At 67.2% G+C, this 54,758-nt stretch carries 58 protein-coding genes (2 of these 58 only partly in view); 39 read left to right on the top strand and 19 right to left on the bottom strand.

Annotated features, from left to right (window positions below; translation table 11 throughout):
* The 3 genes from ABL840_RS38860 to ABL840_RS38850 form a co-directional block, all read left to right on the top strand.
* Window positions 1–3,330 carry the 3' portion of an alpha-2-macroglobulin family protein gene (locus ABL840_RS38860; protein WP_093300297.1) on the top strand. It extends 2,694 nt beyond the left edge of the window, so the window shows 3,330 of its 6,024 coding nt (coding positions 2,695–6,024); the start codon falls outside the window, past its left edge; its stop codon occupies window positions 3,328–3,330.
* A 143-nt stretch (window positions 3,331–3,473) separates the two neighbouring features.
* Complete coding sequence (pbpC, locus tag ABL840_RS38855) at window positions 3,474–5,777, top strand: penicillin-binding protein 1C (protein ID WP_093300296.1); 2,304 nt, start codon at window positions 3,474–3,476, stop codon at window positions 5,775–5,777.
* Between the two features lie 87 nt (window positions 5,778–5,864).
* Window positions 5,865–7,217 carry an esterase-like activity of phytase family protein gene (locus ABL840_RS38850; protein WP_093300295.1) on the top strand — a complete coding sequence of 451 codons (1,353 nt, stop codon included), beginning with the start codon at window positions 5,865–5,867 and terminating at the stop codon, window positions 7,215–7,217.
* A 19-nt stretch (window positions 7,218–7,236) separates the two neighbouring features.
* Here ABL840_RS38850 and ABL840_RS38845 read toward each other — a convergent pair whose 3' ends face one another.
* The 4 genes from ABL840_RS38845 to ABL840_RS38830 all read right to left on the bottom strand — a co-directional run bounded on the left by ABL840_RS38845 (window position 7,237) and on the right by ABL840_RS38830 (window position 8,824).
* Window positions 7,237–7,707 (bottom strand): hypothetical protein, encoded by a 471-nt coding sequence (locus tag ABL840_RS38845; protein WP_418116155.1) that lies wholly within the window; start codon window positions 7,705–7,707, stop codon window positions 7,237–7,239.
* Between the two features lie 78 nt (window positions 7,708–7,785).
* A complete protein-coding gene (locus ABL840_RS38840; RefSeq protein WP_093300294.1) occupies window positions 7,786–8,193 on the bottom strand; it encodes a hypothetical protein in 408 nt (135 codons plus the stop codon).
* Complete coding sequence (locus tag ABL840_RS38835) at window positions 8,190–8,435, bottom strand: hypothetical protein (RefSeq protein ID WP_143042913.1); 246 nt, start codon at window positions 8,433–8,435, stop codon at window positions 8,190–8,192. Before ABL840_RS38835 ends, ABL840_RS38840 begins: the two co-directional genes overlap by 4 nt.
* Entirely contained in the window at window positions 8,432–8,824 is a 393-nt protein-coding gene (locus tag ABL840_RS38830) for a hypothetical protein (protein WP_093300291.1), read from the bottom strand. Before ABL840_RS38830 ends, ABL840_RS38835 begins: the two co-directional genes overlap by 4 nt.
* Before the next feature lie 360 nt (window positions 8,825–9,184).
* Here ABL840_RS38830 and ABL840_RS38825 point away from each other — a divergent pair, with 360 nt between their 5' ends.
* The 21 genes from ABL840_RS38825 to ABL840_RS38725 all read left to right on the top strand — a co-directional run bounded on the left by ABL840_RS38825 (window position 9,185) and on the right by ABL840_RS38725 (window position 27,986).
* Window positions 9,185–9,907, top strand: coding sequence for a S24 family peptidase (locus ABL840_RS38825; RefSeq protein ID WP_176947416.1), 723 nt, complete (start codon window positions 9,185–9,187; stop codon window positions 9,905–9,907).
* A 188-nt stretch (window positions 9,908–10,095) separates the two neighbouring features.
* A complete protein-coding gene (locus ABL840_RS38820) occupies window positions 10,096–10,587 on the top strand; it encodes a lysozyme (RefSeq protein ID WP_418116154.1) in 492 nt (163 codons plus the stop codon).
* Window positions 10,584–11,234 (top strand): hypothetical protein, encoded by a 651-nt coding sequence (locus ABL840_RS38815; protein WP_418116153.1) that lies wholly within the window; start codon window positions 10,584–10,586, stop codon window positions 11,232–11,234. Before ABL840_RS38820 ends, ABL840_RS38815 begins: the two co-directional genes overlap by 4 nt.
* Window positions 11,231–11,500, top strand: a complete 270-nt coding sequence (locus tag ABL840_RS38810; RefSeq protein ID WP_418116152.1) for a hypothetical protein — start codon at window positions 11,231–11,233, stop codon at window positions 11,498–11,500. The genes ABL840_RS38815 and ABL840_RS38810 overlap by 4 nt, the downstream gene beginning before the upstream one ends.
* Window positions 11,501–11,651: 151 nt before the next feature.
* Window positions 11,652–12,134 (top strand): hypothetical protein, encoded by a 483-nt coding sequence (locus ABL840_RS38805; protein WP_093300288.1) that lies wholly within the window; start codon window positions 11,652–11,654, stop codon window positions 12,132–12,134.
* 67 nt (window positions 12,135–12,201) lie between these two features.
* Window positions 12,202–13,131, top strand: coding sequence for a hypothetical protein (locus ABL840_RS38800; protein WP_093300287.1), 930 nt, complete (start codon window positions 12,202–12,204; stop codon window positions 13,129–13,131).
* A 40-nt stretch (window positions 13,132–13,171) separates the two neighbouring features.
* Window positions 13,172–13,522 (top strand): hypothetical protein, encoded by a 351-nt coding sequence (locus tag ABL840_RS38795; protein WP_093300286.1) that lies wholly within the window; start codon window positions 13,172–13,174, stop codon window positions 13,520–13,522.
* Between the two features lie 17 nt (window positions 13,523–13,539).
* Entirely contained in the window at window positions 13,540–13,890 is a 351-nt protein-coding gene (locus tag ABL840_RS38790; RefSeq protein ID WP_418116151.1) for a DUF1799 domain-containing protein, read from the top strand.
* Between the two features lie 90 nt (window positions 13,891–13,980).
* Window positions 13,981–16,623 (top strand): phage tail tape measure protein, encoded by a 2,643-nt coding sequence (locus ABL840_RS38785; RefSeq protein WP_176947415.1) that lies wholly within the window; start codon window positions 13,981–13,983, stop codon window positions 16,621–16,623.
* Entirely contained in the window at window positions 16,620–17,243 is a 624-nt protein-coding gene (locus ABL840_RS38780) for a hypothetical protein (protein ID WP_093300283.1), read from the top strand. Before ABL840_RS38785 ends, ABL840_RS38780 begins: the two co-directional genes overlap by 4 nt.
* Window positions 17,243–17,860: a hypothetical protein gene (locus ABL840_RS38775; RefSeq protein ID WP_093300281.1), complete on the top strand. Its 618-nt coding sequence runs from the start codon at window positions 17,243–17,245 to the stop codon at window positions 17,858–17,860. Before ABL840_RS38780 ends, ABL840_RS38775 begins: the two co-directional genes overlap by 1 nt.
* Before the next feature lie 2 nt (window positions 17,861–17,862).
* Complete coding sequence (locus ABL840_RS38770; protein WP_093300280.1) at window positions 17,863–18,279, top strand: DUF6950 family protein; 417 nt, start codon at window positions 17,863–17,865, stop codon at window positions 18,277–18,279.
* Between the two features lie 134 nt (window positions 18,280–18,413).
* The gene (locus ABL840_RS38765) at window positions 18,414–22,466 is read left to right on the top strand and encodes a phage tail tip fiber protein (RefSeq protein WP_093300278.1); all 4,053 of its coding nucleotides are present in this window, start codon (window positions 18,414–18,416) and stop codon (window positions 22,464–22,466) included.
* A gap of 2 nt (window positions 22,467–22,468) precedes the next feature.
* Window positions 22,469–23,083 (top strand): DUF4376 domain-containing protein, encoded by a 615-nt coding sequence (locus ABL840_RS38760; protein ID WP_093300277.1) that lies wholly within the window; start codon window positions 22,469–22,471, stop codon window positions 23,081–23,083.
* A 42-nt stretch (window positions 23,084–23,125) separates the two neighbouring features.
* Entirely contained in the window at window positions 23,126–23,560 is a 435-nt protein-coding gene (locus tag ABL840_RS38755) for a phage tail fiber protein (protein ID WP_093300276.1), read from the top strand.
* Window positions 23,561–23,562: 2 nt separating this feature from the next.
* Window positions 23,563–24,363: a phage tail protein gene (locus ABL840_RS38750; RefSeq protein WP_093300275.1), complete on the top strand. Its 801-nt coding sequence runs from the start codon at window positions 23,563–23,565 to the stop codon at window positions 24,361–24,363.
* A gap of 6 nt (window positions 24,364–24,369) precedes the next feature.
* The gene (locus tag ABL840_RS38745; RefSeq protein ID WP_093300274.1) at window positions 24,370–24,954 is read left to right on the top strand and encodes a DUF4376 domain-containing protein; all 585 of its coding nucleotides are present in this window, start codon (window positions 24,370–24,372) and stop codon (window positions 24,952–24,954) included.
* A gap of 55 nt (window positions 24,955–25,009) precedes the next feature.
* Window positions 25,010–25,498 carry a hypothetical protein gene (locus ABL840_RS38740; protein ID WP_143042911.1) on the top strand — a complete coding sequence of 163 codons (489 nt, stop codon included), beginning with the start codon at window positions 25,010–25,012 and terminating at the stop codon, window positions 25,496–25,498.
* A gap of 159 nt (window positions 25,499–25,657) precedes the next feature.
* A complete protein-coding gene (locus tag ABL840_RS38735) occupies window positions 25,658–25,963 on the top strand; it encodes a DUF3649 domain-containing protein (protein WP_143042910.1) in 306 nt (101 codons plus the stop codon).
* A complete protein-coding gene (locus ABL840_RS38730; protein ID WP_093300271.1) occupies window positions 25,960–27,627 on the top strand; it encodes a PepSY-associated TM helix domain-containing protein in 1,668 nt (555 codons plus the stop codon). Before ABL840_RS38735 ends, ABL840_RS38730 begins: the two co-directional genes overlap by 4 nt.
* Window positions 27,624–27,986, top strand: coding sequence for a DUF3325 domain-containing protein (locus ABL840_RS38725; RefSeq protein WP_093300268.1), 363 nt, complete (start codon window positions 27,624–27,626; stop codon window positions 27,984–27,986). Before ABL840_RS38730 ends, ABL840_RS38725 begins: the two co-directional genes overlap by 4 nt.
* Here ABL840_RS38725 and ABL840_RS38720 read toward each other — a convergent pair.
* Both ABL840_RS38720 and ABL840_RS38715 read right to left on the bottom strand, forming a co-directional pair.
* Entirely contained in the window at window positions 27,976–28,572 is a 597-nt protein-coding gene (locus ABL840_RS38720) for a short chain dehydrogenase (protein WP_093195862.1), read from the bottom strand. The genes ABL840_RS38725 and ABL840_RS38720 overlap by 11 nt on opposite strands.
* Window positions 28,569–29,636: an aldo/keto reductase gene (locus tag ABL840_RS38715; RefSeq protein ID WP_093300267.1), complete on the bottom strand. Its 1,068-nt coding sequence runs from the start codon at window positions 29,634–29,636 to the stop codon at window positions 28,569–28,571. The genes ABL840_RS38720 and ABL840_RS38715 overlap by 4 nt, the downstream gene beginning before the upstream one ends.
* A 141-nt stretch (window positions 29,637–29,777) precedes the next feature.
* Between ABL840_RS38715 and ABL840_RS38710 the strand changes: the two genes are divergently transcribed.
* Window positions 29,778–30,752 (top strand): LysR family transcriptional regulator, encoded by a 975-nt coding sequence (locus ABL840_RS38710; protein WP_093300574.1) that lies wholly within the window; start codon window positions 29,778–29,780, stop codon window positions 30,750–30,752.
* Here the strand turns inward: ABL840_RS38710 and ABL840_RS38705 are convergent.
* Genes ABL840_RS38705 through speD form a run of 3 tightly spaced genes read right to left on the bottom strand, consistent with a single transcriptional unit; the run spans window position 30,694 to window position 33,208 of the window.
* Window positions 30,694–32,094 (bottom strand): aminopeptidase P N-terminal domain-containing protein, encoded by a 1,401-nt coding sequence (locus ABL840_RS38705; RefSeq protein ID WP_093300266.1) that lies wholly within the window; start codon window positions 32,092–32,094, stop codon window positions 30,694–30,696. The two genes, ABL840_RS38710 and ABL840_RS38705, sit on opposite strands and share 59 nt — an antisense overlap.
* Window positions 32,091–32,807, bottom strand: a complete 717-nt coding sequence (locus tag ABL840_RS38700) for a nucleotidyltransferase family protein (RefSeq protein ID WP_093300572.1) — start codon at window positions 32,805–32,807, stop codon at window positions 32,091–32,093. The genes ABL840_RS38705 and ABL840_RS38700 overlap by 4 nt, the downstream gene beginning before the upstream one ends.
* Window positions 32,808–32,827: 20 nt before the next feature.
* The gene (speD, locus tag ABL840_RS38695; protein WP_093195866.1) at window positions 32,828–33,208 is read right to left on the bottom strand and encodes an adenosylmethionine decarboxylase; all 381 of its coding nucleotides are present in this window, start codon (window positions 33,206–33,208) and stop codon (window positions 32,828–32,830) included.
* A 164-nt stretch (window positions 33,209–33,372) separates the two neighbouring features.
* Between speD and tkt the strand changes: the two genes are divergently transcribed.
* Together tkt and gap are read left to right on the top strand one after the other, a co-directional pair.
* Window positions 33,373–35,427 (top strand): transketolase, encoded by a 2,055-nt coding sequence (gene tkt / locus ABL840_RS38690; RefSeq protein WP_093195867.1) that lies wholly within the window; start codon window positions 33,373–33,375, stop codon window positions 35,425–35,427.
* A 64-nt stretch (window positions 35,428–35,491) separates the two neighbouring features.
* Window positions 35,492–36,493 carry a type I glyceraldehyde-3-phosphate dehydrogenase gene (gene gap / locus ABL840_RS38685; RefSeq protein WP_093300265.1) on the top strand — a complete coding sequence of 334 codons (1,002 nt, stop codon included), beginning with the start codon at window positions 35,492–35,494 and terminating at the stop codon, window positions 36,491–36,493.
* Between the two features lie 76 nt (window positions 36,494–36,569).
* On the opposite strand, the gene ABL840_RS38680 is transcribed toward gap, so the two are convergent.
* From ABL840_RS38680 to ABL840_RS38670, 3 genes are all read right to left on the bottom strand, one after another.
* Window positions 36,570–37,157, bottom strand: coding sequence for a hypothetical protein (locus ABL840_RS38680; protein ID WP_093300264.1), 588 nt, complete (start codon window positions 37,155–37,157; stop codon window positions 36,570–36,572).
* 25 nt (window positions 37,158–37,182) lie between these two features.
* On the bottom strand, window positions 37,183–37,776 hold the full coding sequence (locus ABL840_RS38675; protein ID WP_093300263.1) for a hypothetical protein: 594 nt from the start codon (window positions 37,774–37,776) through the stop codon (window positions 37,183–37,185).
* Between the two features lie 152 nt (window positions 37,777–37,928).
* Window positions 37,929–38,237, bottom strand: coding sequence for a putative quinol monooxygenase (locus ABL840_RS38670; RefSeq protein WP_093300262.1), 309 nt, complete (start codon window positions 38,235–38,237; stop codon window positions 37,929–37,931).
* 117 nt (window positions 38,238–38,354) lie between these two features.
* Here ABL840_RS38670 and ABL840_RS38665 point away from each other — a divergent pair, with 117 nt between their 5' ends.
* Complete coding sequence (locus ABL840_RS38665) at window positions 38,355–39,683, top strand: Nramp family divalent metal transporter (RefSeq protein ID WP_093300261.1); 1,329 nt, start codon at window positions 38,355–38,357, stop codon at window positions 39,681–39,683.
* A gap of 3 nt (window positions 39,684–39,686) precedes the next feature.
* Here ABL840_RS38665 and ABL840_RS38660 read toward each other — a convergent pair whose 3' ends face one another.
* From ABL840_RS38660 to ABL840_RS38650, 3 genes are all read right to left on the bottom strand, one after another.
* Window positions 39,687–40,028, bottom strand: a complete 342-nt coding sequence (locus tag ABL840_RS38660) for a protealysin inhibitor emfourin (protein WP_093300260.1) — start codon at window positions 40,026–40,028, stop codon at window positions 39,687–39,689.
* Window positions 40,025–41,101 carry a M4 family metallopeptidase gene (locus ABL840_RS38655; RefSeq protein WP_093300259.1) on the bottom strand — a complete coding sequence of 359 codons (1,077 nt, stop codon included), beginning with the start codon at window positions 41,099–41,101 and terminating at the stop codon, window positions 40,025–40,027. Before ABL840_RS38655 ends, ABL840_RS38660 begins: the two co-directional genes overlap by 4 nt.
* 89 nt (window positions 41,102–41,190) lie before the next feature.
* Window positions 41,191–42,120 carry a LysR family transcriptional regulator gene (locus tag ABL840_RS38650; protein WP_093300258.1) on the bottom strand — a complete coding sequence of 310 codons (930 nt, stop codon included), beginning with the start codon at window positions 42,118–42,120 and terminating at the stop codon, window positions 41,191–41,193.
* 122 nt (window positions 42,121–42,242) lie between these two features.
* Here ABL840_RS38650 and ABL840_RS38645 point away from each other — a divergent pair, with 122 nt between their 5' ends.
* The 3 genes from ABL840_RS38645 to ABL840_RS38635 all read left to right on the top strand — a co-directional run bounded on the left by ABL840_RS38645 (window position 42,243) and on the right by ABL840_RS38635 (window position 44,853).
* Window positions 42,243–43,334: a tartrate dehydrogenase gene (locus ABL840_RS38645; protein WP_093300257.1), complete on the top strand. Its 1,092-nt coding sequence runs from the start codon at window positions 42,243–42,245 to the stop codon at window positions 43,332–43,334.
* 83 nt (window positions 43,335–43,417) lie between these two features.
* Complete coding sequence (locus tag ABL840_RS38640) at window positions 43,418–44,431, top strand: Bug family tripartite tricarboxylate transporter substrate binding protein (RefSeq protein WP_093300256.1); 1,014 nt, start codon at window positions 43,418–43,420, stop codon at window positions 44,429–44,431.
* Window positions 44,432–44,562: 131 nt separating this feature from the next.
* A complete protein-coding gene (locus ABL840_RS38635; RefSeq protein WP_093195879.1) occupies window positions 44,563–44,853 on the top strand; it encodes a YciI family protein in 291 nt (96 codons plus the stop codon).
* 4 nt (window positions 44,854–44,857) lie between these two features.
* Here ABL840_RS38635 and ABL840_RS38630 read toward each other — a convergent pair whose 3' ends face one another.
* Both ABL840_RS38630 and ABL840_RS38625 read right to left on the bottom strand, forming a co-directional pair.
* On the bottom strand, window positions 44,858–45,943 hold the full coding sequence (locus ABL840_RS38630; RefSeq protein WP_176947414.1) for a pirin family protein: 1,086 nt from the start codon (window positions 45,941–45,943) through the stop codon (window positions 44,858–44,860).
* 169 nt (window positions 45,944–46,112) lie between these two features.
* Window positions 46,113–46,529, bottom strand: a complete 417-nt coding sequence (locus ABL840_RS38625) for a VOC family protein (protein WP_093195881.1) — start codon at window positions 46,527–46,529, stop codon at window positions 46,113–46,115.
* A gap of 201 nt (window positions 46,530–46,730) precedes the next feature.
* Between ABL840_RS38625 and ABL840_RS38620 the strand changes: the two genes are divergently transcribed.
* Window positions 46,731–48,314: a CYTH and CHAD domain-containing protein gene (locus tag ABL840_RS38620; RefSeq protein WP_093300253.1), complete on the top strand. Its 1,584-nt coding sequence runs from the start codon at window positions 46,731–46,733 to the stop codon at window positions 48,312–48,314.
* A gap of 39 nt (window positions 48,315–48,353) precedes the next feature.
* On the opposite strand, the gene ABL840_RS38615 is transcribed toward ABL840_RS38620, so the two are convergent.
* The gene (locus tag ABL840_RS38615) at window positions 48,354–48,830 is read right to left on the bottom strand and encodes an FKBP-type peptidyl-prolyl cis-trans isomerase (protein ID WP_093300252.1); all 477 of its coding nucleotides are present in this window, start codon (window positions 48,828–48,830) and stop codon (window positions 48,354–48,356) included.
* A gap of 62 nt (window positions 48,831–48,892) precedes the next feature.
* On the bottom strand, window positions 48,893–49,795 hold the full coding sequence (locus ABL840_RS38610) for a LysR family transcriptional regulator (RefSeq protein WP_093300251.1): 903 nt from the start codon (window positions 49,793–49,795) through the stop codon (window positions 48,893–48,895).
* Window positions 49,796–49,881: 86 nt separating this feature from the next.
* Here ABL840_RS38610 and ABL840_RS38605 point away from each other — a divergent pair, with 86 nt between their 5' ends.
* The 7 genes from ABL840_RS38605 to ABL840_RS38575 all read left to right on the top strand — a co-directional run.
* A complete protein-coding gene (locus ABL840_RS38605) occupies window positions 49,882–50,268 on the top strand; it encodes a DoxX family protein (protein WP_093300250.1) in 387 nt (128 codons plus the stop codon).
* Between the two features lie 38 nt (window positions 50,269–50,306).
* On the top strand, window positions 50,307–50,891 hold the full coding sequence (locus tag ABL840_RS38600; RefSeq protein ID WP_093300249.1) for an NADPH-dependent FMN reductase: 585 nt from the start codon (window positions 50,307–50,309) through the stop codon (window positions 50,889–50,891).
* Window positions 50,888–51,742, top strand: a complete 855-nt coding sequence (locus ABL840_RS38595; protein ID WP_093195887.1) for a pirin family protein — start codon at window positions 50,888–50,890, stop codon at window positions 51,740–51,742. The genes ABL840_RS38600 and ABL840_RS38595 overlap by 4 nt, the downstream gene beginning before the upstream one ends.
* 85 nt (window positions 51,743–51,827) lie before the next feature.
* Window positions 51,828–53,033, top strand: a complete 1,206-nt coding sequence (locus ABL840_RS38590) for a M20 aminoacylase family protein (protein WP_093300248.1) — start codon at window positions 51,828–51,830, stop codon at window positions 53,031–53,033.
* A 52-nt stretch (window positions 53,034–53,085) separates the two neighbouring features.
* A complete protein-coding gene (locus tag ABL840_RS38585; RefSeq protein WP_093300246.1) occupies window positions 53,086–54,066 on the top strand; it encodes a tripartite tricarboxylate transporter substrate-binding protein in 981 nt (326 codons plus the stop codon).
* Between the two features lie 94 nt (window positions 54,067–54,160).
* A complete protein-coding gene (locus ABL840_RS38580) occupies window positions 54,161–54,676 on the top strand; it encodes a helix-turn-helix domain-containing protein (RefSeq protein WP_093300245.1) in 516 nt (171 codons plus the stop codon).
* A 20-nt stretch (window positions 54,677–54,696) separates the two neighbouring features.
* On the top strand, window positions 54,697–54,758 hold the 5' portion of the coding sequence (locus tag ABL840_RS38575; protein WP_093300570.1) for a HipA domain-containing protein. It continues 1,240 nt past the right edge of the window; the window shows 62 of its 1,302 coding nt (coding positions 1–62); the start codon lies at window positions 54,697–54,699; its stop codon lies off the right edge, out of view.

Genomic DNA, 54,758 nt, shown 5'->3' with positions numbered 1-54,758 from the left:
CGCGCCTTCACCGACTACGCCTTCTTCGACCCGCAGCGCGCCACCGAGAAGCAGGTGGACGACCTGGGCAGCGTGCAGACCAGCGCCGACGGCAAGGCCGAGTTCGACCTGCGCCTCTCGCGCTTCGACGCCGCCACCTACCAGGTGCACGTGCTCGCCAAGGCCTTCGAGCCCGAGGGCGGGCGCAGCGTGTCGGCCGAGGCGCAGACGCTGGTGAGCGACATGCCCTACCTCGTCGGCGTGAAGGTCGACGGCGACACCAGCTACGTGAGCAAGGGCGCCACGCGCAACGCCACGGTGATCGCCATCGACCCGCGCGCGAAGAAGACGGCCGTGGCCGACCTGAAGATCGAGCGCGTCGAGCGCAAGGTGCTGTCGGTGCTCATCAAGCAGGACAACGGCCTGTACCGCTACGAATCGCGCCGCAAGGAGATCGTGCTCGACGAGAAGCCCTTCGCCATTGCCGCGGCCGGCAACAACGTGGTGCTGGACACCGCCGCGCCCGGCAACTTCGCCTACGTGGTGCGCAACGCGCAGGGGCTGGAGCTCAACCGCGTGGAGTACAGCGTGGCGGGCAACGCCAACGTGTCGCGCTCGCTCGACCGCAACGCCGAGCTGCAGCTCACGCTCGACCGCAAGGACTACGAGCCGGGCCAGGAGATCTCGGTGAGCATCCGCGCGCCGTACGTGGGTGCGGGCCTCATCACCATCGAGCGCGACAAGGTGTACGCGCACGCATGGTTCAAGACCGACAAGACCGCTTCGGTGCAGAAGATCACCGTGCCCAAGGACTTCGAGGGCACCGGGTACATCAACGTGCACTTCGTGCGCGACCCGGCCTCCGACGAGGTCTACATGAGCCCGCTGTCGTACGGTGTGGTGCCCTTCGCCACCGCGCTGACGAAACGCACCGCCAACCTGCAGCTCACCAGCACCGAGCTGGTGAAGCCGGGGCAGACCGTGAAGATGAAGCTCACCAGCGACAAGCCCACGCGCGCCGTGGTGTTCGCGGTGGACGAAGGCATCCTGCAGGTGGCGCGCTACAAGACGCCCGATCCGCTGAAGCACTTCTTCCAGAAGCGCGCGCTCGAAGTCGGCACGCTGCAGACGCTCGACCTGATCCTGCCCGAGTTCAAGAAGCTCATGCAGGGCGCGGCGCCCGGCGGTGACGGCGAAGGCGAGCTCGGCAAGCACCTGAACCCGTTCAAGCGCAAGCGCGACAAGCCGGTGACCTACTGGTCGGGCCTGGTCGACGTGAACGGCAGCCGCGAGTTCAGCTACACCGTGCCAGAGAGCTTCAACGGCAGCCTGCGCGTGATGGCCGTGGCCGTGAACGACGAGACCACCGCCGCCAAGAGCACCCGCACCGTGGTGCGCGGCGACATGGTGATCCTGCCGAACGCCCCGCTGGCCATGGCGCCCGGCGACACCGTCGAGGTGGGCGTGGGCTTGGCCAACAACATTGTGGGATCGGGCAAGGAAGCGCCCATCGCGCTCACGCTCACCGCATCGGGCGGGCTTGAAGTGGTGGGCGAGGCCACGCAGACGCTCAAGGTCAACGAGCGCGGCGAAGCCAGCACCAAGTTCAACGTGCGTGCCAAGCCGGGCGAGCAGGCGGTGCTGGGTTCTTCCGCGCTGGTGTTCACCTCGACGCACAAGAACTACAGCGCGCGCCTGTCCACCGAGGTGAGCGTGCGGCCCGCGTCGCCCTTCGTCACGCTGGTGCAGGCCGGCAGCTTCCAGCGCGCGGGAGAAATCTCGAGCCAGGCCGACCTGTATCCGAACTTCCGCCAGAGCGACGTGGCCGTGTCGGCCGCGCCATGGGCCTTCGCGACCGGCCTCATGCAGTACCTGGAGGCGTATCCGCATGGCTGCACCGAGCAGATCACGAGCCAGACCTTCCCGGCAGTGCTGCTCTCGGGCCGCCCCGAGTTGGTGAAGGAAATGTCGCGTGGCCGCACGGCCGAACAGGGCCCGCTGCCGGAGGCGCGCAAGACCTTCGAGCGCTACCTGGTGCAGCTGCGCGCGCGGCAGACGGCCGACGGCGGCTTCTCGCTGTGGCCCGGCGCCGGCACCGACCCCTTCGCCACGCTCTATGCGGTGCAGCTGCTGGTCGAGGCCAAGGACCACAAGCTGCCCGTGCCGCAGGACCTGCTGCAGAAGGCCGACACCTACCTGCAGGGCTGGCTCGGCAGCGGCGACAACACGCTCGACGGCTGGCGCCAGCGCACGCAGGCGGCCTACCTGCTGACGCGCCAGGGCATCGTCGCGCCGGCCGCGCTCGCCAACCTGCGCGAAGCCCGCCGCAACCAGCTGTCGCGGCAGGGCGCGGGCTGGGGCGACGACCTCGGCGCCGTGTATCTCGCCGCGAGCTATCAGCTCGTGAAGCAGGAGCAGGTGGCCAACGAGCTGCTCGACCCGGTGTGGGCCGACCTGCTCGCGCGCAGCGAGAAGAAGCAGCGCCGCAACGTCTGGGGCTCCTACTACGACCCGCTGGTGCACGACAGCATGACGCTGCACCTGGTGGGCCGCCACTTCCCCACGCGGCTGAAGACGCTGAAGCCCGCGGTGTGGGAAGGCATGGCCGAGATGGTGCGCGACGGCTGGTACAACAGCCTGTCGTCGGCCTCGATGCTGCTGGCGGTCGACTCGTACTTCGAGGCCGTCGGGCAGAACGTGGAAGGCAAGCTCTCGGCGAGCACCGTCAACGCGCAAGGCCAGGCCGCGGCGCTCGCGCTGGGCGCGGTGAACCCGATCACGCGCGCCGCGGTGCCGGCCGGCACGGCGAAGCTGAGGCTGTCGAACGACAGCGACTTCAACCTGTACTACAGCTGGGCCGAACAGGGCTTCGAGCGCAATGTGCCCGCCACGCCGGTGAACAAGGGCATGGAGATCTTCCACGAGGTGCTCGACGCCAAGGGCAACCCCGTCACCAAGGCCAAGCTCGGCGAAGAGGTCACGGTGCGGGTGCGCGTGCGCAGCCTGGAGCGCGCGCAGATCAACGACGTCGCCCTGGTCGACGTGCTGCCGGGCGGCCTGGAGCCGGTGCTGCAGGCCGTGGGCGACGACGATGCAGCCAACGCCGACGCGCCCATCTGGAAGAAGCGCCTGGGCGGCGGCGGATCGTGGAAGGTGCAGTACGCCGACATCCGCGAGGACCGCGTCGTGTTCTACGGCGGCATCGGCAAGGACCTGCTCGAGGTGACCTACAAGGCGCGCGCCACCAACGTGGGCGACTACGTGGTGCCGGCGGCGTACGGCGAGGCGATGTACGACCGGCGCGTGTTCTCGCGCTCGGCCGGTGCGCGCTTCCAGGTGGTGGCGAACTGATCATGACGCGCTCTTGCCTTGTCCCCTCTCCCGCTTGCGGGAGAGGGTTAGGGTGAGGGGGCGGTACCACCATGGCCCCCGCGCTCGATCCATCGCCGATGCCCTCACCCCAACCCTCTCCCGGAGGGAGAGGGAGGAAGAGAATGGCCATCGCCTTCGCAGCCGTCGTCTTCCTGCTCGCGCTGCTGCGCCTGTGGCCCCACGCCCCGCTGAGCGAAACCGTCGGCAGCTCGCGCGCGGTCTATGCGCAGGGCGGCGAGCTGATGCGGCTCACCCTTGCGGCCGATGAGCAGTACCGGCTCTGGGTGCCGCTGGAACGCATCTCGCCCACGCTGGTCGATGCGGTGCTGCTTTACGAAGACCGGCGCTTCTACGCGCACCCCGGCGTCAACCCCGCCGCGCTGTTGCGCAGCGCGTGGCGCATCGCGAGCGGCGAGCGCAGGCAGGGCGGCTCCACGCTCACCATGCAGCTCGCGCGGCGCGTCTATGGCATCGACAGCCGCACGCCCACAGGCAAGGTCGCGCAGATCTTCGCCGCGCTGTGGCTGGAGGCGCGCTTCAGCAAGCACGACATCCTGGAGGCGTATCTCAACACTGCGCCCTATGGCGGCAACATCGAGGGCGTGCAGGCCGCGAGCCTCATCTACTTCCGCAAGGACGCCGCCAAGCTGAGCCTGCCCGAGGCGCTGACGCTCGCGGTGATTCCGCAGAACCCCGTCAAGCGCATCGCCGAGCGCGGGCGCAATGCCGAGCTGCAGTCGGCACGAGAGCGTCTTTGGGCGCTGTGGGCCGAGCGCGACCCGACGGCGAAGCAGCACGCGCCCGACGCGCAGCTCGCGCTGTCGGCGCAGTCGCGCGGCAGCCTGCCCTTTCTCGCGCCGCACGCCACCGACATGCTGCTTGCGCAGGAGCGAGGCGTGCAGGAGGTGCGAACCACCATCGACCTGCGCATGCAGGCCACGCTCGAGCGCGTGATGGCGCAGTACCTGCGCGCGCATGCCGACGTGGGCATGACGAACGCGAGCGCCCTGCTGCTCGACGCCTCGACCATGCAGGTGCGCGCGCTGATCGGCTCGGCCGACTGGCACAACGACGCCATCGCGGGACAGGTCAACGGCACGCAGGCCAAGCGCTCGCCCGGGTCCACGCTCAAGCCCTTCATCTACGCGCTGGCGCTCGACCAGGGGCTGCTGCATCCGAAGACGATGCTGAAAGACGCGCCCACCTCCTTCGGCCCCTACACGCCCGAGAACTTCGACCACCGCTTCGCGGGGCCGCTGCCGGCGCAGGAGGCGCTGATCCGCAGCCGCAACGTGCCCGCGGTGGCGGTGGCCGCGAAGCTCTCGAAGCCGGGGCTCTATGACTTCATGCGGCTTGCGGGCGTGCAGAAGCTGCAGAGCGAACAGCACTACGGCCTCGCGCTGGTGCTGGGCGGCGGCGAGGTCACACCGGAAGAACTGGCCGGCATGTACGCGACGCTGGCCAACGGCGGCGTCTCGCAGCCCATCCGCTACACGCAGCCCGCGCCCGACGAGAAGCCCGTGCAGCCGCTGCACCTGCTGAGCGAAGAGGCATCGTTCATCACGCTCGACATGCTGCGCCACACGCCGCGCCCCGACACCACGCTGCCCGCGCGTCCCGCCATCGCATGGAAGACAGGTACCTCGTGGGGCTTCCGCGATGCCTGGACCGCCGGCGTGTTCGGCCGCCACGTGCTGGTTGTGTGGGTCGGCAACTTCGACGGAAGCAGCAACCCCGCGCTGGTAGGCGTGGATGCCGCCGCTCCGCTCTTCCTGCGCATGGTCGACGCGCTGCGCGCCGAGCGGCTGGACCCCGGCGAGATGGCGTCGCGCCGACCGCCCGACCTGCGCCAGGTCGAAGTCTGCTCGGCGACCGGCGGCCTGCCCGACGCGCTGTGCCCGGTGCGCACCATGACATGGTTCATCGCCGGCAAGTCGCCGATCCAGGTCAGCAACCTGCATCGCGCGGTGTGGGTCGACGAGACGACGGGCAAGGTCGTCTGCGGCCCGCAGCCCAACGCGCGGCAGCAGGTGGTGGAGCAATGGGGCAGCGACATGCGCCGGCTGTTCCGCCAGGCGGGGCTGCCGCGAGCGAGCGCGCCTTCCGACGGTTGCGAGAAAACGCAGGGCAGTGAAGGCGATGCGTCCTCGGACAGCGCGCCGCTCATCACATCACCGCTGCGCGGCGTGCGCCACACGCTGCGCGTGAAGAAGCCGGAGCCGCTGGTGCTGCGCGCCGAGGCTGCAGCGGGCACGCAGGCGATCTACTGGTTCGCGGACGACGCGCTCATCGGCCGTGCCGCGCCGGGCGAAGGCATCACCTGGATGCCCGATCTCGCGAGCTCGGGCCGGCGCTACCTGCTGCGCGCGGTCGACGACCAGGGGCGTGCGGAGTCGCGGGAAGTGACGGTCGACATCGCTCCCTGAAAGGGCGGTGGCGGGACGGCGATGTCATGGTTGTGTCATGCCCTGCCGGCATGGTCACGCGTTTTCCACTTGAACACTTTCCCGCTCATGACGCGTCTTGCCTCCCTGTCCTTCGTCGCCCTTGCTGCCGCCTTCGCATGCAGCGGTGCCGCGGCACAGACCGCCTTCCCCGCCACTCTCGCCGGCCATGCCGTGTTGCCCGCGCAGAGCTTCGTCGCAGCGCCTAAGGACGCTCCGGCCGACCTGCAGGTCAGCGGCAAGTTCACCACCGGCAAGCGCGTCGAGGTGCCCGGATCGGTCGAAGGCCTCTCGGGCGGCCGCGGCACCGGCGTGTCGCTGCCCTTCAAGGGCCAGCCGCTGCAGGGCCACTCCGGCATCAAGAAGATGGATGACGGCAGCTTCTGGATCCTCACCGACAACGGTGCGGGCGCCAAGGCCAACTCGCCCGACTTCATGCTCTACCTGAACCACTACAAGGTGGACTTCAAGAGCGGCAAGTTCAACCGCATCGATACCGTCTTCCTGCACGACCCCGACAAGAAAGTGCCCTTCCGCATCGTTCACGAAGGCACCAAGCAGCGCTACCTGACGGGCTCCGACTTCGACCCCGAGAGCTTCCAGTTCGCCGGCGGCGCGCTGTGGATCGGCGAAGAGTTCGGCCCCTTCCTCATCAAGGCCGACCTCAAGGGCAAGGTGCTCGCCGTGTACGACACGCTGGTCGACGGCAAGGCTGTGCGCTCGCCCGACCATCCGGCCGTGACCACGCCGGGCGCACCGGGCGGTGCGGTCGACTTCCAGATCAAGCGCTCCAAGGGTTTCGAAGGCATGGCCTCGTCGAAGGACGGCAGCAAGCTGTATGCGCTGCTCGAAGGCCCGGTGTGGAACGCCGAGGCCAAGGACTACGAGAAGGTCGAAGGCAAGGAAGCGCTGCGCGTGCTGGAGTTCGACGTGGCCACCGAGAAGTGGACCGGCCGCCACTGGAAATACGTGCTCGAGGCCAACGGCAACGCCATCGGCGACTTCAACATGATCGACGGCACCACCGGCCTCATCATCGAGCGCGACAACGGCGAAGGAACCAGCGACAAGGCCTGCCCCGAAGGCCAGAAGCGCACCGACTGCTTCCACGACATCGCGAAGTTCAAGCGCGTCTACAAGGTCGAGCTCAGCGACGCGAACGTGGGCGGCCCGGTGCGCAAGATCGGCTACATCGACCTGCTGAACGTCGCCGATCCGAACAAGCTCGCGCGCAAGCCCCTGAACGACGGCGTGCTGAAGTTCCCCTTCTTCACCATCGAGAACGTCGACGTGGTGGACGCCACGCACATCGTGGTCGGCAACGACAACAACCTGCCCTTCTCGAGCAGCCGCGAGCCGAACAAGGCGGACGACAACGAGCTGGTGCTGCTGGAGGCGGGAGCGCTGTTGCAGGCGAAGTAAGCGAGACGGCCGCGCCTGGTCAGAACGCGATGTCCGCGACGATGCGGGCGACCTGCCGTTCGACCAGGCGGTGTTCCGCCGCCAGGGCCCGCACCGACTTGCCCGTGCTGAAGTCGGTGCGGATCCGCTCGTTGCGGATCGCATCGAAGGCACGCTTGGCCTTCGGCAGCACGAAGCGCAGGCCGATGCCGTCGACCGCGTACTCCTCGCTCAGAGCGCGCAGCTTGTCGAAGCCGATCAGGCCCGCCAGCGGGTGGTCCGGCGCCGGATGGGCCGGGATGTAGATCCGCAGGCCGCCGTAGCGTTCGATCAGGCGCAGCGTTGCCGGTAGTCCGATCAGTCGCACGAATTCCTTCAGTCGCGGTGGCAGCAGTTCGCTGGCCAGCGCCGTGGCTGCCTGGCGGAAGCCGCCCGCGGCTCGCGACGACGGAACGGCTTCGATCCTGCTGGGCGGAAACGATGCGCTGCTGATGGATTCCTGTGCGTACATGGTCGTGTGTTCCTCTGATTCGGATGCGGGGCTTGTCGTGTGCGGTGCTCGTGTCGTTGCCGTAGGGCCTGTCTTCGCTCAGCGCGAGGCGCCCCAGTAGCCGCTGCGATGACCCAGCAACAGGCTCGGAATGCGGGCGAAGTCCATGGCGCCCGGCCGGATGACGGGAACGGCCTCGGGCTCGTAGACGCTGGAGTCCAGCAGCATCACCCGGCGGCCCTTCGCGATGCGTCCGGCCATGGGGCCGGGGCCTTGTTTCCATTGAGGCTTGCCGCCGACCGCCACGCTGTGGACATGGCCGCCATCTGCCAGCTTCGCCAGGTGCTGCCTTAGCGCGGCGCCGCCGGGCTCGGGCCGGTAGCCCTCGACACGCTCCGCCAGCATGTGGTCGAGTTCCTTCGCGGATGCCGCCTCGTTGGCTTCGAGGTGCGCGGCGACGGCGCGCTGCACTTCGCCGGCAAGGTCGTGATCGGGTGCGATGCTCATTCGGTGGCTCCTTCTTTCTCGTTCGTCGTGGTGGTGCCGAAGGTGTCGAGCACCCGGCGTGCGATGCGATCGGTGCTGGCCTTGCCGGCGCCGTACTTGCCGCTGCCATTGAGCACCTGACTCACCGCCGCGGCGCTCAACTGCAGCTGCGCAGCGATTTCGGAGCGTCGTTGCCCGGCGCATGCATCGCGCAGCAGGGCGAACCAGGCTTCGCCCATGTAAGGGGGCGGGGCGCCGTTCATGCGGCCTCTCCGCGCGGCGCCGGAGGCGTGGCACCGATGTCGCGTAGCAAGGCGTAGCGCTTGAGGCCGTCCACGCGCCGGGCGTCGACGCGCACGGCCCGGGGGCATTGCCTCGACCACGACAGCATGAGCGCGCCGGCCTGGCGACGGCTCTGCGCGAAGTCGTCGTCCGTGCCGATCAACAAGGCGGCCGCTTCGTCGGCCGTCAGCGCACGCCGGATGCGCAGCAGATTCCACAGGCGATCGGCGAACGGGTCCGCATCGCGGATCACCGCATCGGGCGCGGCCTGGGTGGAGGCCGCCTCGCCCTGTTCGGCTTCGATGCGACGCTGGGCGAGTGCCATCAGCGCCTTGGCAACGAACCATTCGGACGTCGTGTTTTCTTCCATCACGCGCTTCCTCCCGGACGCCCGGGGGCCTCAGTCCTGGCACGGTTTCTTTTCACAGTACGTTCCTCCTCGCTTGTGGGCACTGCTCGGTTTGCTGGTGTCGATGTGCGCGTACTTGTGTCTTTTCGAACCTGTGCAGGTTCTTTTCGTCCTGCTCGCGCGCTTCTTTAACCCGATCAAGGTGTCAGATCATCGAAATATCCTGTTTTGTGTTTGTTGCCTTGATTATGCACATGTAGTGAGTTTTTGCAATCAAGAAAAACATGAAAACGAACTTTCCTGAGTTCTTTAACCTGAAATGGGTTGCAAAACTACCTCTGCATGTCTAGCATTCGGCCGTGCACACAAATCAGAGTTATCGTGACGTCGCAAATCAATACTCCGCCCGACGACACCGAGGTGAAGGCCCGTGTCGGTGAACTGGCCCTTGCGCAAGGAGCGCGCGTGCGCGACCTGCGCAAGCAGAAGGGACTCACCATCGACGACCTCGCGCAGCGCAGCGGGCTCCACTTCAATACCGTGGGTCGCATCGAGCGGGGCGTCAGCGATGCCAGCCTCGAGCAGCTCTACGTGATGGCCCTGGCGCTCGGGGTCGATCCGGCCGAGCTCAACCCTTTCCAGCAGGTGCACTCACCGAGTCAGCTGTCGAGCGGACTGGACGACGAGACCTTCGTGCTGGTCGAACTGCTCGACGTTCGCGTGAGCGCGGGCAACGGCGCCATCAACAGCTCGCAGGACCACATGGGCCGCTTCGCCTTCAACCGCTCGTGGATGGCGCGCAAGGGCGTGAAGCCGGCGCATGCCCGCATCGTTCATGCACGCGGCGATTCGATGGCCGACAAGATCAACAACGGCGACATCCTGCTGGTCGACACCGCGACCAAGTCGCTCGACCAGGACGGCGTGTACGTCATCCAGCTCGACGGCCACGACTACGTGAAGGTGCTGCAGCGAGACTTCTCGACCGGCGGCCTGCAGATCATCAGCTACAACCCCGCGTACAAGCCGCAGGTGCTGAGTGCCGAGCAGGCGGCGGAGCTGCACATCAGCGGCCGCGTCGTGTGGCACGGCGGCGAGATCTGAAGCCGCGCGACTTGCGTCGCAGTGTAGGGAGCAGCGCTTCCTGAACCAGAGGCCGGCCGATGTCGGCCTCAGCCTTTTGACCCTTGCGTCCGACGATTCGGACCATGGGCAAAGACACCTCTCGAACACTCTTCTTCCAACATCGCCGCGGGCGTGAGCGGGGCTACGCCCCGCGGCAACTGCTCGCCGTGCTCACGCTCAGCGCGGCAGGGCTCATCGGCATCGTTGCGCGCGAAGGCTACAGCGACAAGGCCTACCCCGACCCCGTGCACGGCACGGCCGTGCCGACCATCGGCTTCGGCACGACCGAAGGCGTGCGCATGGGCGACACCACCACGCCCGTGCCCGCGCTGCAGCGCGCATGGCGCGATGTACAGACCTACGAACATGCGCTGAAGCAATGCGTGAAGGTGCCGCTGCACCAGCACGAGTACGACGCGTACGTAAGCCTGGCCTACAACATCGGCGCATTCAATTTCTGCACCGGTGGCCGCAAGGGCGGCACATCGGTGCTGGTGCAGCGTCTCAACGGCGGCGACTACGCGAGCGCCTGCGACGCGATCCTCGGCTGGAAGTACGCAGGCGGAGTCGACTGCTCCGCGCCCGGCAACAAGACCTGCGCCGGTCTCTGGAAAGACCGCCTCAAGCTGCAAGCGCAGTGCAAGGGGGATGCGCCATGAGCCTCGCGGCCAGGGCCTGGGCGGCCCTGATTGCCGGCGTGGTGGTCGCGCTGCTGCTCGCCGCAGCAGCCTTCGCGATCCACAGTGCCGGCCGCATGCAGGAGCGCGCCATCTGGCAGCAGAAGGAAGCGCAGCGCGCGACGCAGCTCGCGCAGGACCTGCAGGCCGAGTACGAGCGCGGTCGCACCGCGTCGGCGCAATACCAGCTCGGCGCGAGCGCCCTGCAGTCCAGCTATCTCTCCCTCGAAGGCCCTGTTCATGATCTACGTCAGCGCGTTTCTCTTGTCCTTCCTCCTGCTGTTCCTGATCGCCGCGCTGAGCGGCCTGCCCGTGCTGCGCAGGCTGCCGCGCCCGGACCGGCGGCAGATGCTGCGCCGCCTGGCGACGCACAGCGCGACGCTGTCGGCCGCCCTCATCGCCTCAGCCTTGCTGCTGTCTGGATGTGGAACAGCGCGCTCGCGGGCACCGACGTACCCGCGGGTGCCTGCGGACTTGCTGACACCTCCGTCGAAGCCTGTGCTGCTGATGCCGGCCTCACGGTCGACGACGCCTGGACCAACCACGACATCAACGCCAGGTCATGCGCAGCGGACCGCCTCCGGTATCGCGCACTGATCGAGTTCCTCACAGAAAGACCTACTCAATGAGCGATCTCCACGCACGTACCCAGGAGCTGCTGCTGCTCGGCCAGATCCACGGCCTGGTGCAGGCCCTGAAGGACGGTCAGGACAGGCAGACCCGTCGCATGGACGGCTTCGACGCACGCTTCGACGCGCTCGATGGCCGCTTGCGCACCGTCGAGCAGCGAGCCGCCGTGTTCGGTGCCGCATCGGGCGGCGCGATGGCCGTCGGCACGGCGCTGCTTGCAGAGGCCGTGAAGCAGTGGTTCCGCAACGGGCCCGGCATCAACTGATTTTTGATGCATCGATGCGAGGGGCCGGCGGATGTCGGCCTCAGGCAAACAGGCCTTCGCCGCGACAGTTCATACACCAACCAACGAAGCGATCGATGTACTTCCCGAACCGCAAGCACTCGACTTTCCACACACGCAACGGAGCCCAGGCATGAGCCGTCTCGACACCCTTCGCAGCGCCATCGTGCAAACGCTGAACACCGTGCCACAGATCGGCCGCGTTCACGACCGCGAGCGCGCCCTGGCCGACGAAACCGCACAGCGCGCCCTGTTCCTCTACGACCTGCCCGCGGGCGGCCAGCAGCTGCGCGGCTGGTGGCTGCGCCGCACCGCCACCGAGGAGCGCAGCGTCAATGCCGCGGGACGCACGATGAGCATCGACACCTGGACCGTGCGCGGCTATCTCGCGTTCGACGACGCCGCCGCTTCGGAACTGGTGTTCGACGCACTCGTCGAGGACATCCGCGACGCCGTGCGCGCCGACCCCACCTTCGGCGGCGCATGCGCCTCCGGCCCGCTCACCGACGACAAGCGCACCGATGGCGTGCAGGTCGACGGCACCGGCCTGGTCACCTTCTGCGGCGTGCGATGCCACGGCATCGCGCTGCAGCTGCGGACCTGGCGCTACCTCTGACTGCACGCAGGCAGATCTTTCCTTTCGACAACCCAAACCAACCAACCAACTGACGGAGAACGCCGACATGGCAAAACTCATGCGCAAGATGGCCATCCTGGCCAAGGCCGAAACGGTACGCGGCACCGACGCCGTGCCCACGGGCGCGGCCAACGCGATCCTGGTGAGCGAAGTCACGCTGACCCCCATCGAAGGCGACGTCGTCCAGCGCGACAACGTGCGCCCCTACTTCGGCTCGCGCGGCTCCGTGCTGGTCACGCAGTACAGCAAGATCGCGTTCTCGGTCGAGATCGCCGGCGTGGCCGCGGCCGGCGACGTGCCGGCATATGCCTCGCTGATGCGCGGCTGTGCCATCGGCGTGACCACTGCCGCAGGCGTCAGCACCACCTTCGCGCCGGTCACTGACGCGCTCGAGTCGCTCACGATCTACGGCAACGTCGACGGCACGGTCTACAAGATGACCGACGCGCACGGCAACGTGAAGGCGACCATCAACGCCAAGGGCATCCCGAAGTGGCAGTTCGAGTTCACCGGCCTGTTCGTGCCCGCCGAGGACGCACCTCTGCCGGTGGCCGACTACAGCAAGTTCATGGACCCGCTGGGCGTGAACAAGGCCAACACCACCCTCACGCTCGACGGCCTCGGCGTGGCCGCCAACGCCTTCAGCTTCGATGCGGGCAACACCGTGATCAAGCGCGACCTGATGACCGTGGATGCCGTGGACATCACCGCACGCGTGTCGACCGGCTCCGTCACCTTCGAGAACACCTCGGTCGCGACCAAGGACTGGATCGGCATGGCCCGCGCCAGCCAGCGCGTGAACCTGGCGCTCAAGCACGGCCAGGGCGCGAACAATGTCGTGGAGTTTCTGTCGCCGCATGCGCAGATCGGCAAGCCGACCTTCAGCGACGTCGACGGCGTGCAGATGATCACCGTGCCGCTCGAGTTCGTGCCCACCGGCGCGGGCAACGACGAGTGGTCGATCGTCGTGCGCTGAGCTTCGCCGTCACCACCATCGCACAGAGGAACACAAAGAGATGCCCCAGAAACTCAAGATCGCCGTCAAGCCGACCTTCGTCGCCCCGGTGGTGATGCGCGTGCCGGGTGACGGCCAGGTCGAGGAAGTGCGCTTCAGTGCCGTCTTCAAGCGACTGACCAAGTCCGACAACGACACGCTGCAGTCGCGCCTCGAAGGCAGGACGCTGACCGACAGGGAACTGCTCGACATGGTGCTGGCCGACTGGAAAGGCCTGGACGGCGACGACGGCGCGCCCTTCATCTGCACTGTCGAGAACCGTGCGGCGGCGGTGGAGGAATGGCCCTCGTTCGAGGCAGCCATCGCCTACAGCTACTTCGAGCACGCCTACCCGGCCGCGGCAAAAAACTGAGAGGCGCCGCGCGCCTAGTGCTCGGAGCAGAGCATCGCGTCCATGACGAGCTGGACGACGATCTCCGCAGCCAGTGCGCGTCGCTCGGTCTCGACCCGGTCAGGCTCGTCTCTTCGACGGCCAGCGGCGGCGGCCCGCCACCTTTCGAGCTATGGCCCGAACACCAGGAAGCATTCGAGGTGTTCCATGCCTGCCGAACGCAGTGGCGGGTCGTCGCGGGGGCAGCGGGCGCGTGGTTCCAGGGGCTCGACTTCGGCGCGGTCGACGTGGCGATGAGGCGCCTGGGCATTCCGCGTGCGCGACAGCGTGAAGTGTTCCTGCAGCTGCAGGTGATGGAAGACGAAGGCATCGCGGTGCTGAACGTCTAGCGCCGACGCGGGCCCACGGCCAATCGAAGAAGCATGGGGCCGGCGGATGTCGGCCTCATTTTTTTCTTAGCTCAAACGGACCATATAGACATGGCTGCAATACAACAAACGTCGTTTCAGATGATGGTGAGCGCGACAGTCGCGAATGCCGACATCTCTCGAGTCGTCGGCGAAGTCTCGAAGGCCATCGACAAGGCCCTCAGCGGTGCCAGTAAAGCCGAAGAGGCGAAGGCCAAGGCCGAGTCGGCTGCGAAGGAGGCCGAGGAAAAGGCGAAGGCCGCCATCGAGAAGGTTTCCTCATCGGTGGACAGTCTGTACGCGAGCCTCAAGAGCGGGCAATCGCCGCTGACCTCGTTCGTGGGTGAAGGGGCAAAGCTGGTTTCTTCCTTCGGTGGCATCGGTCCGGCCCTCGGCGGTGTCGCCGCTTATGCCAAAGATCTCGTTTCGCCTCTCAATCTGGCGACCCGCGCCGTGACCTTGCTGACCGAGGCCTATGTCGAAGGCCGAAAGGAGGCCTCGGAATTCGCCAATGCCAACACGCTGACGGGCAACTACTCCGGCCTCACGAACGACGAACTCCAGACGAAGGCCATCGAGATTGCGGGTACGAAAGGCACCCGTTCCAAGGCGGCAGAGGCTGTCACGGCAGTGGTCAATACCGGCAGGATCGGTGGCGACGCCGTGGGCGAGGTGGCTGGTGCAACGGCGGAAATGAACCGCGTGCTGGGTACATCCATCAATGACGCTGTGGGCAATTTCGTCAAGCTGGCGGACGAGCCTTCCAAGGCATCGGCAAAGCTCAACGAGACCTACCACTACCTGAGTGCAAGCACCTACGAGCGCATCGTCGCGCTGGAGAAGCAAGGAAAGAAAGAAGAAGCTGCGGCACTCGCGCAGAAAACGTTCGCTGCCGCGATGAAGGACCGCACCACCGAGGCCGTCGCCAATCTCGGCAGCCTCGAGCGCGGCTGGCTGAGCATTACCGGCTTTGCGCAGAAAGCGTGGGACGCCATGCTCAACATCGGGCGCCCGATCACGCTCCAACAGCAGCTCGATACCGTCAACAAGGAGATTGCACAGATCACGCAGCTCCAACAGGGCGGTGGCTTTGTCAGCAATGGCGGAGGCGCGGCTTTCGGTCGCGGCAAGGTCGGTGCGTCCCAGAACAAGGCCCTGGAAGAGGCGCAGGCCTGGAAAGCGACGCTGGAGGAGAGCCAGCGAAAAGCATCGTCGGCCGCGTTGCAAAAGGCGGACCTTGCTCGTACTGAGCAAGCTGGCATTGCCAAGAGCGAAGAGAAGAAAGAAGACAAGGGGCAGCGAACCGGAACGGGCACCTCCGGCATAGCTCGTGCCGAGGACGATGGCCTTCGAATGAGCATCGAGGCCATCCGCGAGGAATACAACGCGAAGGCAAGAGTCACCGCCGAGGGCTTCAAGAACATCGACAGCCTGCGCAAGCGCGATCTGCTCGACGACTACGCCGTGATCCGCCAGAAGCGCGACCTGCGACTGAAGGATCTCAAGGACCAGGAGGACGCCATCCAGGCGGAGCTGCGCCTGCTGGGTACGAAGAAGGGATCGGCAGCGGACAGGCAGAAGCTGGAGCAGCGCTCCAAGGTCGTCGAGCAGCAGCGCGGATTCGTCAACGACGAAGCGGATCGCAGCTACGCGGAACTGGACGCGGTGCCCCGGAATGCGGTGCTCAAGACTTCGCAGCAGGCCGTCGACAGGATCCGTGAGCAGACGCGTGCCCTGGAGGAACAGAACGCCGTCTATGGTCTTTCCAAGGAAGAGATCCAGAAGCTCAACATCGTGCAGCTGGAGCGGCAGATCAGGGAGCTCGACGCCACAGAGAACGTCGATCCTGCGTACATCCAGTCCTTGCAGGATCGCCTGAAGGCCGAAAGGGATCTGCTGCAGGTCTCCCAGAAATCCGAGAGCCTCAAGGCAGCCGACGAGAAGCAGAAGAAAGACAAGGAAAAGGACAAGGAAAAGGACAAGGACGCGGCCAAGAAGATGTCCGACGACATCGGTGGCGTGTTCCGCGACGGGTTCGTAAACCTGTTGGAAGGCGGCGGTCAGGGTGCGATCAACAAGATGGGCGAAGCGCTCAAGAAGAAGCTCGTCAAGTCGCTGGCGGATGCGTTCTATGACGCAACGTTGAAAGATGCGGTGGAAGGCTTTTCCGGTTGGCTGACCGGTGCGCTCAAGGGCTCCTCGGGGACAGGCTCCAAATCCGGGGGCAGTTCATCCTCCGGGATCGGAGGGCTCATTGGAGCTGTTGCCGGCTTGTTCAGCGGTGGATGGACTTCTGCGAGTGCCGGAATTTCCAACATGTTGGGCGGCGACACCCTTGGCACTTTCATCAGCCTGAATGGATGGGCCAACGCCAAGGGCAACGTCTTCGCCTCCCCCGGCCTGCACGCCTACGCCAACAGCGTCGTCAACCAGCCCACGTTCTTCCCGTTCGCCAACGGCATCGGACTCATGGGCGAAGCAGGCCCCGAAGCCATCATGCCCCTGCGCCGCGGCTCGGACGGCCGTCTCGGGGTCAGTGCGCCTGGCGGCGGTGGCAATGCCGTGCCGACGATCCAGTTCGCGCCCTCCAACGTCTTCCACATCGACGCCCGTTCCGACCGCGGTGCGGTGATGGCCGACATGCAACGCCTGCTCGCGGAGAACAACCGTGGGCAGATGGAACAACTCAAGCGCGTGAAGGTGCTTCCCCAATGACCATCGTGACACTTCCACCCGACCTGCCGGTCAAGCGGCAGGACTTCGGCCTCCAGGCCTACGACCTGACTTTCAGCAACAGCGAATCGGGCGCGATGCAGGTCGCCGTGCTCGGCCCGGCGCGTCGCACCTGCACGCTCGTGAGCGAGGAGCGCATTCCGCTGATGCGGGATGCCGCCGCCTGGCGCTCGCTGGTGCATTCGATGCGGGGCCAGGTCAACGTGCTGGCTGTGCACGACATGCTGCAGCCCGTGCCGCGAGGCACGGCGCGCGGTACCTGGACCGCGGTGGCGGCCGCCGCGGGAGCGTCCGAGCTGACGATCCGCATGGGCGCCTCCGAAGCGGGCAAGACGCTGCTGCAGGGCGACTGGATCGGCATCAACCAGGGATCGAACCACCGGCAGATGCTTCACATCCAGGCCGATGCGGTGGCCGATGCGTCCGGCTCGATCACGGTGCGCTTCGAGCCCGTGCTGCGCACGCCCGTGGTGGCCGGCAGCCCGGTCGTCTGGGATCGCCCGAACTGCCTGATGCGTCGGGTCGACACGAAGACCACCTGGGCCTCGGAGTCGCGCACGCAAGGCGGCTTCAGCCTGGACCTGATGGAGTCGTGGGAATAATGACCGTCCAGACCAACTCCGGCTTCCAGATGGCCGCGCGCGCGCAGACCTTCGGCCAGCTGGCTCTCGTCGAGCTCAAGTTCCGAAGCGGCACCGCCCGCCTCACGAACTGGCCCCTGAGTCTTCAGCTGATGGGCGAGACATGGCAGGGCGTGGGCAACCTGGGCTCCATCGGCGAGCTCCATGAAAGCGAAGACGGTGCGGCGGAGAAGCTGACGCTCACGCTGTCGCCCGTCGACATCGGCACACGCGCGCTCGCGCTCGGCGACCCGAGCGACTACCAGGACCGCGGCGTGCGCGTGTGGATCGCGCTGCTCGACGCGGGGACGCTGCAGGTCAGCGGCGAACCGGTGCTGCGTTTCGCGGGCGTCATGGACCAGCTGAAGATCGAACGCGACGGCACCACCGCGAAGATTTCGATGGATTGCCGCACCGCCTCCTACGACGTGCGTTCCAACCCCGCGTCGCTGCGAACCAACGACGCCCAGCACCGCGCCAGACATCCCGAAGAACGCGGCTTCGAGTACCTGAATTCCATGATCGGGTCGCCCACCGTGTGGGTCAACAAGCACCTGCAGATGGCACTGAACTACTGGGCCCGAGCACGAGGCAAATGAACATGACGAAGAACCTGGACGATTTCATCGCGGCGCGAAGAAGCGCGCCCTTCGAGTACTTCCGGCACGACTGCGTGCACATCGCCGCGGACTGGATCATCGCGCGCACGGGGAAGGATCCGCTCGCGGACTTGCGCGAGGCCGATGCGCCTGTCGGAAGAAAGAACCTGCTGGCAGCCATGCGCGCGGTGCGTGCAGCAGGCGGGTTCATGTCGGCAGCCTCCGAGCGGCTCGGCCCGGCCTTGCCGGGAGCGATGGCGCAACGCGGTGACGTGGTGCTGGCGCGCAGCGGCGGCAAGGTCGGGCGAGTGTCGGGCTACAGCTTCGGGATCTGCACGGGGTCGCACATCGCGGCGCCGGCGACAGATCGGCTCGTGTTCTTGCCACTTACTGCGGGGGTTGCGACATGGCGCGTTTGATTCGCTTTGCCCTTCTTTTTGGAGCGCTGTTGGGTGCTTCCACTGCGGCAATGGCCGAGCCCATTTCTTCGTTCTTTGTGGCTATTGGTACGGCGGTGGGAGCGGGTGCCGGAGCTGCAGCTGCCGTAGGCGGCATGATCGTATCGACCGCGCTCTCAATCGTGTCGAGCGCCTACGGCAACATGCAGGCCAAGAAGCAGGCCAAGGCCGCTGCGGCCCGCAAGCTCGCCGAGGATGTCGCGAACATCAAGGAGCGCACCACCACCATCATTGCGTCCGATGCGCCGCACACCGTCATCTACGGTGAGCCCGCACCTGTCGGTGGCGCTGTGGTCGCAGTGCTCACAGGTGGCGAGTTCAGCCACCTGAAGCACGTCGTGATGGTCCTGGCCGCGCATCCCAGCGAGGCCGTGACCGACATCCAGATCGACGGTGTCTCGATCGGCGCGCTCGACGCGAACGGCTACTCGTCGAACCCGGAGTTCATCGTCACCGACTCGGAATCGATCGGTGGCGGCGTGCCCGGCGTCAACGTGCAGATCCACCTGTCGCCCGACGGCGTCGACACGGCCGACGCGTACATGCGTGCGAACCTCGATCCGTGGCCCGCCAGCAAGGGACTGTGGACCGACGCACACAAGCTCAGCGGCTACACCTACATCGTCGTCACGCTCAACCTCTTCGTCGAACGCTTCCAGGGTGGCCTGCCCGCGATCACCGCGAACGTGAAGGGCAAGAAGGTCTTCGACCCGCGCACCGGCGCCACCGTGTACAGCCGCAACCCCGCGCTGTGCCTGGCCGACTTCCTGCGCTCGGAAGAAGGCTACCTCGCCTCCAACGACCAGATCGACCAGAACGCGCTGATCGTTGCCGCCAACGCCTGCGACACGGCCATCTACAACCCCGCCACGGTTGCCGCCGATCGCCCCAACTACGGCGGCAGTGTCGCGCGCTACACCTGCGACGGCATGTTCCGCTCCGATCAGGACCGCGACAGCACGCGCCAGCAGCTCGAAGACACGATGGCCGGCTACAGCCTCGAGTCGGGCGGCGTCTGGCGCATCCTGGCCGGTGCGTGGACCACGCCCGTCCTTTCGCTGACCGACGACGACCTGCTGGCGCCCATTACCGTGGTGCAGACCTGCAACCCGGGCACTGCCCGCTACAACGGCGCGAAGGGCACGTACGTCAACCTCACGCGCAACGGCGTCTCGGAAGACTTCAAGCAGTACCAGAACGCGGTCTTCCGCGAGAACGACCAGAAGGACAAGTTCCTCGACCTCGTGCTGCCCTTCACCACGGCCCACGCGCGCACCCACCAGATCGCGCGCGTGCTGGTGGAGCAGAGCCGTGGCGGCTTCGTGCTGCAGATCCATCCGAAGATGCTGGCGTGGCACTTGCAGCCCGGTGACCGCATCGTGCTGACTAGCGCGCTGTACGGCTTCGCCAACAAGCCGTTCCGCGTGCAGGACTGGACCTACTCGCTGAGTTCGCCGCTCTCGTTCCAACTCATCGAGGACGAGGAAGCCTTCTACGACACCGCCGACGAAGTGCGGCGCGATCCGTCGCCGAACACCAACCTGCCGAACCCCTTCCTGCTGCCGCAGCCTCCGCTCGATCTGCAGGTGCGCAGCGGCCAGGAGCAGATGGTGCAGCAGGGCGGCACGCTGGTGATCCGCGCGCGCGTGAGCTGGTCTGCTTCGACGGAGGACTCCGTGCGACGCGGTGGCAACGTCCAGGTGCAATGGCGCACGACTTCGCCGGTCGGCGACTGGCAGAGCGTCACGCTTCCGGGCACGGCCACCGAGACCTTCCTGCTCGGCCTCGAAGTGCACGGCGAGTACCAGGTGCGCGTGCGGTTCATGACGGCCTATGCGTCGAGCTACTGGACGATGGTCACGCACACCCTGCAGGGCGCGAGCGTGAAGCCGGGCGACGTCGAGGGGCTGAGCCTCACCGTCGAACCGAACGGCGTGGTGGCACGTTGGTCGGCTCCGGCCGGCATCGACCTGCTCGAGTGGGGTGCGACGCGGATCTTCATCGGGCCGACCTTCGAGACGGCGGTGGAGCGATGGACCGGCAAGGCCCTGACCGCGAACATCGGATGGCTGCCGGCCGGAACGGTGAAGGTGTGGGCGCAGCATGGCAATACGCAGGGTGTGTGGGGTGTGCCTATCTCCACCACCATCGAGGTCGCGCCGCCTGCGCAGCCGATCGTGCGTGGCGAAGTGTGGGGGTCGCAGATCGAGATGGCCTGGCAGCCATGCGGCACCACGCAGCCCATCTCGGCTTACATCGTCAAGGTGGGGCCGACACTGGCCGAAGCTGTCGAGATCGGTCGCACGGGTTCGCTCAACTTCGTGCGCAACGAGCCTGTGGCTGCCACGCGCATCTATTGGGTGACTGCGTTCGATGCGGCTGGCAATGCCAGCGACGCGGGCTACGTCCAGCTTGCTTCGTTGCCTTCGATCGATGAAGCGCTGGCCGAGCTCCAGGAGGGGCTCGATGGCATGGTCGCGGACCTGCTCAACGTCAACTCCGGTATCGCCGAGCGCCTGCTCGACGAGACCATCGAGCGCGGCACCGCGATCACGCAGGTGCAGCACCTTGTGACCGAGGGCAATGAGCAGCTGGCTCAGCGCATCGATACCGTTGCCGCGAGGGCCGTGGGCTATGTGCGCGCGAACCTCGTGTTCAACGGGGGCTTCGAGTTCGATCTAGACGGATGGACCGCGAGCGTGGGCACATGGATCCTGGAGCAGGATGACTGGGGCACTTCGGCGCGGTTGATCAGCGAGATTCCGTTCGAAGGCCAAATCGCGAGCCCGCGCTTTCCCGTGAGCCCTGGCAATTGGTACTCTGCCTCGGGAGACACGCGCTTCAACTCCGATACGGGCACGTCAGGCCTTGTCCTCGAATTCTTCGATGGAGCAGGCCGCTCACTGGGGGTTACCGGCAACCAGAGGGCCGGTGCCCACGATTTCTTGAACTCGCAGGAGCGCCGTAACGATCTGGCCGTCGAGGCCATCGCGCCAAATGGCGCGGTGAAAGCGGCCGTCAGTTTTTCTTGGACCGGCTATACCGCTGGCGGCATGCTCGGACTTCGCTACATCAAGGCCGAGCGAGGCCGCTTTCCGGTCACGCCGTACAGTGCGGAGGCCAGCGACCGCGGTGCGATCTCGGCGGTGCGCCAAGAGGTAACGGCGCGCGCTACGGCCATCGAGGCCGAGGCCGCTGCTCGCACCACGCTCGCCGCGCGGGTGAACGGTGCAGAAGCATCCATCGCGCAGGAGTCTGCCGTGCGTGCGGGAGAGACCGGGCGCCTGTCGGCGAAGTGGGGCCTCAAGGTGGTGGCGGGCAACAAGACGGCCGGCATCCTGCTCAACAACGATGGTCAGCAGAGTGACCTGGTTGTACTCGTCGACCGCTTCGCCATCAGCACCATCGACACACAAGGGGCGATCAAGTATCCCTTCGTAGTCGGCTCCGTCGCAGGCGTTTCAACGGTCGGTATCGACGGCAATCTGGTGGTCGACGGGACAGTCAGCGCGAGAGCGATCAACGTCAACCAACTGTCGGCCATCACATCGCGATTGGGCTACGTGACTGCGGGCCAGGTCGATATCTCGGGCGACGGCGTTGGTGGCTGGGGCTATCTGCGCAGCGCGGGCAAGTGGATCTACGACGGGCAATGGGGTTGGGTGTTTGCGCGACACCAGAGCGGTCACACCTTCGCTGAGATCATGTGCGACAAAGCTGGCCTGCGAATGAACTCGGCCGGTGGGTCTTTCCAGATGTGGGGGCCGGGCTTCAACCTAGACAACGACAAACTGACGATCAACGAGGTCGACGTGATCGATACGTTGAGCATTCGTGGACAGGCGGTGACCGTTCCCACGGCGGGGGCTACGGGCGGCAACTCCGCAACCATTCTTCACGACATTCCCGGCGATAAGACGCTGCCGACGTTCATCTTCGGTTGCACGTTCGTCATGTCCACGGCGTCGGCATATATCTTTGTCGACGGCGAGAAGAAGTGGGAGGGAGCGGGGTTCGCATTGAGCACGATCTCGGGCGGCATCGTCGTTCCGCTGTCTCCAGGTCGTCACACGTTGACGATGGTCTCCACGTCGCCATTTGCCGGTGTTGCTGGCACTTCCATCTACGCGCTGTCCACGCGCCGCTGAACATGTTCTTCTTCACGATTTACAACCGAATCACCGGCGAAGTACTGCGCTGGGGCTCCGTCGGGCTCCGCGAGTCTTGTGCCGCCCAACTGCAGGCACCTGTAGAGGCGCTATTCATGGGGGAGGTGCCCCGAAATCACTACATCGTCAACGGTCAGCCTGTCGCCATGCCGATGCGCCCCAGTGCCGACCACGTCTTCGACTGGTCGACGCACACGTGGCGTGATCCTCGCTCAGTTGCAGATTTGCGTGCAAACCTGAAGGCGGAGATTGCACGTCGACGCTGGGAGCTCGAAGTGGCGGGCCTGTCCATGTCCGACGGCTTGCAAGTGGGGACCAGAAGGGAAGACCGCGCAGCCCTCGCCGCCGCCATCGCTGACATGGCGCAGACCGGAATCGAAGAGATCGATTTCAAGACGCCAGGCGGATTCCGACGTGTGACGCGCAAGGCTTTGCAGGAAGCGGCCAAGGCTGTTGCGTTGCATGTGCAGGTGTGCTTCTCTGCCGAAGCGGCTCATGACGCACTGATCGATTCCATCACCGAGCGTAGCGCCCTGCTGCACTACCCCTTAGCTGACTTTCCTGCCGTGCCGAGCACGGTTGAGCAGGCTTCCTGAATAACTTCAACCAGTCCTATCAATTCAACCAAGGAGCACCCTATGCCTTACACCACCGCCTCTGCAAATGCGCTTCTCAAGCTCGTTCTCCAGGCAATACCGATTCCGGGCATTGCCGACAACGCAGCAACTTCGCCTTCCGCGTCTCTGTATGTGAGTCTTCATACCGCATCGCCGGGCGCAGGTGCGAGCCAGACGACGAACGAAGTGACCTACCCGGGGTATGCGCGCGTTGCCGTCACGCGCGGGCCCACCGGCTGGACGGTTGCGGGGAACGTCGCCAACCTGGTAGCGGCGATGGAGTTCGTCGAAGTGAGCGGCGCCGGCATATCGACCGCGACGCACCTCGGCATCGGCACCGCTGCCGCCGGTAACGGGATCCTGCTGACCTACGGTGCACTCGACCCTGTCATTCCGATCCAGGCAGGCGTTGCGCCTCGGCTGAAGACGACCACCAAAGTCACGTTCGAGGTCTGAGCATGGCTGTCGTCTTCGAAAACCGTGTTGTCGAGTCATGCACCACGCTCGGCACCGGCAACCTCGTGGTGTCCGGCGCCGACTTGGGGTACTTCACTTTCGCAGAGAAGGTGCCGGTCGGGTCCACCATCCACTATCTGTGCGAGAGCGTCAACGCCGTGGGGCGGCCCACGGGTGAGTTCGAGTTGGGCATCGGGAGCTATGTTTCAGCGAATACCGTGGCGCGCACCGAGGTGGTTGCATCCAGCAATGCGGGAGCGTTGGTCAACTTCACTTCCACCACCAAGAGGCTTTCGCTCACGATCCTGGCGCCGACCACCGACGTACTGCGTTTCCAATGGCAGGAGGCGCTTGGACTCTATCTTGCTGGCGAGATTGTGTTCAGTGCCGGCAACACGCCCGCTGTCGGTACTGTCAAGGCCAATGGTGCGGCACTCTCGCGAGTGACCTACGCCCGGTTGTTTGGCCGTATTGGAACCATCTTCGGCGCAGGCAATGGGTCTACTACTTTCAATGTGCCCGATCTGCGCGGTGAATTCCTTAGAGGATGGGACGATGGGCGGGGCGTCGATGGAGGACGAAATTTCGGTTCGTTCCAATTGGCAACGCATGTCTTCGACCACTATGGTTATGCCGGCGGTGCCGTTCCAGGCGACGGTTTCACGACTTACGAGTCCGACGGTAGTGCCCAGCCGGGCACGCAGATACGAGCTATCAGCAGTAATGCAAACAATGCCGTTACTGCGGTGTACAGGTATGTCCGTCCTCGAAATATCGCATTGCTCCCTTGCATTCGCTACTGAGGTGATATGAAAACTGTCTATGCATTTCATCCTGAAACCAAGGCCTATTGTGGGCTGAAGCAACTCGACAGGACGGACATATCTCCCCTCGAGCAAGACCGATATCTTGTGCCGGGCGACTGCCTCGAATCCGCCCCTCCGAAGCCCTTGAACGGGATGTGGCCCGTTGCCGTCTCCGGTGCATGGGTGTTGATGGACTTGCCCGCGGAACCCAAGCTAGAGCTCACTCCTGATGAGCTCCGATCGGAGCTGAAGGTCGCGGTCACTATGCAACGTTGGTCGGTTGAGACAGGCGGCATCACCTTGGCCGATGGCGTGAAAGTGAAAACCGGCATCGATGACCGGGCCCGGATCGCACAGGCCATTCAGGGCATGGAGGCAAATGGCTATACGGACGTGTCGCTCAAGATCGAATCCGGATGGGTCACGTTCACGCTGCCGCAGATGAACGTATTGATGAGTTCCATTGCTTCCCATGTTCGCGCATGCTTCGAAGCCGAAAGGGCACATCACCTGGCAATCGACGCCCTGGATGCGTCTGCGATCAACGGCTACGACGTTCGGGCGAACTGGCCGAGCGGGCACGCATGAGTCATGCGCCATCTTCCTGCTCGATCACTGCATTCGATACAAAAGGGGATTGATCATGTATGGCACTTCTGCATTCGCAGAACGAACGTTTGGTGCGCGTCCATTGGTCTGGCGCCTGATCTTTGATGCGCTGGGGCTCCCGGCATGCGCTTCGCAGCTCGCCAGTCAGGGGTCGGCCGAGGCTTCGGCGGATGTCGGGCTGCAGAACCCGGTCTCCATGGATGGGCGGGTGGAAGCCATGTTCCTGTCAGCGGGCGCGCTTTCGGCAAGCGCGTTGTCGGCACCCCTGGCCACCGTGCTTTGGAATGCCGGCAGCGCCCTTGGGTTTGCTGCGCAAACCGCAGGCACCAGTGGCGCCTTGTCGTCGTCGGCCGGGCTTGCCACAGGATCGGGCTACTTGACCGGCTATCGCATGCGCGCCTATGACCAGGCCTTTCCTGCCAACCCCAGTTCGGGGTCCATCGTGCAGATCGGATCCCGGTTTTTTGAATGGAAGGTGTTCTCTGCTCGCTGGCATCCTGCTGCACCAGTGCCGGTACCGTAGGAAAAAGCAACAAGGGAGAGAGAGCTGGGATGCAACTCCCAGTTCGCTTTTTTTCCGCTGAGGCAGATTTTAAAGATGAGTATCATTCTCATCTTCTAGAGCTTTCTTCCTCGTTCCCATGAATCTCCGAACGACCTCGCACGCCGTCCGGCGCGCGTCGTGAGCGCTGGCGTTCGTCAGCGCCTCGGCGTGGCTTCGCGTGCGATTGCCGCCATCGCGGGCGGCTACGGCGTCGCGGCGCTGTCTTCCATCGTGCTCGCCGTGTGCCTGCCTGCCCTCTTCGGCATGGCACGCAGCGAAGCCACGATGACCGGCATGCTCGCCTCCTTCGCCATCTTCGCGCTCGCGGTGATGTGGGTCTTCGCCGCGCGCACCGCGTTGCGTGCCTGGTTCGGCCTTGCCGTCGTGGCGACGGCGCTGGGCCTGCTTCTGCTGCTCATGCATTCCACAGGAGGCGCAGCATGAAGGAAGGCTTCCGCCAGTCGATGGCCTGGCTGCACACCTGGTCGGGCCTGCTGGTCGGCTGGGTGCTGTTCATGGTGTTCGCGGCCGGGACGGCCTCGTACTTCAAGGACGAGATCACTTTCTGGATGAAGCCCGAGCTGCATGTGGTCGCGCAGGCCCAGGTGCCGCCGCTGCAGGCGGCCGAGGGCGCGGTGGCCTATCTGCAGAAGCATGGAGCGAGCAGTCCGCGCTGGTTCATCAACCTGCCGACCGAGCGCCAGCCGTCGACCGACGTGTTGTATCTCGCCACGCCTGCTTCGGGCGCCGCCGCACCCGGCGACAAGCCGCGCCGCCGCTTCGACCGCGCCTCGCTCGACCCCGCCACCGGCGAAGCCCTCTCCGCTGCCCGCGTCACGCGCGGCGGCGAGTTCTTCTACCGCCTGCATTTCGACCTGCACTACATGCCCGCGCTGTGGGCGCGCTGGATCGTCGGCTTCTGCGCGATGTTCATGCTGGTGGCGATCTTCAGCGGCATCGTCACGCACAAGCGCATCTTCAAGGACTTCTTCACCTTCCGGCCGAAGAAGGGCCAGCGCTCCTGGCTCGACGCGCACAACGCGACGGCGGTGCTCGCGCTGCCCTATCACCTGATGATCACGTACACGGGCCTCGTCACGCTGATGTTCATGTACATGCCATGGGGGCCGCAGGCGGCCTACAAGGATCGCGGTGGCGAGCAGGCGTTCTTCTCCGAGGCGTTCCCGGGAACGGGCCGCGACCAGGTCAAGGCTTCGGGCAACAAGGTGCCGCTCGCGCCCATCGCGCCGATGATCGCGCAGGCCTCCGCGCACTGGAACGGCGCCGCCGTGGGCCGCATCACCGTGCACCAGCCCAACGATGCCAACGCGGTCGTCGCGATCACCCGTGCCGAGGGCCCGCAGATCTCGTACGAGAAGCCTTCGATGATGTTCAACGGCACCACTGGCGCGCTGATCGGCGCGTTCGGCGACGTGCCCAAGTCCGCGGCCCAGACGCGCGGCGTGCTCTACGGCCTGCACATCGGCCGCTTCGGCGATCCGCTGCTGCGCGCGCTGTTCTTCCTCTCAGGGCTCGCGGGCTGCCTGATGGTGGCGACGGGACTGCTGCTGTGGGCCGTGAAGGAGCGCCAGAAGTTCGCGAAGACGCTCAAGCAGGGCGGGCGCGTCAGCTTCGGCCTGCGGCTGGTCGACGGGCTGAATCTCGGTGCCATCGCCGGCCTGCCCGTCGCGATGGCCGCCTTCTTCTGGGCCAACCGCCTGCTGCCGGTGGGCATCGCGGAGCGCGGCGAGGCGGAGATCCGCTGGTTCTTCATCGTCTGGGGCGCGACCGCGGTGCTGGGGCTTCTGCGGCCCACCCTGCGCATGTGGCAGGCGCAACTGGCGGCCGCTGCGCTGCTGTTCGTGCTGCTGCCGGTGCTCAATGCCTTCACCGGCCCGACGCCGCTGACCGTGAGCCTGCGCTCGGGACCCACCGCGGTGGCGGGTTTCGATCTGGTCACGATCGCGCTGGGCCTCGGGCTCGCGGGCGCGGTATGGCTCGTGGAGCGCAAACGGCGCAAGTCCATCGCCGCCAGGCAGCAACAGGCGGAGAAGAAGGCGCCGCCATCGCCGCAGTCGGCGCTTGCCGCATCGGGCCAGGGTTCATGACGACGATCGATTCGCTGCTCCTCGGCCTCGTGTTCGCCGCCTCGCTCGCGGGCTTCTGCGCGCTGAGCCTCGCGATGGACCGCCACAGCGAAGACGTCTTCGGCCGCGGCAGCACGCCGGGTGCGTGGCGTCGCTGGCTGCAGCTCGGCGGCGCGGTGCTGCTGTGCCTTTCGCTCTGCGCGAGCCTGCGGGCGGCGGGCAGTTCGATCGGCTGGGTGCTCTGGCTGGGTGCGCTCACGGCGGCGGCGCTGTCGACGGTGGCGCTGCTGAGCTATGCGCCGCGACGCTTCCACTGGATCGCGTTCGCGGCCACGGGCGTCGCGCTGTGCAGCCTGCTGCTCGCTTCGATCACGTCGTGACGAGGGCGCGCAGCGCCTGCCCGCTCATCGCCCCTTCCACTGCCTGCACGTAGAGCTTCGCCACTTCGCGCGCCGGTGTGCCTCTGGGGCCTTGCAGGTCCAGGGCATCCAGCGTCTCCCGCACCCAGCCGGGCGCGACGACGTTCGCGCGCAAGCCTCGCGGCAGTTCGGGCGCGGCCTGTGCCACGAAGGCTTCCAGCCCCGCGTTCGCGAGCGCGCCCGCGCTGCCGCCCGGCAGCACGCCGTCGAAGCTGCCTCCGGTCAGCGTGACGGAGCCGCCCTCGCGCAATCGCGCCACGGCGCGTTGCAGCAACGCGATCTGTCCGAAGAGCTTGGCCCGCAGCGCGTGCGCGAGTTCTTCATCGGACAGCGTGCCGAAGCGCGCCAGCCTCACGCTCGCCGCAGTGGACACCACCGCATCGACCTCGGGTACGGCATCGAACAGCGCGTCGATGGTCTGCGGCTCCGCGAGATCGATGCCCGGCGAACTGCGGCGTGAGACGGCGATCACCTCGTGCCGATCCGCCAGCGCAGCAGCCACCGCGCGGCCGATGGTGCCGCCCGCGCCGATCAGCACGATCCTCATGCCGGCCGCCGCACCGAACTGCCGCCCGAGAGCACCCCTTGCGTCATCGGCAGCGCCATGAAGTCGTGCGGGAAACCCAGCGAAATGGTGCTGGCCGCGTCGAGACGCTGAAGCGCCTCGCCGTCGAGCTGTACCTCGAGCGCGCCGAGGTTGTCCTCGAACTGCGCGAAGGTGCGCGCGCCGATGATTGGCATCACCGTCGGCGCACGACGATGCAGCAGCCACGCCAGCGCGATCTGCGCGCTCGAGCGGCCCTGCTCCTTCGCGATCTGCGTCACCGTCTCGGCGATGTCGAGCGAGCGGGCGGTCAGTGCGCCGTTGCCCACGGCCACGTCCTTGCGCGAACCCGTCACGCCCGAGCCCGGGTCCTTGCGATGGTCGAGGTCGGCGCGCGTGTACTTGCCCGAGAGCACGCCGCTGCCCAGCGGCGACCACGCCAGCACGCCCAGGCCCAGCTCCTGCGCCATCGGCAGCAGCTCGCGTTCCACGGTGCGCTCGATCAGGCTGTACTCGATCTGCAGCGCCACCAGCGGCGCCCAGCCGCGCAGCTCGGCCAGCGTCTGCATGCGCGCGATCTGCCAGGCCGGCGTGTCGGAGATGCCCGCGTACAGCACCTTGCCCGAGCGCACGAGGTCGTCGAAGGCGCGCATCACTTCATCGAAAGGCGTGAGGTTGTCCCAGATGTGCAGGTACAGCAGGTCGATGTAGTCGGTGCCCAGGCGCTTCAGGCTGGCTTCCACCGAGCGGACCATGTTGCGACGGTGGTTGCCGCCCGCGTTCGGGTTGCCCGGCTGCATGTTGAGGGAGTACTTGGTGGCTACCACCACCGACTCGCGCCGGTCGGCGATGAACTGGCCCAGCAGCTGCTCCGAGCTGCCGTTGGTATAGAAGTTGGCGGTGTCGATGAAGTTGCCGCCGCGCTCCACGTAGGCGTCGAACATGCGGCGCGATTCGCCCGCGTCGGCGCCCCAGCCCCATTCCTGGCCGAAGGTCATGGTGCCCAGCGACATGGGGCTGACGCGCAGGCCCGAGCGGCCGAGGGTGATGTAGTCGTCCAGCTTCATGATGCAGATTCCTTTCGTGTCGAGGTGAAGGTGGCGACGCGAGGGCCGCATCGCCATGGCCTCGAAGGTATTTGCGCGATTGCTTCGGAAAAAGCCGGCTGAGACGAATGCTTTATGAAGCCAGTCTTCATAATGGCCGCCATGTCGCCCGAACTGCTGCCCGCCATCGCCGCCTTCGCCCGCGTGGCGCATCACGCCAGCTTCACTCGCGCCGCGGAAGAACTCGGTGTGTCGCCATCGGCCCTCTCGCAGACCGTGCGCACGCTCGAACAGAAGCTCGGCGTGCGCCTGCTCGACCGCACCACGCGCCGCGTCGGCGTGACGGAGCTGGGCCAGCAGTTCCTGGCGGGTACGCAGCAGGGGCTGGCAACGCTGGCGCAGGCTGTCGAAGGCCTCGACGAGGCGCGCGACAAGCCCGCCGGCCTGCTGCGCCTGAACGTCTCGCGCGTGGCGGCTGAGCTGCTCTTCTTCCCGCACTTCGGCGCGTTCGCTTCGGCCTACCCCGACATCACGCTCGAGTTCGTCTGCGACAACCGCATGGTCGACCTGGTGGAAGGCGGTTTCGACGCCGGCATTCGCCTCGGCGAAAGCCTCGCACAGGACGTGGTGGCCGTGCCGGTGGGCGGGCCGCTGCGCATGGTCACCTACGCGGCGCCCAGCTACCTGAAGGGCCGCAAGCTGCCGCGCACGCCCGTAGACCTGCGCGAGCACCGGTGCCTGAACTACCGCCTGACCACCGGCGGCCTCTATCGCTGGGAATACGCGCAGGACGGACGCGTGCTCGACGTGGAACTCGCCGGCCCGCTGATCAGCAACGACAGCGACCTGCTGCTCGCGGCCGCGCGCTCCGGCGCGGGCATCGCCACTTCCTTCGAGGGCGCGGTGCTGGAAGATTTCGCGAGCGGCTGTCTCGTGCCGCTGCTGGAGCCCTGGTGGCCGACCTTCCCGGGCTTCTATCTCTACTACCCGAGCCGCGCGCAGATGCCGCGCAAGCTGCGGGTGTTCATCGATTTCCTGCAGGCGCGGCATGCACCGCCGCCGGTGTCGCAGCGGGCGGTCAGGCTCGCATCAGCGCCTCGATCTCGTCCGCCTTCACCGGCACGCCGCGCGAAATGAGTTCGCAGCCGGTGGCGGTGACGATCGCGTCGTCCTCGATGCGGATGCCGATGTTGTGGAACTGCTCGGGCACGCCGTCGGCGGGCCGCACGTAGATGCCGGGCTCCAGCGTGAGCACCATGCCGGGGTGCAGGATGCGGCTGGGCCGGTTCTTGATGACTTCGTTCGACAGCGGATCTTTCCGCTCGCTCACTTCGCCGACCTGCGTGGGCTCGACGTAGCTGCCGCAGTCGTGCACGTCCATGCCGAGCCAGTGGCCGGTGCGGTGCATGTAGAACTGGAAGTAGGCGCGCGTGTCGATCACGTCGTCGACGCTGCCGACCTTGTTGGCGTCGAGCAGGCCGAAGTCGAGCATGCCCTGCGCCAACACCTTCACCGCCGCGTCGTGCGGATCGTTGAAGCGGTTGCCGGCCTTGGTGGCGGCTGCGGCCGCGTCCTGGCTGGCCAGCACGAGGTCGTACAGCGCGCGCTGCGGGCCGGTGAACTTGCCGTCGGCCGGGAAGGTGCGCGTGATGTCGCTGGCGTAGCCGTCGAGCTCGCAGCCCGCGTCGATCAGCACCAGTTCGCCCTTGCGCACGGGCGCGGCGTCGGCGCGGTAGTGCAGCACGCAGGCATTGGAGCCTGCCGCGACGATGGAGTAGTAGGCCGGGTACTGCGAGCCGCCGAGGCGGAATTCGTGCAGCAGCTCGGCGTCGAGGTGGTATTCGCGGGCGTCCTTGCCCTCGCGCAGCATGCGGGCCGACAGCTGCATCGCGCGGACGTGCGCGCGGGCGCTGATCTGCGCGGCGCGTCGCATGATGTCCTGCTCGTGCGCGTCCTTGACCAGGCGCATCTCGTCGAGCGGGCCGCACAGGTCGCGCTGCTCGTCGGGGCACAGCGCGCCGTAGCGCACGCGCGCGCGCACCGACTGCAGCCAGCCGTCGACGCGGCTTTCCAGGCCCTTGTGGATGGCGAACGGAAACCACACGGTGGCGCGGTTCTCGAGCAGCTTGGGCAGCTTCGCATCGAGTTCGGTGACGGGAAATGCCTCGTCGACGCCCAGCGCCGCGGGCGCCGCGTCGGGGCCGAGGCGGTAGCCGTCCCAGATCTCGCGCTCGATGTCCTTGGGCGCGCAGAACAGCGTGGCGCGGCCGTCGCCTGCCAGCACCAGCCAGGCGTTGGGCTCGGTGAAGCCGGTCAGGTAATAGAAGTAGCTGTCGTGGCGGTACAGGAAGTCGGTGTCGCGGTTGCGCGGCCGCTCGGGCGCGGTCGGGATGATGGCGATGCCGTCCTTGCCGAGTTGCGAGGCGAGGCGTGCGCGGCGCTCGGCGTAGATCGTGGTGGCGATGTCTGCTGCGGTCATCTTGTTGGCGTCGTGTTCAGTTGGGCGAGCCGTTCGGGCGTTCCCACATCGGTCCAGGGGCCGGTGTAGAGCTCGGCGCTCACGAGTTCATTGTCCATCGCGGCGCGCAGGATCGGGGCCAATGGGGCTTTGCGGCCGGCGGGGTTGCCGTTCGGGATGTCGCAGTAAGGCGGGGCGAAGAGCGCGGCGCGGTACAGGCCGATGGTCGAGAAGGTGAACTTCTCTGGCGCGGTGTTGAGCGCGAGGCCGTCCGCGGAAAGGCCGAAATCGCCCTTGGGGTTGTGCGCGGGGTTGGGCACCAGCCAGAGGTGCGCGAGCCTGCCGCTGGCGATGAAACGCTCGAGCGAGGCCTGCGTGAAGGCGAATCCGGGTGCGAAGACATCGCCGGCCGCGACCCAGAAAACATCGCCCAGCAGGGGCAGCGCACGCACGATGCCGCCGGCTGTTTCCAGCGCGCCGCCGAAGTCGCGGCCCTCGTCGGAGTATGAAATCGATAGCGCAGGATGCCCATCCAGCAAGGGGGTCGGGCCGAAGCGGTCAGAAATCTGCGCGCCGAGCCAGTCGGTATTGACGATCAGTTCGGTGAAGCCGCCGGCGGCCAGCGCCTCCATCGGCCATTGCATCAGGGGCTTGCCGCGCACCTCCAGCAGGGGCTTGGGGCAGGTGTCGGTCAGGGGCCGCATGCGCTCGCCGCGCCCGGCGGCCAGGATCATGGCCCGCACCGCGTTGCCGCTCACGCCGCGACCCGTCCGCGCTGCAGCTCGTTGCGTTCGCTGTGCAGGGGCTGGAACACCGAGACCAGGCACTCCATCAGCGCATGGGCCTTGGCCGAGTGGTCGCCGCTGAAGTTGCAGACGTACACGTCGAGCGTCACGCCGCGCTGCTCGGGCCAGGTGTGGATGCACAGGTGCGACTCGGCCAGCAGCACCGTGGCCGTGACCCCGCCAGGGCCTTGCGGCGTGGCCGGAAAGCCGTGGATCAGCTTGCCCACCGCCTGCAGCCCGGCGGCGCTCACCGCCTTGAGGCAGACCGCGCCCAGGGCGTCGCGGTCGGTGAGCCACTGCAGGCCGCATTGGCAGTCGTGGAGGTCGGCGGTGAGGTGCAGCCCGTGCATGGGTGGCAACTCTAGCAGTCCGTCCGGAGGGCGACACACGTGGGAACGCACAGAAGCATCGGAAGGGTGTTCAGGCCGTATCGGGAGCGTCCGGGGCTCGCCCGGTAAAATCGCGGGTTCTCCCCACCCCAATCCTCCCTTTTCCCTCCGAAAGTCCACCGCACATGGCAAACCACGCCCTGATGGCCAACGCAATCCGCGCACTGGCCATGGATGCCGTCCAACAAGCAAATTCCGGACATCCGGGCGCACCGATGGGCATGGCCGACATGGCCGTCGCACTCTGGGGCGATCACCTTCGCTACAACCCCGCCAATCCGCACTGGTTCGACCGCGACCGCTTCGTGCTGTCGAACGGCCACGCCTCGATGCTGCTGTACTCGGTGCTGCACCTGACCGGCTACGACCTGCCCATCGGCGAACTCAAGAACTTCCGCCAACTGCACAGCAAGACCGCGGGCCACCCCGAAGTGGACGTGACCCCGGGCGTCGAGACCACCACCGGCCCGCTGGGCCAGGGCATCACCAACGCCGTGGGCTTCGCGCTGGCCGAGAAGCTGCTGGCTGCCGAGTTCAACCGCAAGGACCACGCCGTGGTCGACCACCACACCTACGCCTTCCTGGGCGACGGCTGCATGATGGAAGGCATCAGCCATGAAGCCTGCGCGCTGGCCGGCGCCTGGCACCTGAACAAGCTGATCGCGCTGTACGACGACAACGGCATCAGCATCGACGGGCAGGTCAAGCCCTGGTTCATCGACAACACCGAAGAGCGCTTCAAGGCCTACGGCTGGAACGTCATCGGCCCGATCGACGGCAACGACGCCGCGGCGGTGTCCAAGGCCATCGCCAAGGCCAAGAAGGAAGAGTCGAAGCCCACGCTGATCGTCTGCAAGACCGTCATCGGCAAGGGCAGTCCGAACCGCGCCGGCACCGCCAAGGCGCACGGCGAGGCGCTGGGCGCGGAAGAAATCGTGCTTACCCGCGAAGCCATCGGCTGGCCCTACCCCGCCTTCGAGATCCCGGCCGATGTGTATGCCGACTGGGACCACAAGGAAGCCGGCGCCAAGACCGAAGCCGCCTGGAACGACAAGTTCGCCGCCTACGCCGCCGCCTACCCCGAGCTGGCCGCCGAGTTCACCCGCCGCATGAAGGGCGAGCTGCCCAAGGACTTCCATCAGGTCGCGTTCGACACCGTGGTTGCCGCCCACACCAAGGGCGAAACCGTCGCCAGCCGCAAGGCCAGCCAGCTCGCGCTGGAAGCCTTCACGGCCGCGCTGCCCGAGATGCTCGGCGGCAGCGCCGACCTGACCGGCTCGAACCTCACCAACACCAAGAGCACGCCCGCGCTGCGCTTCGACGCCGCCACCGGCGCCGTGGTCCGCACCGAGCCCTCCGAACAGCACCCCGAAGGCCAGATCGGCCGCCACATCAACTACGGCGTGCGCGAGTTCGGCATGGCCGCCATCATGAACGGCGTGGCGCTGCACGGCGGCTACATCCCCTACGGCGGCACCTTCCTCACCTTCAGCGACTACAGCCGCAACGCCATCCGCATGGCCGCGCTGATGAAGCGCCGCGTGATCCACGTGTTCACGCACGACTCCATCGGCCTGGGCGAAGACGGCCCGACGCACCAGTCGATCGAGCACGCCGCCTCGCTGCGCCTCGTTCCCAACCTCGACGTCTGGCGTCCGGGCGACACGGCCGAGACGGCCGTGGCCTGGGCCGTGGCGCTGCAGAACCAGTCGCGCCCCACGGCGCTGCTGCTGAGCCGCCAGAACATCGCCTACGCGCCGAAGAGCGAACTCGGTGACATCAGCCGCGGCGCGTACGTGCTCGCCGAGCCTGAAGTCGTCGGCCTCAAGAGCAAGAAGACGGCCGCCGTCATCATCGCCACCGGTTCCGAAGTGCCGCTCGCGCTGGCCGCGCAGAAGCTGCTGGCCGAGAAGAAGATCGCCGTGCGCGTGGTGTCGATGCCCTCGACCACCACCTTCGACCGCCAGGACCTCGCCTACAAGAAGAGCGTGCTGCCGAAGAAGCTGCCGCGCATCGCCGTCGAGATGGGCTGCACCGGCGGCTGGTGGAAGTACGGCTGCGCGGCAGTCGTCGGCATCGACACGTACGGCGAGTCGGCACCGGCGCCGGCGCTGTTCAAGCACTTCGGATTCACGGCGGAGAACGTCGCCGCCACGGTGGAAGCCGCGCTGCGCGACTGATCGATCAATTCGATCTCTCGCCGGTTCACGACAAACAAGTTTTTCAACCTTAGGAGCAAGTCAGATGGCTATCAAACTCGGTATCAACGGCTTCGGCCGCATCGGTCGCAACGTGCTGCGCGCAGCGGTGCAGAACTTCAAGAACGACATCGAGATCGTTGCCATCAACGACCTGCTCGAGCCCGAATACCTGGCCTACATGCTCCAGTACGACTCGGTGCATGGCCGCTTCAAGGGCGAAGTCACGGTCGAAGGCAACACGCTGATCGTGAACGGCAAGAAGATCCGCCTGACGCAGGAACGCGACCCCGCGCAACTGAAGTGGAACGAAGTCGGCGCCGACATCGTGCTCGAGTCGACCGGCCTCTTCCTCACGAAGGAAACGGCGCAGAAGCACATCGACGCGGGCGCCAAGAAGGTGATCCTGTCGGCACCGTCGAAGGACGACACCCCCATGTTCGTCTACGGCGTGAACGACAAGAAGTACGCCGGCGAAGCCATCATCAGCAACGCCAGCTGCACCACCAACTGCCTGGCCCCGCTGGCCAAGGTGCTGAACGACAAGTGGGGCATCAAGCGCGGCCTGATGACCACCGTGCACGCCGCCACCGCCACGCAGAAGACCGTGGACGGCCCGAGCAACAAGGACTGGCGCGGCGGCCGCGGCATCCTGGAAAACATCATCCCGTCGTCGACGGGCGCGGCCAAGGCCGTGGGCGTGGTGATCCCCGAGCTCAACAAGAAGCTCACCGGCATGAGCTTCCGCGTGCCGACCTCCGACGTGTCGGTGGTCGACCTGACGGTCGAGCTGGTGAAGGAAGCCACGTACAAGGAAATCTGCGCCGAGATGAAGGCACAGAGCGAAGGCGCGCTCAAGGGCGTGCTGGGCTACACCGAAGACAAGGTCGTGGCCACCGACTTCCGCGGCGACCCGCGCACCTCGATCTTCGACGCCGAAGCCGGCATCGCGCTCGACGGCACCTTCGTGAAGCTCGTGAGCTGGTACGACAACGAGTGGGGCTATTCGAACAAGTGCCTCGAGATGGTCAAGGTCGTTTCGAAGTAAGACTTCGCGGCTTCAACGAAAAACGCGCCCTCGGGCGCGTTTTTTTATTGGGCTCCTTTTATCGGGCTCCTCACCGCTATCGCAGCTTCTCATTCCTGCGGATCTCGCTGCTCAGCTGCGACGTCAGCCGCGTCGCGGCCCTTCGCGCCGCCAGCCCGAAGTCGCCCTTGAATTCGCCGAACTCCGCCGTGCCGTTGCCCACCGCACGCACGCGCGTGACTTCGGCGCCCGCCGCATCGCTCACCACGCACGAGACCTCGGCCGTGAACGAGGTCGGCGGCCAGCTGATCCATGACGACGAGCTCGAATCGGTCTTGATGCGCGGCGAGAACACCAGCGACACGCCCGCCGCCTCGTTCGCCTTCGCGTCGCCGGCGGTGCGCAGCACGATCACGTCGCGGTACACGGCGCGCAGCGCGTCGCGGATCGACTTCTCCAGGTCGCGGTACGGGTAGTAGCTCACGCGGTCGCCGCTGCCGCCGGGCGTGACCACTTCGAGGTCGCGGTCCGCGTCGGTCATGACGTAGGCGACCTTCTTTGGAACGAGGTGCGCCTGCGAACGCGCCGGCGCGGTCTCGGTGATCATGGTGATCGGGTGCACGCAGCCGGCGAGCAGCGACAGGGCCGACAGCGCGATGGTCGCTGGACGAAAAAGGAACTGCATCGAAGCGCCTCCTGGCCTCTGGGGATCAGCGGCCGATGGCGGCCACGAACTGCGGATCGGCATACACCTGCCGCAGCAAGGCACGCACGAGGCGCGGATACGCGGCCTGCCCGGCGGGCACGGCGACGATGCTGGCGTAGCTCGAATCGAAGGCGGTCTCCGCGCGGTATGTCTTGCGCAGGCGCTGCGTGGTGTCGCGCGTGACGGTGATCTCGACTTCCATGCGACCGCTGCCGTTGATCACGCCCAGGTCGATCTCGTTGACCAGCACGCGCGCCGCGATGCGCGTGGGCGCCTTCGGGTCGTAGACGGAGATCTCGCCGAGGTCGCGCATCATCGCGTCCTGCAGGTACTGCGCGAAGCTGCCGCTGGGCGACAGCAGCCTGGCGCTGCGCAGGCGCACGGTGTTGACCTTCTCTTCGGCGTCGGTCGGCTGCGCCTTCGTGAGGGCCACCATGCCGGGGCGCGTGGCCTCCAGCTTGTCGAGGGTTTCGTAGTCGGCCGCGTAGGGCGGCGCCAGCAATGGCGCGCAGCCGGTGGCCAGGACGGCGGCTGCCAGCGCGCCGGGCAGGAACAGGCTGCGCAAGCGCCAGCCTTGCTGCGAACTAAAGATCGCCATGCCTTCGGTTCCCCTCTCTCCACGAGGCCCGCGATGCATGCATCGTGCATCGGTGGTGCGTGCTCCCGGCGCGACGGTAGCACGCATCGCGCCGCGCGCGAATGCATGAAGCCGCGAAACCGAAGGGTGCGCGACGAGCGCGAAGGCGAGCCTCAGATCGGCTCGAGCACGTGGATCAGCTTGCCCTCGGTGAATTCCTTCGTCTTCTCGCTGTGGGCCTTCATGTGCGGCGCGACCGCGTGCGCCTGCAGGTGCGCCAGCGTTTCCCACTTCTCGATTACGACGAAGGTGTCGGGGCCGAAGCTGGCCTTGGACGTGGGAATGCCCTGCGCGTCGACCGTGGCGCCGTACTCGATGCAGCCCTCCTCGGCCAGCACGGCCGCACGGTTGGCGGCGAAGGCTTCGAGCAGCTTGGCGCGCTGGCCCGGCTTGGCGGTGATGACGGCGACGACGTGGATCATTGAAAGGGTCTCCGGTTGAGTGAGTGGTGAATACGACGGTCGAATCTAAGAGATTTGGCGCGACCGTGCCGGTCAGGTCCGCGACAACGCCACGGCCTTGTCCCTATCATCGCCCGCATGTTCTTTCCGCTGCCCCGCACGGCCACCGCGCCCTTCTGTCCTTCCGAAGTCAAGGGCAGCGTGGCTGTCCCGCAGGACCTGCCCTTCTTCAAGAAACTGATGCGCTACGCGGGCCCGGGCCTGCTGGTGTCGGTCGGCTACATGGACCCGGGCAACTGGGCGACCGACATCGAGGCCGGCTCGCGCTTCGGCTACGGCCTGCTGTTCGTGGTGCTGCTCGCGAGCCTCGCCGCGATGCTGCTGCAGACGCTGTGCGTGCGGCTGGGCATCGTCGCGCGCAAGGACCTGGCCCGCGCCTGCCGCGAGCACTACTCGCCGCGCGTCAACCGCCTGCTGTGGCTGGGTGCCGAGCTGGCCATCGTGGCCTGCGACCTCGCCGAGGTGCTGGGCAGTGCGCTCGCCCTGCACCTGCTGTTCGGCGTGTCGATCCCGGTGGGCATCGCCATCACGGCCTTCGACACGCTGCTGGTGCTGGGCCTGCAGGGCGCGGGCTTCCGCCGCGTGGAGGCCATCGTGCTGGGGCTCGTGGGCACCATCGCGGCCTGCTTCGTCGTCGAGCTGGCGATGTCGCCGCCCAACTGGTTCGGCGTGGCGATGGGCTTCGGCCCGAGCCTGGAGCGGCTGCACCAGCCGGGCGCGCTGTACCTGGCCATCGGCATCGTCGGCGCGACGGTGATGCCGCACAACCTGTACCTGCATTCGTCCATCGTGCAGACGCGCCTGGTGGCCGACACCGAGCCCGCGCGCCGCGAGGCGGTGCGCTTCTGCACGCTCGACGCGGTGGTGTCGCTCTCGCTCGCGCTGCTGGTCAACGCGGCCATCATGGTGCTCGCGGCCAGCGCCTTCCACGCCACCGGCCACCGCGAGGTGACGGAGATCGACGATGCCTACCGGCTGCTGGAGCCCATCGTCGGCAGCGCGGTCGCGGCCACGCTGTTCGGCATCGCGTTGCTGGCCTCGGGGCAGAGCTCGACCTTCACCGGCACCATCGCGGGCCAGATCATCATGGAAGGCTTTCTCGACCTGAAGATCCCGTGCTGGCAGCGCAGGCTCATCACGCGCGCACTGGCGCTCGGGCCGGCATGGCTGGGCGTCTGGTGGTTCGGCGACGGCGGCGTGGGCAAGATGCTTGTGCTCAGCCAGGTGGTGCTGAGCTTCCAGCTGCCGTTCGCGATGTGGCCGCTGATCCGCTTCACGAGCAGCCGCGCGCTGATGGGCGACTTCGCCAACGGCGCGGTGGTGAAGTCGCTGGCGTGGCTGCTGTTCGGCGTGATCGGCGCGGCCAACGTGTGGCTGATCGCGTCGGTGGTCCTGGGCGGCGCCTAGGCCTCAGCGCTTGCCCGCTTCCTTCCACAGGTGCACCAGCGCCTCCGGCGCCTCGGCCTCGGGCACCTCGAAGCTCACGAAGATGTCCTGCTGCTCGCCGGCGCTGCGCACGAGCACCTCGACGCGATAGAAGCGCTGGTCGCCGCCCGACACCGTCGCGCCGGCCTGCTGCCCGGCGTGCGGCACGGCGCTCTGCAGCGCATCGCCGATCTGCTGGCGCAGCTCCTGCGTGCAGTCGCCGAGCTGGAAGCTGCGCGGCTGCGCGAGACCCGGCACGTAGGCCACGCCGCCCTCGCGCGTCACGCGCACGGTGGTCGCCTCGTTCAGCGGTGGCAGGCGGATCATGGCTCGATCACCCCCACGGCCTGCCAGGCGTCGGCCACCGCCTTGCGGACCGCGCTGCCGGCACCGAAGCGCTGCGACGCGACATCGACGCTGAGCGTCGCGAAGGCCTCGAAGTCGGCGTCCTGGCGCAGGCGCCTGTCGCGCAGCGTGTCGTACCAGACGCGTCCCGCGGTCTCCCATGCCGGCCCGCCGATGGCGACGGCCGCCAGATGGAAGGCGCGGTTCGGAATGCCCGAGTTGATGTGCACGCCGCCGTTGTCCTGCGAGGTGACGACGAAGTCTTTCATGTGCGCGGGCTGCGGGTCCTTGCCGATCACCGGGTCGTCGTAGGCGGTGCCGGGCTCGGCCATCGAACGCAGGGCCTTCGCCTTCACGCTGGACATGAAGAGCCCGGCGCCGATGAGCCAGTCGGCCTGCTGCGCGGTCTGCTTCAGCACGTGCTGCTTCACGAGCACGCCGAACACGTCGCAGATCGATTCGTTGAGCGCGCCGGGCTGCCCCTGGTAGACCAGCCCGGCCTCGTGATCGATCACGCCGTGCGTGAGCTCGTGGCCGATGATGTCCACCGCGATGGTGAAGCGGTTCATCACCTCGCCGTCACCGTCGCCGAACACCATCTGCGTGCCGTTCCAGAAGGCGTTGTCGTAGTCCTTGCCGTAGTGCACGCTGCCGGTCAGCGGCATGCTCGCGCCGTCGATGGAGTCGCGCTCGTACACGTCGTGGTACAGCCGCCAGGTCGCGCCCAGGTGGTCGTAGGCCTCGTCGGCCGCGATGTCGCCGGTGGCGGGCCTGCCTTCGGTGCGCACCAGCTTTCCGGGCAGCACGGTCTTGTGGCCCGCGTCGTAGATCGCGCGTTCCGGCGAGTTGGGCCGCGCCGCGCGCGGCGGCACGGCAGTCGCGCCCTGCACCACCGCCGGCGGCACGAACCCGCGCAGCGCGCGGTGCTCGCGGTCGATCGTCAGCGTGTTCACCGCGCGTTCGCTGAGGGGCGCGCTGGCGTTCTCGGCGAGCCGGCTCAGCAGGTAGGGCGGCACGAAGGCGGGCGGCAGGGTCTGCGGCGTGCGCGATGGCATGAAACGGCCTTTCGTCGAGGAGCGATCAGGAGCGATCGGTTCGAAAACACCGTAGCAGAAACACGGGCCCGCGCCTGTCGGATCGTGGCTCAAGCCTTGGGCGGCATGTCGTCTTTTCCGAGCGCGGCGGCCATGAAGTCGACGAAAGTTCGCACTCGCGCCGACAGCTGGTGGCGCTGCGGGTACACCGCGTAGATGTCGGCGTCGGGCGTGCGGTAGTTGGCCAGCACCTGCACCAGCCGGCCGCTGCGCAGGTAGCGCGCGATGTCCCACTCGGCGCGCATCAGGATGCCGTGGCCGTCGAGTGCCCAGTTGACCGCGATCTCGCCGTCGTTGGTGCTGAGCATGCCGCGCGTCTTCACTGCCTCGGTGCGCTGCGCCGTGCCGCGCCCGCTGCTCAGCCGCCAGATGCCGTAGCCCTCGTCGCCCTGGCGGATGCCTATGCAGCGGTGACGCGTGAGGTCGTTGGGCACCTTGGGCTGCCCCGCGCGCGCGAGGTAGGCGGGCGAGGCGCACAGCAGGCGGCGGTTCGACGCGATGCGCCGCGCGATCACGCGGGCCTCGGGCGGCGCGCCGAAGCGGATGCAGACGTCGAATGCGTCGTCGGTCAGCGGCGGCGGGTTGACCGAGAGCTGCAGCTGCACTTCGACCTGCGGATGCCTGCGCGCGAACTTCGAGATCAGCGGCGCCACGTGGCTGCGCCCGAAGCCCAGCGTGGCGTTCACGCGCAGCAGCCCCTGCGGCTCGCCCTTCGCGCCGCCGAGCAGCTGCGCCATGTCGTCGATCTCGCCGAGGATGCGACGCGCGTGCGCCACGTAGAGCTCGCCCTCGGGCGTAAGGCTCATGCGCCGCGTGGTGCGGTTCACCAGCGTGACGCCCAGGCGGGCTTCCATCTGCGCGAGGCGCTTGCTCACGGCCGGCGTGCTGATGCCGAGCTCGCGCGCCCCTGCGCTCAGGCTGCCGCTGGCCGCGAGCGTGGAGAAGAAACCGAGGTCGGCGGGTTGGACCGGGGCTGCCATGGGTGATCCGATTGTTGAATTCAGGTTAACGATGGATTCACTTTCGGCGTGAATCGTTCGATGCGGTCGATCCTACAGTGGGAGCCCGACAGAGCACATACACACGAACGAGGACATCGACGATGAGCAGCTACAGCATTGCCACCATTCCCGGCGACGGCATCGGCAAGGAAGTGATCCCGGCAGGCCGCCAGGTGATGGAGGCGCTGGCCGCGGCCTCCGGCGGCGCGTTGAGCTTCAGCTTCGAGGACTTCGGCTGGGGCGGCGACTGGTACCGAGAGCACGGCGAGATGATGCCGGCCGACGGCCTCGACGCGCTGCGCAAGAAGGACGCCATTCTTTTCGGCTCCGCGGGCGACCCGCACATTCCGGACCACATCACGCTGTGGGGCCTGCGCCTGAAGATCTGCCAGGGCTTCGACCAGTACGCCAACGTGCGGCCCACTCGCATCCTGGCCGGCATCGACGCGCCGCTGAAGCGCTGCAGGGCGGAAGACCTGAACTGGGTGATCGTGCGCGAGAACTCCGAGGGCGAGTACGCCGGCGTCGGCGGCCGCGTGCACCAAGGCCATCCGATCGAGGCCGCCACCGACGTGAGCATGATGACCCGCGCGGGCGTCGAGCGCATCATGCGATTCGCCTTCGGGCTGGCCCGCTCGCGGCCGCGCAAGCTGCTCACCGTGGTCACCAAGAGCAACGCGCAGCGCCACGCGATGGTGATGTGGGACGAGATCGCGCTGCAGGTCTCGAAGGAGTTCCCCGACGTGAGCTGGGACAAGGAGCTCGTCGACGCCTGCACCGCCCGCATGGTCAACCGGCCGGCCTCGCTCGACACCATCGTCGCCACCAACCTGCACGCCGACATCTTGAGCGACCTCGCGGCCGCGCTCGCGGGCAGCCTGGGCATCGCGCCCACCGGCAACATCGACCCGGAGCGGCGCTATCCGTCGATGTTCGAGCCGATCCACGGCTCGGCCTTCGACATCATGGGCAAGGGGCTCGCCAACCCGGTGGGCACCTTCTGGTCGGTGGTGATGCTGCTCGAGCACCTGGGCGAAGCCGAGGCGGCGCGCCGCGTGATGGCCGCGGTGGAGCACGTCACGGCCAACCCCTCCCTGCACACGCGCGACCTCGGCGGCACCGCGACCACCGAGCAGGTGACGCGCGCGGTGTGCGCGCACATAGCGGCCGAGCCGCTGCGGCTGGCGGCCTGATCCGCCGCCCCGGGCGAACGAGCGATTCCACGGTATCCGCGCGCCTCGATGCGCGCACCACTACAACGAGCCGGAGACAAACCATGAACGCTTCATCGAACGCGCGCCGCCGGCGCACCATGCTGCACGCCGCAGTTCTCGCAACGGGGTTGGGCGCCACGGCCCTCGCCTTCGCGCAGCAGGCGCAGCCCACTCCAGGCTGGCCAGCGCGGCCCATCAGCCTCGTCGTGCCCTTCCCCGCCGGCGGCACCACCGACGTGCTGGCCCGCGCGCTGGCCGACAAGCTCTCGCAGTCGCTCGGCCAGCCGGTGGTGGTCGAAAGCAAGCCGGGCGCCGGCGCCACGCTGGGCGCCGACTACGTGGCCAAGGCCAAGCCCGACGGCTACACGCTGCTGATGGGCGCGGTGCATCACACCATCGCCACCAGCGTGTACAAGAAGCTGCCCTACGACTTCCAGAAGGACCTGGCGCCCATCACCGTCGTGGCCATGGTGCCGAACGTGCTGGTCATCAACGCCGCGAACACGCCCGCGAAAAACGTGGCCGAGCTGGTGGCGCTCGCCAAGGCCGCGCCCGAGAAGCTGGCCTACGGCTCCAACGGCAACGGTACCGCGCAGCACCTGATCGGCACGCAGTTCCAGGCGAGCACCGGCGCGAAGCTGCTGCACGTTCCCTACAAGGGCAGCGGGCCGCTCACCACCGACCTGCTCGGCGGTCAGGTGGCGATGTCCTTCGACACCATCACGCCGGTGCTGCAGCACATCAAGGGCGGCAAGCTGCGCGCGCTGGCCGTGACCACCGCGCGGCGCTCGTCGGTGCTGCCGGACGTGCCGACGCTGGACGAAGCGGGGCTCAAGGGTTTCGACATCGGCACCTGGTTCGGCGTGCTCGCACCGGCGGCCACGCCGAAGGAGATCGTCGCGCGCCTGAACGCCGAGATGGTGAAGATCATCCATTCGCCCGACTTCGCGCAGCGCATGCAGGCCATCGGCGCCGAGCCGCTGGGCGGCACCCAGGAAGAGATGGCGCGGCAGATCCGCGAGGAGACGGCGAAGTTCGCGAAGCTGGTGAAGGAAGGCGGCGTCGCGATCGAGTAAGTCGAGCAGGTCGAATAAGAAAGAAATACGCGTCCGGCGTGATACCGGTTACGACCGCGCACACCTGCGGTCGGCGAGTGCCCCGCCGAGGTCATAGGATCGGGGCTTCCGAATTCACCGCCGCCGCGCCCATGTTCATCGTCACCCTCACCTACATCCGCCCGCTCGAGGAAGTCGACGCGCTGATGGATGCGCACATGGTCTGGCTCAAGAAGCACTACGAAAGCGGCCTTTTCGTGGCTTCGGGCCGGCAGGTGCCGCGCCAGGGCGGCGTGATCCTCGCACGCTCGGGCGACCGCGAGGGCCTGGAGGCGGTGCTGGCGCGCGACCCCTTCGTGCAGGGCGGGGTGGCGCGCACCGAGGTCATCGAGTTCGTGCCGCGCATGACGGCGCCGAGCGTCGAGATCCTCAAGACCTTCTAGGGCCTCAGCTTCCGCCGGAGCCCGCCGGCACTTCCTCGCGCCCGCCGGGGTGCCGGGCGAAGCGCGGGGCGTCGTGGCCGTGCACCGGCGCCGGATCGTCCCAGGGCCAGCCGCCGAACTGCGTGCGGCGGTAGTCGGCCATGGTCTGGCCGATCTCGGCCTGCGTGTTCATCACGAAGGGGCCGTACTGCGCCACAGGCTCGGCGATCGGACGGCCCTGAAGCACCAGGAACTCGCCGGTCCCGGCCTCGCCGTTGACGATGTCGACCGCCTCGTTCGCACGCAGCTCGACGGCCGCCGGGCCCTCGACGCGTTCGCCGGCAATGCGGGCAACCGCTCCCTTGAAGAAGTACAGCATGCGCCGCGTGCCCTCGCCGGTGGCGGCGGGCAGCGTCCATTGGGCGCCGGGCGTCATCTTCAGCGTCCAGATCGCCACGTCGGCATCGGCCTGCGCGGCCCACGAGTCGGGCGGCGGCGCCAGCGGCTGGATCGGGGCCCTGCCGTTGACGGGGTCGTCGCCGAGCCGGCCCGCGATCACCGCGACTTCGGTGCGGCCGCCCTTGGCGTCGTCGGAGACGAAGCGCGGAATGGCCTCCGACCAGAACATCGTGAAGTGCGGCTCGGCCATCTTGTTCTTCGCCGGCAGGTTGAGCCAGATCTGGAACAGTTCCAGCGGGTTCGCCGCAGCGTCGTCGAGCAGCGGGAACATCTCCGAATGCACGATGCCCTTGCCGGCCGTGAGCCACTGCACGTCGCCGCCGCCGAAGCGCGCGGTCGCGCCCAGCGAGTCGGAATGGTCGACCAGGCCCTTGCGAACGATGGTCACGGTTTCGAAGCCGCGGTGCGGGTGCGAGGGAAAGCCCGGCACCGTGTCGCCGTGGTACATGCTCCAGCCGTCCTTGCGGCTGAAGTCCTGCCCGATCTGGCGGCCGGCCAGCGAGGCCTCGGGGCCCATGCGGCCGTTGGCCTTCGGGTAGGCGTCGTCGTGATAGACGCAGAAGAGGAACGGGTCGATCGTCTGCCACGGGAAGCCCAGGGGGGCGATCCGCACGATGGGGCTCTTGCTGACGCTGCTGTCGTTGTCGGTCATGTCGCTGCTGTTCCTTTCCAGGTGGGGCGCGGCCGATGATGCCGCGCCAGTGCCTGGAATATCGGGGCGGCGCCGCCTTGCGGTAGGTGCCTTCCGTGCAACGGTGAAGAGCGCGTATGGAACGATGGGCATCGATCGTTCTCCCCTTCGGCGGTCTGCCTGCCGCGCCTTACTGCTTCGGCATTTCGGCGTTCGGGTCCATGTAGACCAGCTCCCACAAGTGGCCGTCGAGGTCCTGGAAGCCGTGGCCGTACATGAAGCCGTAGTCCTTCGGCTCGGTCGGGGTGGTGCCGCCGGCGGCCTTGGCCTTGGCCACGAGCTCGTCGACCTCGGCGCGGCTCTCGCACGAGAGGCACAGCAGCACTTCGGTGCTCTTGGCGGTGTCGGTGATGCTCTTGGTGGTGAAGGTCTTGAAGAACTCCTCGACCAGCAGCATGACGTGGATGCTGTCCTTCTGGACGACCATGCACGCGGCATTGGCGTCGGTGAACTGCTCGTTGAAGGTGTAGCCCAGCGCGGCGAAGAACGCCTTGGTCTTGTCGAGGTTCTTGACGGGGAGGTTCACGAAGATCTGCTTGGTGGCCATGGTGTCGTCCTTTGGATGAAAAAGAGTGGATGTGGGTTGAGTCCGGTGTCCTGTTTCGCCATGTGTTGTGTACACCGTCCACAAAAGATATCAAAGAAAATGGACGGCGTCCACATCTTTTTTCGAACAAGCGAAATCCGACCCTCGGCAGCGTGGGGGCCGGCATTGCATGCGGTGAAAGGGAGCGGGCATCATGGCCTCATGGAAATCGAGTTCAAGTTCTGCATCCCCCCGAGCCGCCTGAAGGCGGTGGAAGCCGCCCTGAAGCGCGGCACCGTCGTGCGCACCCGCCTGCAGGCCCGCTATTTCGACACCGCCGACCAGCGCCTGGCCGCCGACGGCATGGTGCTGCGGCTGCGCAAGGAAGGGCGGCGCTGGGTGCAGACCGTGAAGGCCACCGGCGACAACGCCCTGCACCGGCTGGAGCACAACGTCGACCTCGGCACGACGGGGCCGACACCGCAGATCGATCCGCAGCGCCACCAGGGCACGCCCGTGGGCGAGCGGCTCGCGAAGCTGCTGGCCGAAGGCGGGAGCACGCCGCTGGTCGAACGGCAATCGACCGACATCGTGCGGCTCACGCGCGACCTGCGCGTCACCGGGCCCGGCGGCGCGGTGGTGGAAATGGCGCTCGATGTCGGCAAGGTCGTCGCGCATGCCGGCACGCCCGAGCAGCGCGAATCGCCGGTGTGCGAGCTCGAACTGGAGCTCAAGCGCGGCGACGTGCAGGGCCTGGTCTCGCTAGCGCGGCGCTGGTCGCAGCAGCATGGGCTGTGGTTCAGCACCGTATCGAAGGCCGAGCGCGGCGCGCGCCTGCTGGCGGCGCAGGAGACGGTGGAAGCCGTGAAGGCCGAGCCGCCGCGCTTCGCCGCCCGGCAGCCGGACGGTTTGGCCATCCGGCAGGCCGTGGTGGCGTCGTGCCTTGCGCAGATGCTGCCGAACGCGAGCGAGATCGCCGCGGGCAGCGCCGACGAGGAGCAGATCCACCAGCTGCGCATCGGCATCCGCCGGTTGCGGACGGCCCTGCGCGAGCTCGCGCCGCTCGACCCCGCCTCGGGCCTCGTCGAAGCCGCCGAATGGGAGCCCCCGCTCGTCGAAGCCTTCCGCGCGCTCGGCGCGTTGCGCGACCGCGAGCAGGTCGTGAAGCTGGCCCAGCCGCGCCTGCGCGAAGCCGGCGCGCCCGACTTCGACCCGCTGGCCGCAGACGATGCCGCCGCTGTCGACGCGCCTTCGCCCGGCGATATCGTGCGCGCGCCGGCCTTCCAGAACGTACTCGTCTCGCTGATCGGCTTCACCGCCGCGAAGCCGGCGGAACCAGCACCGGCACTCGCCGCTGAAGAAGGCCAGTCAGCCCCGCCAGCCCCCGCGCCCGTCGGCGCCAACGCCGCTCGCCGCCTGCTGCGCCAGCGGTTGCAGCACTTGCACAAGCAGGTACTGCGCGACGGCGAGCGCTTCGAATCGCTGGACACCGAAAGCCAGCACCGCGTGCGCAAGCGCCTCAAGCGCCTGCGCTACCTCGCCGAGTTCGTGGCACCGCTGTTCGACGAGAAAGAAGAAGGCGCCGCCAGCCGCTACCTGAAGGCCCTGCGTCCCGCGCAGGACGCACTCGGCGAATACAACGACGAGGCCGTCGCGCTCGCGCTGTACCGAGAGGCCACAGCGCGCGACGCACGCGCGTGGTTCGCCGTGGGATGGTTCACAGCGCGACATGCGGCCGGCGCGAAGGCCTGCCGCAAGGCGCTGGAAAAGATCGAGGACGCGCCGAGGTTCTGGAAGAAGAACTAGCCGTCGGCGGGCGGCAGCGAGAACGGGAGAGCCGATGCCTCAGTGATGATGCCCGTGCGCCCCATGAACATGTCGGTGCTCGATCTCCACCGGCTGCGCCGTGCGCACGTCCGTCACCTGCAGGCTGAACTTCAGCGCCTTGCCGGCCCACGGGTGGTTGCCGTCGAGCAGCACGACCGGGCCCTTGATCTTCATCACGGTGAAGACGTGCTCGCGGCCGTCGTCGAGGCGGCCCTGCAGCTGGCCGCCGACCTTCACGCCGGGAGGGAAGTCGGTCTTGGGGATGCTGCGAACCAGCGACTCGTCGCGCTGGCCGAAGGCGTCTTCGGGCGCGAGGTTCAGCACGGTCTGGTAGCCCTTTTCCTTGCCGTCGAGCGCTTCCTCGATCTTGGGCAGGGTGTTCTCGTATCCACCATGCAGGTAGGCCATCGGCTCGGGGCTCGCCTCGATGAGCTTGCCCTGGGCGTCCGAGACTTTGTACTTGATGGTGACGACGGTGTCTTTTGCGATTTTCATGGGGTCGCATTCTCAGCCGAAACCCGAAAGCACTGGCGGCCGGGCCTTTGCCGGCGGCCCGGCTACTTGAACGCGTCCATCTGGTCGAGCTTGCCCATCACCAGCCCGATGAAGGCCGACACCGCCAGCGGAAGGTGCTTGCGGCTCGGATAGACCACGTTGAGCCCCCGGCCCCTGTATTCGTATTGCGGCAGCACCCGCACCAGCAGGCCCGCCTGCTCGTCGCGCGTCGCCATCGCGGGCGGCAGCTGCGCGATGCCCAGCCCGGCCAGCGCCGCCTTGCGCAGCGCCTGCGCGGTGTTGCCGGTGAAGCGGCCGGTGACCTGCACCTCCTCATCCACGCCGTCGGGGCCGGTGAGCTGCCAGATGGCGTGGCCGGAGGGGCTCGAGGGCGTCACGCAGTCGTGATGGGCCAGGTCCTGCAGGCTGCGGGGCTCGCCGCGCCGTTCGATGTAGGCGGGGCTCGCCAGCAGGCCGCCGCTGCGGGTGATGAGCCGCCGGCCCACGTAGCCCGAGTCGCGCAGCACGCCGCCGCGGAAGGCCACGTCGATCTGTTCCGCGATCAGGTCGGCGGCCGCGTCGCTGAGCACGAAATCGAGCTTGACCAGCGGATGCTCGGCCAGGAAGCCGGCCACCCATTCCATCGGGAAGAAATCGAAGAAATCCGCCGGTGCGGCCACGCGCACGAGGCCGCTGGGCTCCTGGCCCCCGGCCGCCAGCGCCTGTCCGGCGGCAGCCAAGCCGTCGACCAGACCCGCGCACTGGTCGTGAAAGGCCTGCCCGGCGCTCGTCAGCGTGAGCTTGCGCGTGGATCGCTGCATGAGCCGGGTGCCGAGCTGCGACTCGAGCTGCTGGATGCGCCGGCTCACGGTGTTGGGCGGCAGGCCCAGCCTGCGGGCCGCCTCGGCGAAGCTGCCGTGACGGACCACCTGCACGAACATGGCGACGTCGTTCAGATCGAGCATGAGGGGTAATTCCTTCTATTTTTGGACGAGTGCAATCCGACTCTACCGCCTAGTCGATCAATGGGTGCGTGCCTAACCTTGTGGCCATGACTACTTCATCCCTTGCTTCTCCCACGCAGCGCCGCATCGTCTGGGGCGTCCGCATCCTGCTGGCGCTGGCTTTCGGCGCCGCGGGCGCGGCCAAGCTGGCCGGCGCGCAGCAGATGGTCCAGGTGTTCGACGCCATCGGCTTCGGCCAGTGGTTCCGCTACCTGACGGGCCTGGTCGAGGTTGGCGGCGCGCTGCTGCTGCTGGTGCCCGCGACCGGCTTCCTCGGCGGCCTGCTGCTGGCCGCGACCATGGTCTGCGCCGTGGCCACGCATCTGGTGCTGATCGGCGGCAATCCGGCGCCGGCGGTGGTGCTGGCGCTGCTGTCGGGCTTCGTTGCCTGGCGCCTGCGGCCTCTGCCCCGAGCCGCCGTCACGGCGGCCTGACCTGATTTCCCTTCTTTCAACTTTCCCGGAGTACCCCCATGACCCAGCAACAACCCCGCATCGGCATCATCCTCGGCTCCACCCGCGAAGGCCGCTTTGGCGAGAAGCCCGCGCAGTGGATCCACGACATCGCGAAGCAGCGCACCGACCTCGCCTTCGAGCTGGTCGACCTGCGCGACCACCCGCTGCCCCTTTTCAACGAAGCCGGCGCGCCGGCCTGGGGGCCGGTGAAGAACGAGGCCGCGCAGCGCTGGCAGGCGAAGCTGGCCACCTTCGACGGCCTGATCGTCGTCACGCCCGAATACAACCACGGCCCGAGCGCGGTGCTGAAGAACGCCATCGACTGGGCCTACAAGGAATTCATCCGCAAGCCGATCGGCTTCGTGGGCTACGGCGGCGTGGGCGCTGCGCGTGCCATCGAGCAGCTGCGGCTGGTGGCCGTCGAGATGCAGATGGCACCGGTGCGCCACGCGGTGCACATCGGCATGGTCGAGTTCCTGGGCATCTGGCAGCAGGGCAAGAGCTTCGCCGACTTCCCGCACCTGGCGCAGGCCGCTACCGCGCTGCTCGACGACATCGCGTGGTGGACCAAGGCGCTGAAGACTGCGAGGGAGGCCGCATGACCGCCGCAGTCGCAACGCAGGCCCGCGCCATCGTCTACCGCACGCGCGGCTCGCGCCACGGCGGCATCACGCGGCTGATGAGCCCCGGCGACCTGGGCGAATTCCTCAAGCCCTTCGTGTTCCTCGATCTCTTCGGCTTCGACGTCACGGGCGGCCACAAGGGCTTCGGGCTGCATCCGCACTCGGGCATCGCCACGCTGACCTGGCTGATGGAAGGCGACACGCTCTACGACGACACCACCGGCGAGCAGGGCACGCTGCACGGCGGCGGCGTCGAATGGATGCGGGCCGGCAACGGCGTGTGGCACACGGGCGCGCCCGCGCCAGGCGTGGAGCGCGTGCGCGGCTTCCAGCTGTGGGTGGCGCTGCCGGCCTCGGAAGAGAACGCGCCGGCGCAGAGCATGTATCTCGCGCCCTCGCAGGTGCCGACGGAAGGGCCCGCGCGCGTGCTGCTGGGGCGCTACGGCTCGGCGCAGAGCCCGATTCCAGCGCCGTCGCCGATGAACTACCTGGCGGTGAAGCTGAAGGACGGCGAGCGCTGGAGCTACGTGCCGCCGGCCGGCCACACCGTGGGCTGGGTCGCGGTCAACGAAGGTGGGCTCGAGAGCGGCGACAACAGGGGCGGCCCCATCGGCGCGGGCGAGCTCGCGGTGTTCGAGGAATCGGGCGCGGCCATCGACTTCGTCGCGCACGGCGACACCTCCTTCGTGCTGGGCTCGGCGGTGAAGCATCCGCACGAGCTGGTGCTGGGCCACTACTCGGTGCACACGAGCCGCGCGACGCTCGACCAGGGCGAAGCGGAGATCCGGCGTATCGGCGCGAGGCTGAGGCAGGAAGGCCGGCTCTCGTAATCCAGCGTGCGCCCGGCGGGCGGCTGCGCCAGAATCGTTCGCTTCTTTCTTCCATCGAACGATTCCGCAGCCAGCAGCCCCCGCCATGAACATCGCCGACTCCTTCGTCACCAACGCCGCCCGCTTCGTCGAGATCCGCCGCGACATCCACGCCCACCCCGAGCTCGGCTTCGAAGAGCACCGCACCTCCGAGAAGGTGGCGAAGCTGCTCGCCGAATGGGGCATCGAGGTGCATCGCGGCATCGCGGGCACGGGGCTCGTCGGCGTGCTGCGCAAGGGCACGGGCAGTCGCACCATCGGCCTGCGCGCCGACATGGACGCGCTGCCGCTGCACGAAGCCAATGAGTTCGCCCACAAGTCGACGAACCCCGGCCGCATGCACGCCTGCGGCCACGACGGCCACACCACCATGCTGCTGGCCGCCGCCTGGCACCTGTCGCAGCAAGGGCCCGACGACTTCGACGGCACGGTGAATTTCATCTTCCAGCCCGCCGAGGAGATGGGCAAGGCCGGCGCCAAGAAGATGATCGACGAGGGCCTGTTCGAGCGCTTCCCGTGCGACGCGGTCTTCGGGCTGCACAACTTCCCGGTGGGCGACGTGGGCCGCTTCGCGCTCAACGAGGGCGCGCTGATGGCCTCGAGCAACACCTACATGATCACCGTGCGCGGGCGCGGCACGCACGCCTCGATGCCGCACACGGGCATCGACCCGGTGGCGGCGGTGGTCACGCTCGCGCAGCAGTTGCAGACCATCGTGGCGCGCACCATCCCGAGCACCGAGCGCGCGCTGTTGGCAGTCACGCAGCTGCAGGGCTCCGACGCGCCCAACGTGATTCCCGACGTGGCCACGGTGGGCGGCACCATCCGCACCTTCTCCATCGACGCCATCGACAAGCTCGAAGCCCGCCTGCGCGAAGTGGCCGCGGGCGTGGCGGCGGCGCACGGCTGCACGGCCGACGTGTTCTTCAAGCGCTCCTCGCCGCCGACCGTGAACCACCCGGCCGAGGCGCGCTTCGCAGCGGGCGTGATGCGCGAGGTGGTGGGCGACGACATGGTCACCGACGACTTCCCCGCCGTGATGGGCGCCGAAGACTTCGCGCACATGCTGCTCGCGCGGCCCGGCTGCTACGCCTTCCTGGGCAACGGCGACGGCGACCACCGGCTCGACGGCCACGGGCCCGGCCCTTGCATCATCCACAACACCTCGTTCGACTTCAACGACGAGATCATCCCGATCGGTGCCAGCTACTTCGTGAAGCTGGTGCAGCGCTGGCTGCCGGCGCGCGCCTGATCGGCGTTCCCTTCCCTCTGTTGATGATGAAGAAAAGAAAGCGGCCACCAGGATGACCACGACCCCGTTCACCCGACGTTCCCTCGCAGCCTTGTTCGCGACCACGGCCGCGGCCTTCGCGCTCGGCGTTCCGGCGCATGCGCAGCAGCGCGTGATCCACATCGTCGTGCCCTTCGGCACCGGCGCGGTGCAGGACACGGTGGCGCGCGCCTTCAACAACGAGCTGGGCGCCGCGCTGAATGCCAGCGCCATCGTCGAGAACCGCGCGGGCGCGGGCGGCACCGTGGGCGCGGCGATCGTGGCGCGCGCGCCGGCCGACGGCAACACGCTGATCCTCGCCGCCGCGAGCCACAACATCGCGGGGTTTCTCTACAGCAAGCTCAGCTACGACCCGCTGAAGGACTTCGTCGGCGTGGCCAACGTGGGCAACGCGGGCTACGTGCTCGCGGTGGCCAGCGGCATGGGCGTGTCGAGCACGGCCGACTTCATCAAGGAGGTCAAGGCCAACCCCGGCAAGTACAACTACGCCTCGGCAGGCAACGGCAGCGCCACGCACCTGGCGATGGCGTCCTTCCTCGCGAAGGCGGGGCTGCAGATGACGCACATCCCGACCAAGTCGACCGGCGAGGCCGTCAACGAGGTGCTCGCGGGTCGCGTGCAGGCGGTGATCTCGTCGAGCATCGGCGTGATCGGCTTCCAGGACGACGCGCGCATGAAGCTGCTGGCCTCCACCGGCCAGTCGCGCAGCCCCTTCCTGCCCAAGCTGCCGACCGTGGCCGAGAGCGGCCTGCCGGGCTACGCCTTCGATTCGTGGATCGGCCTGCTCGCACCGGCCGGCACACCCAAGGCCGAGGTCGAGCGCCTGAACGTCGCGGCCAACAAGGTGCTGGCCGACCCGGCGATCCAGGAACGCTTCAAGCGCCTGGGCGTGGAGCCGCGCAGCCAGAGCGCGGAGGAATTCCAGAAGCTGCTGCGCTCTGATTGGGATGCGATGGGGGCGGTGGTGAAGGCTTCGGGGGCGAAGATCGATTGAGGCACGCTTTATAAGCCTGAGCCAGTAAATCAATAATATCGGCTTTAGACGATATATTGACAAAATAAGCCAGGGCCGATATGTTGATCGCAACATGGACTATCCCCTGCGCTTCGTCGACCAACTGCGGCCGCACCTCAAGGCGCTGCGAAAAAGGCGCGGCCTGACGCAGGCTCAGGCCGGTGCGCTCATCGGCGTCAGCCAGGCTCGGGTCGCCGAGATCGAAGCCGGTCCGGGCGCGGTGAGCTTCGAGCAGCTGATGAAGTTGCTGTCGGCGCTCGGAGCCTCGTTCATCCTGCGAGAAGACGAGCCTTCGGCCTCGATGCCCGATACCGTGGACGAGCAAGGGCGTGCCCACGACGCGCTGCCGGACGACGATGTGAAACTCCCGCAGGGACAGGGAAAGTGGACCGTCCGCAGGATGAGCGACCAATCGGTACTGGCCAGCCTTGTGCCGGAAGACCTCGCCGATCCTGCTGAAGGCGTCGCCGCGCAAAGGTCTGGCATGGGCGCATTGCTGCGCGAGCTTCGTGCGCTCAATCCCGACAAGACCGTGGAGCCGACATCACGGCGGAATTTCCTGATCCGGGCGAAGAGGGAGACGTGGTGACGCAGGCGCTGAATGCATGGATGAACGGCGAGTTCGTCGGCACGTGGTCTGTCGATCGCGACTCCCATTCGTTCCGGTATGA

Origin of the sequence: Variovorax sp. NFACC27 (genome assembly GCF_048301545.1) — a bacterium.
GTDB lineage: Bacteria > Pseudomonadota > Gammaproteobacteria > Burkholderiales > Burkholderiaceae_C > Variovorax > Variovorax gossypii.
This window is presented reverse-complemented; position numbering and strand designations above follow the sequence as displayed.

Bases quoted from the DNA above. Each gene is read 5' to 3' on its own strand.
- pbpC (WP_093300296.1), top strand. From the start codon at position 3,474: ATGGCCATCGCCTTCGCAGCCGTCGTCTTCCTGCTCGCGCTGCTGCGC.
- ABL840_RS38850 (WP_093300295.1), top strand. From the start codon at position 5,865: ATGACGCGTCTTGCCTCCCTGTCCTTCGTCGCCCTTGCTGCCGCCTTC.
- ABL840_RS38845 (WP_418116155.1), bottom strand. From the start codon at position 7,707: ATGTACGCACAGGAATCCATCAGCAGCGCATCGTTTCCGCCCAGCAGG.
- ABL840_RS38840 (WP_093300294.1), bottom strand. From the start codon at position 8,193: ATGAGCATCGCACCCGATCACGACCTTGCCGGCGAAGTGCAGCGCGCC.
- ABL840_RS38835 (WP_143042913.1), bottom strand. From the start codon at position 8,435: ATGAACGGCGCCCCGCCCCCTTACATGGGCGAAGCCTGGTTCGCCCTG.
- ABL840_RS38830 (WP_093300291.1), bottom strand. From the start codon at position 8,824: ATGGAAGAAAACACGACGTCCGAATGGTTCGTTGCCAAGGCGCTGATG.
- ABL840_RS38815 (WP_418116153.1), top strand. From the start codon at position 10,584: ATGAGCCTCGCGGCCAGGGCCTGGGCGGCCCTGATTGCCGGCGTGGTG.
- ABL840_RS38810 (WP_418116152.1), top strand. From the start codon at position 11,231: ATGAGCGATCTCCACGCACGTACCCAGGAGCTGCTGCTGCTCGGCCAG.
- ABL840_RS38805 (WP_093300288.1), top strand. From the start codon at position 11,652: ATGAGCCGTCTCGACACCCTTCGCAGCGCCATCGTGCAAACGCTGAAC.
- ABL840_RS38800 (WP_093300287.1), top strand. From the start codon at position 12,202: ATGGCAAAACTCATGCGCAAGATGGCCATCCTGGCCAAGGCCGAAACG.
- ABL840_RS38795 (WP_093300286.1), top strand. From the start codon at position 13,172: ATGCCCCAGAAACTCAAGATCGCCGTCAAGCCGACCTTCGTCGCCCCG.
- ABL840_RS38785 (WP_176947415.1), top strand. From the start codon at position 13,981: ATGGCTGCAATACAACAAACGTCGTTTCAGATGATGGTGAGCGCGACA.
- ABL840_RS38780 (WP_093300283.1), top strand. From the start codon at position 16,620: ATGACCATCGTGACACTTCCACCCGACCTGCCGGTCAAGCGGCAGGAC.
- ABL840_RS38775 (WP_093300281.1), top strand. From the start codon at position 17,243: ATGACCGTCCAGACCAACTCCGGCTTCCAGATGGCCGCGCGCGCGCAG.
- ABL840_RS38770 (WP_093300280.1), top strand. From the start codon at position 17,863: ATGACGAAGAACCTGGACGATTTCATCGCGGCGCGAAGAAGCGCGCCC.
- ABL840_RS38765 (WP_093300278.1), top strand. From the start codon at position 18,414: ATGATCGTATCGACCGCGCTCTCAATCGTGTCGAGCGCCTACGGCAAC.
- ABL840_RS38760 (WP_093300277.1), top strand. From the start codon at position 22,469: ATGTTCTTCTTCACGATTTACAACCGAATCACCGGCGAAGTACTGCGC.
- ABL840_RS38755 (WP_093300276.1), top strand. From the start codon at position 23,126: ATGCCTTACACCACCGCCTCTGCAAATGCGCTTCTCAAGCTCGTTCTC.
- ABL840_RS38750 (WP_093300275.1), top strand. From the start codon at position 23,563: ATGGCTGTCGTCTTCGAAAACCGTGTTGTCGAGTCATGCACCACGCTC.
- ABL840_RS38745 (WP_093300274.1), top strand. From the start codon at position 24,370: ATGAAAACTGTCTATGCATTTCATCCTGAAACCAAGGCCTATTGTGGG.
- ABL840_RS38740 (WP_143042911.1), top strand. From the start codon at position 25,010: ATGTATGGCACTTCTGCATTCGCAGAACGAACGTTTGGTGCGCGTCCA.
- ABL840_RS38730 (WP_093300271.1), top strand. From the start codon at position 25,960: ATGAAGGAAGGCTTCCGCCAGTCGATGGCCTGGCTGCACACCTGGTCG.
- ABL840_RS38725 (WP_093300268.1), top strand. From the start codon at position 27,624: ATGACGACGATCGATTCGCTGCTCCTCGGCCTCGTGTTCGCCGCCTCG.
- ABL840_RS38720 (WP_093195862.1), bottom strand. From the start codon at position 28,572: ATGAGGATCGTGCTGATCGGCGCGGGCGGCACCATCGGCCGCGCGGTG.
- ABL840_RS38715 (WP_093300267.1), bottom strand. From the start codon at position 29,636: ATGAAGCTGGACGACTACATCACCCTCGGCCGCTCGGGCCTGCGCGTC.
- ABL840_RS38710 (WP_093300574.1), top strand. From the start codon at position 29,778: ATGTCGCCCGAACTGCTGCCCGCCATCGCCGCCTTCGCCCGCGTGGCG.
- ABL840_RS38705 (WP_093300266.1), bottom strand. From the start codon at position 32,094: ATGACCGCAGCAGACATCGCCACCACGATCTACGCCGAGCGCCGCGCA.
- ABL840_RS38700 (WP_093300572.1), bottom strand. From the start codon at position 32,807: ATGATCCTGGCCGCCGGGCGCGGCGAGCGCATGCGGCCCCTGACCGAC.
- speD (WP_093195866.1), bottom strand. From the start codon at position 33,208: ATGCACGGGCTGCACCTCACCGCCGACCTCCACGACTGCCAATGCGGC.
- tkt (WP_093195867.1), top strand. From the start codon at position 33,373: ATGGCAAACCACGCCCTGATGGCCAACGCAATCCGCGCACTGGCCATG.
- gap (WP_093300265.1), top strand. From the start codon at position 35,492: ATGGCTATCAAACTCGGTATCAACGGCTTCGGCCGCATCGGTCGCAAC.
- ABL840_RS38680 (WP_093300264.1), bottom strand. From the start codon at position 37,157: ATGCAGTTCCTTTTTCGTCCAGCGACCATCGCGCTGTCGGCCCTGTCG.
- ABL840_RS38675 (WP_093300263.1), bottom strand. From the start codon at position 37,776: ATGGCGATCTTTAGTTCGCAGCAAGGCTGGCGCTTGCGCAGCCTGTTC.
- ABL840_RS38670 (WP_093300262.1), bottom strand. From the start codon at position 38,237: ATGATCCACGTCGTCGCCGTCATCACCGCCAAGCCGGGCCAGCGCGCC.
- ABL840_RS38665 (WP_093300261.1), top strand. From the start codon at position 38,355: ATGTTCTTTCCGCTGCCCCGCACGGCCACCGCGCCCTTCTGTCCTTCC.
- ABL840_RS38660 (WP_093300260.1), bottom strand. From the start codon at position 40,028: ATGATCCGCCTGCCACCGCTGAACGAGGCGACCACCGTGCGCGTGACG.
- ABL840_RS38655 (WP_093300259.1), bottom strand. From the start codon at position 41,101: ATGCCATCGCGCACGCCGCAGACCCTGCCGCCCGCCTTCGTGCCGCCC.
- ABL840_RS38650 (WP_093300258.1), bottom strand. From the start codon at position 42,120: ATGGCAGCCCCGGTCCAACCCGCCGACCTCGGTTTCTTCTCCACGCTC.
- ABL840_RS38645 (WP_093300257.1), top strand. From the start codon at position 42,243: ATGAGCAGCTACAGCATTGCCACCATTCCCGGCGACGGCATCGGCAAG.
- ABL840_RS38640 (WP_093300256.1), top strand. From the start codon at position 43,418: ATGAACGCTTCATCGAACGCGCGCCGCCGGCGCACCATGCTGCACGCC.
- ABL840_RS38635 (WP_093195879.1), top strand. From the start codon at position 44,563: ATGTTCATCGTCACCCTCACCTACATCCGCCCGCTCGAGGAAGTCGAC.
- ABL840_RS38630 (WP_176947414.1), bottom strand. From the start codon at position 45,943: ATGACCGACAACGACAGCAGCGTCAGCAAGAGCCCCATCGTGCGGATC.
- ABL840_RS38625 (WP_093195881.1), bottom strand. From the start codon at position 46,529: ATGGCCACCAAGCAGATCTTCGTGAACCTCCCCGTCAAGAACCTCGAC.
- ABL840_RS38620 (WP_093300253.1), top strand. From the start codon at position 46,731: ATGGAAATCGAGTTCAAGTTCTGCATCCCCCCGAGCCGCCTGAAGGCG.
- ABL840_RS38615 (WP_093300252.1), bottom strand. From the start codon at position 48,830: ATGAAAATCGCAAAAGACACCGTCGTCACCATCAAGTACAAAGTCTCG.
- ABL840_RS38610 (WP_093300251.1), bottom strand. From the start codon at position 49,795: ATGCTCGATCTGAACGACGTCGCCATGTTCGTGCAGGTGGTCCGTCAC.
- ABL840_RS38605 (WP_093300250.1), top strand. From the start codon at position 49,882: ATGACTACTTCATCCCTTGCTTCTCCCACGCAGCGCCGCATCGTCTGG.
- ABL840_RS38600 (WP_093300249.1), top strand. From the start codon at position 50,307: ATGACCCAGCAACAACCCCGCATCGGCATCATCCTCGGCTCCACCCGC.
- ABL840_RS38595 (WP_093195887.1), top strand. From the start codon at position 50,888: ATGACCGCCGCAGTCGCAACGCAGGCCCGCGCCATCGTCTACCGCACG.
- ABL840_RS38590 (WP_093300248.1), top strand. From the start codon at position 51,828: ATGAACATCGCCGACTCCTTCGTCACCAACGCCGCCCGCTTCGTCGAG.
- ABL840_RS38585 (WP_093300246.1), top strand. From the start codon at position 53,086: ATGACCACGACCCCGTTCACCCGACGTTCCCTCGCAGCCTTGTTCGCG.
- ABL840_RS38580 (WP_093300245.1), top strand. From the start codon at position 54,161: ATGGACTATCCCCTGCGCTTCGTCGACCAACTGCGGCCGCACCTCAAG.